Here is a 56,607-nt window from a genome sequence, read left to right as displayed (position 1 = left end):
CTTGAACCCAACGCCGACGATCCCCGGGTCTTCGAATCCTTCGACTACCTCCGCGGACTCGTCAAGGACGGGCTGGGTGTCCGGCCCGAGGAAGGCGGCGGCAGCGCACTGATCGGCCTCTTCGCTTCGGACAGAATAGGTACGACGCCGGCGGGCGGCTATTGGGTCCAAGGCCTCCACGAGGCGGGGATGACAGAGAACGACTTCGACGTCCAGTTCTTCCCGAAGTGGCGGACCCAGCGCCACCAGTTCGGCACTGCAGGCTACGCGATCATGAAGACCGCCAAGGATAAGGACGCCGCCTGGGAATGGGTGAAGTTCAGCTCCAGCCGTGAAGCCATGCAAATAGTGTTCCCCTCACCGAACACCACACCGGCCCGTCGCTCCATGGTCAACGAGCAGCTCTACGCCGGAAAGGGCCCGCGGAACTGGAAGGTCTTCTACGACACCCTGGACAGGTTCCCCACCACAGGTCCCATTCCAGCGCCACCCCAGCAGGCCGCCGTCGAAACCGCCCTCATGAAAAACGTCAGCCTGGCTGTCAGTGGAGACGAGCGTCAACTCAAGGACGCCCTTACTTCCATGCAGCGCGATCTTGAATTGGCCCTGAGGAGGCAGCCATGAGCACCGCAACCAGTACGCCAACGGGGACAGGGAGCGAGCCGGGCCGTCGCCAGGCCGCCCACAAGAACGGACAAGTCAGCAAGCGCGGCCGCGTGCAGCAGCGCTGGCTACCCTGGGCTTTCCTGGCCCCCACCATCGTGGGCATGGGCATCTTCACCCTGCTGCCGATCGTCGCTTCGATTGCCCTCGCGTTCTTCCGCTGGGACATCATCTCGGCACCAAAATTCGTAGGCTTCGACAACTTCGCTGAGGTAGTCCAGGACCCCACGGTCCGGGTGTCATTCCTGAACACCATCGTGTTCGTGGTGGTGGCTGTGGCCCTCCAGCTCGGACTCGCGCTCGGCCTGGCCATCATGGTGCAGGAGAAGCTCCCGGCCTGGCTCAGAGTGTTCTTCCGCTCGGCATTCTTCTTCCCGCTGATCCTCTCCGCAGCATCGGTATCGATCTTCATGCGGTACCTCTTCAACGAGCAATTCGGCGTGGTGAACTGGCTGCTTTCCATCGTTGGCATCCCAGCGGTCCCATGGCTGACAACGCCAACCGGGTCCGCCGCCGTCGTGATTCTTGTTTATGTGTGGCAGAACTTCGGGTTCTCGTTCCTGCTGTTCATCGGTGGCCTTGCCTCCATTCCCGTGGAGACCTACGAGGCCGCGTCGATTGATGGTGCCACGGGTTGGCGCAAGCACTGGTTCGTCACCCTGCCGCTGCTGAGCCCCACAACGTTGGTGGCCTCGGTTATGGCAATTATCAACGCGCTGCAAGTGTTCGACCAGCCCTACGTGCTAACCCGCGGTGGGCCGGGAGACTCGACGCGAACAGCCGTGATGGTGATCTTTGAGTCCGCGTTCCAGCGCCTCGAGTTCGGCCAGGCCTCGGCGATCGGAGTCATCCTGACGCTGATCATCATGGCCATCACCGCCGCGCAGTTCCGGCTCAGCAAACGATTCGTCTTCTACCAGTAAGGCCCGCCATGACTACCATTCAAGAACGTGTCACCACCACGGCGCCTGTGGTGAAGCGGAAGAAGCGCGACTGGTCAGTGGCCATCCGCGTGGTTGTCTTGCTGATCGCGTCCGTGTTTATCCTGGGCCCGGTGTTGTGGACACTGTCCACCTCGCTGCGACCGCCGTCGGAATCCTTCCAGCTGCCGCCCGCCTTCCTGCCGCTGAACCCTGACCTGACCTCCTACGAGCAAGTGTTCAAGCAGCTCAACATCGTGGCGCTGGTGGTGAACAGTGCGTTGGTGACCGGTTTGATCGCGGTGGGTCAAATGATCACCGCCGCACTGGCCGGCTACGCGTTTGCGCACCTTCGCTTCAGGGGTAAGGGAGCGCTGTTCTCGATCGTGCTGGCCACCATGATGGTGCCGGCGCAGGTCACCATAGTTCCCGTGTTCATGCTGATCCGCGGCGTTGGGCTCTCCGACACACTGCTGGCGCTGATCATTCCGGCCATCCCGACGGCGTTCGGCACCTTCCTGATGCGCCAGTACTTCATGGGGTTGCCGGGTGAGCTCGCTGAAGCGGCTGCGATCGACGGGGCCTCGCCGTGGCGGACGTTCCGTTCCGTGTACGCACCGCTGGCAATGCCCGGCCTGGCAATTGTGGGCATCCTGGCGTTCAACTTCCACTGGAACGAATTCTTCAGGCCACTGATCATGACCATCTCCGAGCAGAACTTCACCCTGCCTCTGGGCTTGGTCTCGCTCCAGGGCAACCTCGGCACCGGAAGCATCTCCGTGGTCTTGGCCGGCGTTGTCCTCTCCATGATTCCCGCGCTGGTGGTGTTCATGTTCGGCCAGCGTGCACTGCAGGACGGACTCACCGCAGGCACAGGCAAATAGTTTCTGCTTCATCATTTTGAAAGGGGCTCCGTTGACGGACCTTGCACTCTCTTCCTCTCTTGTCTCCGCCTCTTTGCACGCGGACCCGGCGTTTCCGCGCTTCCACCCGCGGCCCGCGCAGGGCTGGATCAACGATCCCAACGGCATCAGCTACATCAACGGCCGGTACCACGTGTTCTTCCAGTACAACCCCTCGTCCGCACGGCACTCGCACATCAACTGGGGCCATGTCAGCTCCCCGGACTTAGTGCGTTGGGAAGAACACCCGGTAGCGCTTGCTCCGCAGGCAGGCGGGCCGGACTCCGCCGGATGCTGGACCGGCGTGGTGACGTTGGATGATGGCGTGCCAACCGCTTGTTATTCGGGTATCCAGGACCACGGCGGGCACTCGCAGGTAGTGATCGCGCGCGGCTCCGCCGATCTTGTTTCCTGGGAGCAGGACGGGCACGTTGCTGCGTCCATGCCCGAAGATCCGCTGGTTACGGCTGTGCGGGACCCTTTTATTTTCTGGTTTGGCGGTGCACGTTACGCCATGCAGGGAGCAGGTCTTGCCGACGGCCGCGCCGCCTTGCTGCTGTACTCCGTTTCGGATCTGAATTCCTGGGAGTACAAGGGGATCTGGCTCACCAGCGACCACCCCGTGGCCGCAGCCCACACTCCGGCCGAAATCTGGGAATGCCCGCAGCTGGTGGAAGTGCCCGTAGCTTCGGGAGGCTCCGCCTGGGTGATGATGTTCTCCCTGTGGCTATCAGGTGATGACCACGAGCACGCCAACGGGGTAGGGCACCTCATCGGTTCCCTGTCGGCGGACCCTGAGACCGGGCTGCCGGTGTTTGCGCCTTCCTCCGGTGGGAAGTCCGATCTTGGCCGCGACTTCTACGCACCTCAGATGATGCAGCTCGCGTATGGTTCGGCTGAGTCTTCTCCTGCTGCTGAGCCTGCTGCGATGCTGTGGGGTTGGGCCAACGAAGGGCCGGGACGTGATGGCCGCCGGGGGCGCACGCAAGAAGAAATCGACGACGCCGGGTGGTCGGGTGTGCTGACTCATCCCCGCGTTGTGTCGGTGGTTGACGGGGCGCTGGTGGTGGCTCCTGCGCCCGAGGTCGAGGCGTACCGGGGTGCTTCTGTGGCTGCGGGTGCTGCCGGGTCCGTTGAGCTTCCGGGGTTCGCCGAAGTGCTGGTCCGTGGTGCTGCTGGTGCTGGTTCCGGTGCCGGCTCTGTGGAGCTCGTGCTTGGTTCGGGGGCCGACGCTCAGGTGGTTTACTCGGGCTCCCTGGCCCCCGGCGAAGAGTTGCGAATTTTCATCGATGCATCCCTTGTGGAGGTATACCGTTCAGGTTCAGTCGCCACTACCCTCCGGGCCTACCCGGCTCCGGGGGAGGAATGGCAGCTCACGTTGCCCGACGGCGCGACTGCCGACGCGTGGGAGTTGACGCTCCCAGCGTAGGCGGCAGGCCGGCGTCGTACTTTCGTTGTGGGGCCTGTTTTGCGTGTTTGCGGGTTGGTTTGGGGCGCAGAGTGGGCCTCACAACGTGGGTGGGGTGCGTTGTGGGGCCTGTTTTGCGTGTTTGTGGGTTGGTTTGGGGCGCAGAGTGGGCCTCGCAGGAAGGCGGGTGTCAGCGGGTGGGCACGGGGCCGGTCGACTCACGCACCACGAGACGGCAGGGGACCATCGTTTCGATCGGAGTCTCGTTTCTTGGCTCGCCCGTGCCCTCGATCGCGTCCAGCAGCGTGGTCATTGCGGCGCGGCCGATCTCCCGTAGGGGCAACGCCATGGTGGTGAGGGAGGGAACCATGGTGTCGGCGATCCGGGTTTCGTCGTCGTAGCCCATGATGGACAGGTCCTCGGGAACTCTGAGTCCCAGGCGCGCTGCGGCGAGGGTTACGCCAACCGCCAGGCGATCGTTCGCGCACATGATGGCTGTGGGCCGATCGGCGGGGGACACGCCGTCGAGCACTTTCATAGCGCCGCGGAAGCCGGCGTCGATGTCCCAGCCGGCCATGAAGATCCGGTCCTCATGGACCGGTAGCCCGGCCGCGGCGTGTGCGTCACGGTAACCCTGAACGCGGAGAGGCGCCGCGGGCGAATCCTCTGACCCGGCAAGCAGCGCGATGTCCCGGTGGCCAAGCTCCAACAGGTGCTCAGTGGCCTCCCTGCCACCGGTGACCTCGTCTGGAATCACGTGGTGCAACTGCGGCTGGGGGTGCTCGTCGTAGCAATTGGCCAGAACTGAGGGGACGCGGAGCATCCCGTGCGGAACCTCGATTGGTTTCAGGCCCACGGTCACGTACATGAGCCCATCAACCTGCCGGTCCAGAAGAGTTTCAATGGCGCTCGCATCCCTGGCGGTATCACGTTCGGTGTCCATGACCACGGTGACGAATCCGCGGGCGCGGGCAACGTCGTCGGCGCCACCGATGATGTTGCCGTCAAAGGGGCTGAGCACCACCTCGTCGGAGAGGATGCCGATCACGCGCGACCGCTGATTTCGGAGGCTCAGGGCGATGGCATTGGGGGAGTAATTGAGCTCCTCAGCCGCCTGCCGGATCCGGTCCTGGCTCTCTTTCGCCACGTTCCCGTCTCCACGACCGTTCAGAACCAGCGAGACCGCACTCCTGGAGACACCCGCCTTCTTGGCGACGTCCAGCGCGGTGGCCTTGCGGTTCATTGAAAGTCCTTCCGTCCTTTATTGTCAGCAGTCTACCTAACGCGTGTGAGGTTGCGCCGGAGGCTAGGTCGAGGGCTAGGTTGCGGGGGCTGCTGTCATGCGTTGACCGAGTACCCAAACTGCGAGTACATCGACTGCATGAAGTTGGACATCCAAATGCCGGTAACCACCAGGCTGATAACAATCACGGCGATGCTGGCCCACACCGGCCACAGCCCCCGCTTGGGCGCCACTTTGTTGACGATCACAGAGCGTCCGATCACGTACACCAGTGAGCTGAGGAACGCCCAAGCCCAGTGGAAGGGACGGACGACGCCGGACTTGAGCAGGCGTTGACGGTCCAGGAAAGCGAAAAGCACTGAAAGCCCGTAGGACAGGAAGCTTGCGCCCATCAGCAGGAAATAGCCGGGGGTGTACATGGAGAAGGGGTCCATGGTGGTGACGCCCTGCCGCGTGGTCATCATCCTGAACTCCGGCTGCCAGGTGAGCAGGAGCAGGACAGAGAGCAGCGGCAGCAAGGTTATTGCCCAGATGAACGGGTTGTACACCGGCGCGTCCTGGCTGAGCTCAGGACGTGGCTGCTGAACGGGCGGCTGGAACTGGCCCGGTGCTTGGAACTGGGCGGGCGCTTGGTTGGCTGTCCAGGCGCGTCCGTCCCACCACCGGACGAAACGTGAGTCCGAAGGGTCCGGGTACCAGCCGGGAGGTGTTGTGGAACCGGGCATCGATTGAGTCATTATTCCCCCGCATTGAGTCGTGGTTCTGAGAATATCGCGATTGCGGCCACTCGCTTGCAAAGAGCCCCTCCCCAGACGCCACGTGGCGGTGTATGGATGGAGCATGAGCTTTTTCGATGACCTCCCTCAACAGCCATCGCGTCCGCGTGAACCGCAGCCTCCCCAGCCCGGGTGGTTCGGCCCGCCGTCGGACGAGATGCCTGGCATCGCGCGCGTTGGTGGGTTTGTTTTCAAGAGCCAGCGGATGGTCCTGGTGCTGAAACTGGTGGAGGTTTACTCCACTGGTTGCCTGCTGGACCTGGTCTGGTCCGTGCGGCGGGGCAGCGAATCGGACCAGGAATGGCGGGAGATGGTGGAGGAGAGCTATATCCATCCGCGGTCCAGCATAGACACCAGGACAGGCTTGGAAATAGGTGTTGCTTTGGCAGACGGACGCAAAGCTGTGGCGGCCATTCACGGACCGTCGGCCTTCGAGGACGCCGACGACGTCACTGGCCCCGTGCTAACAACTTTGGGAGGCGGTGGAGGAAGCAACAACTCCGAGTTTGCCCAGTTCACCGGTCGGTACTGGTTGTGGCCGTTGCCGGTTGAGGGGGATACGGCGTTGGTGGCCAAATGGGATGCCCTGGGAATGCCGGAAAGCTTGCTCGTCCTGTCCGCGCAGCAGCTGGCTGACGCAGTGGGCCGGGTGCAAAAGTACTGGAGCGAGTAGCTTTTCCACATAGCCGAAACGGCCTGCATGTTGGGTGGGAGGCCGCCGGTACAGTGGCAATATGCCTGCACTTCCCTCCCTCGAAGACCTCCTCGATTCCGCACACGTAGTCTCGCTGCCCATGCGCGTGAAATTCCGCGGCATCATGGAGCGTGAGACCCTCCTTTTGCGTGGACCGCTCGGCTGGGGTGAGTTCTGTCCTTTCCCCGAATACGACGACGACGAATCCTCCCGTTGGTTGGCCGCAGCACTGGAAGCGGGCTGGCTGGGTTTCCCCTCACCATTGCGGGACAAGATCCCCGTCAACGCCACAGTTCCCGCCGTCGCTGCGGAGCGCGTGCCTGAGGTGCTGGCGCGCTTCGGGCGGGTGGACGCCGTCAAGATCAAAGTTGCAGAGCGGGGACAGGAACTGGCGGACGACGTCGCCAGGGTGAATGCAGTACGCGAGGCCCTTCCTGACGCTGCCATCCGGGTGGATGCCAACGGGGGATGGGACTTAGAGCAAGCCGTGGAAGCGCTGAGCAAACTCTCCGCGGTTGGGCTTGAGTATGCCGAACAGCCCGTTCCCACCATCGAAGGCCTCGCTGAGGTCCGGCGTCGGCTGTCTGCTGCAGGCACGCCGGTCCTGATCGCCGCGGACGAGAGTGTCCGCAAGGAAGAGGACCCCCTTCGTGTTGCCCGGGCCGGCGCGGCTGACCTGATCGTAGTTAAGGTCGCCCCACTCGGGGGAGTAGCGCGTGCACTGGACATTGTGGAGCAATCCGGGCTGCCCGCCGTCGTAAGTTCCGCCTTGGACACTTCCGTGGGCATCCGTGCCGGCCTGGCGCTCGCAGCCACGCTGCCGTCACTCCCTTATGCCTGCGGCCTTGGCACCGTTTCGCTGTTTGCTTCGGACATCACGCTGGACCCGCTGGTGGCCAACGACGGCGCCATCCAGTTGCGCGATACCGTTGCCGATCCTGGCCTGCTGGAGCAGTATGCGGCACCGGGGGACCGTCGGGACTGGTGGCTGGACCGGCTCCGCCGCGTGCACTCAGTGCTGGCGCGAAACCAGCATGGTTTGTTCACCGGGGATTAACCAGAGAGACCTCTCAGCTTTGGATTCCGCTGACAGGCTCAGCGGGAACCTCGTACATCCTCTGGAAGGTCTACCCCCATGTCTGAAACCACCGGACGCACGTTTGCGCTGCTCCCCATGCTTGGCCACACCAAAGGCAAGCGCAGTCCCGTGACGTGCGCACTGAAATGCGACAACGCCTGCTCGGGCGACGTCTGCAATACCACCGCCAACGGTTACTTCCGCGACATCGCTTCAACGGCCATGTCCCGTCGCGCCGCCCTTGGGCTTGGCGCCGCAGGAGCGCTCGCGATCGTGCTTGGTGGTGCTGTTACTGGTGGTGACGCTGCCGTGGCCGACTCGGGCAACGGGCTCTCCGATGCCGCTAAGAAGGGTTTCGACAAGTCCAAGCTCAAGTTCACCGCCATCAAGCCCGTTGACGCAGCGGTGGATGCCTTCACCGTGCCTGAAGGGTTCGACTGGAAGCCGGTCATCCGCTGGGGCGACCCCCTCTTCGCCGACTCACCGGCCTTTGACATTAATGCGCAGACCGCTGCGGCGCAGGCACGCCAGTTCGGCTACAACAACGACTACACGGACATTCTGCCGATTCCCGGTTCCAAAGATCGCCGTGCCGTCCTGTTCAGCAACCACGAGTACACCAACGAGAACATCATGCTCCCGGAGGGCTTCGACCCCGCCGAGGCGCGCGCGATCGGTCGCGCAGGGCATGGGTTGGCCGTGGTGGAACTGGAACGTAAGAACAAGAACAAGCCGTGGAACTACGTTCAGGGCGCACCGTTGAACCGACGCTTCCTCACGGACACCACATATGAGCTGACCGGACCGGCGGCCGGCACGAACCTGGTCAAGACCATCGACGACCCCGCTGGCCGCTGGATCAAGGGCACTCTTGGTAACTGCGCAGGCGGCACCACCCCATGGGGAACCATCCTCTCCGGCGAAGAGAACTTCAACGGCTACTTCGCTGCCCCAGGCACCAGTGAGGGCGATAAGCGCTACGGAATTTCCGCCAAAGCCACCACGCGCCAGTGGGAGCTCGACGAGCCGCGCTTTGATACCCGCAACGCCGGCTATGCCAACGAGACCAACCGCTTCGGCTGGATCGTGGAAGTGGACCCGTTTGATCCCACCTCCACTCCCAAGAAGCACTCCGCCATGGGCCGCTTCAAGCACGAGGGCGCCAACGTCATCGTCGCTCCTTCCGGCCGCGTAGTGGCTTACATGGGCGACGACGAGCGCTTTGACTACCTGTACAAGTTCGTCTCCAAGGGCAAGTACCAGGCTGGTGACTCAAAAGAGGCCCGCAAGAACAACATGAACCTGCTTTCCGAAGGCGACCTCTACGTAGCTCGCTTCACGGGCGACTCTCCCGCAGACATCGACGGCACCGGCAAGCTCCCCGCCGACGGCTCATTTGATGGCACCGGTGAATGGCTTCCTCTGGTGGTCAACGGAACCTCGGCTGTGCCGGGCATGACCGTGCCGGAAGTTCTGGTCTACACCCGCCTCGCCGCTGACAAGGTTGGCCCCACCAAGATGGACCGTTGCGAGGACGTGGAGCCCAACCCGCGTACGGGCAAGGTTTACGTCGCCTGCACCAACAACACGGACCGCGGCAAGCCGGGCAAGGAAGGCGCCACCGAGGTTAACCCGCGCAACCTGAACCGTGACGGCCACGTCGTGGAGATCACCGAAGGACGCGAGCAAACGGGCACCAAGTTCAACTGGAACCTCCTTTTGGTTGCCGGAGACCCTGCCAAGAACACGTCCACCTACTTCTCCGGATTCCCGGCCGATAAGGTGTCGCCTATCTCCTGCCCGGACAATGTTGCCTTCGACTCCGTGGGCAACCTCTGGATCTCCACCGACGGTGCTCCCGGCACCATCGGCTACGCGGACGGGCTGTTCAAGGTCACCCTTGAGGGCCCTGAGCGCGGCAAGGTGGAGCAGTTCCTCGCTGTCCCGCGCGACGCCGAAACCTGTGGTCCCATCATTCACGACGAAGAACGGACCGTTTTCGTCGCCGTCCAGCACCCTGGTGAGGATGGCACGTTTGCAGCCCAGAACTCCTTCTTCCCGGACTACGTTCCGGCCGGAGCAACACCCGCCGCCGGTGCAGTACGGGCGCCGCGGCCCTCCGTAGTGCAGGTCTTCCGCAAGTAACGCCTGCTCCCAGAAGCTGACGAATGCTCCCCCTACCGGCGTCCCGGGAGGGGGAGCATTCTTCGTTTCCACGCTCTCTCACATCCCGCGTGCTTGGGCCGGTCCCTCTCTCACATCCCGCGTGCTTGGAACCGAACGCTCTATCACCCACGGCTCTCTGGCGGCTTGTGGCGCCGCGGCGTAGGGTCGTTTGGACCATGACAGAACAGCAGCCGTACCATCTGGTCCAGCAATATCCACACTTCGAGCTGCGTCGTTATCCCGCGCATGCACTCGCAGAGGTGCACGTCCACGCCGCGTTTGATCGCGCCGGAAACGAGGCATTCCGTTCTCTCTTCAACTACATCAGCGGCAGCAACACCACCAAGCAGAAGCTGTCCATGACCGCGCCGGTCATTCAAGAGAGCGGAACGTCAGGGGAGCTGGTCATGACGGCACCTGTCCTGCAGAGCGGGCCCATCCCGGGAGATGCCGATGAAGCCTACGTTGTTGCCTTCGTCTTGCCAGTCGGAGTGACAGCAGAGACTGCCCCTGTGCCCGACGACCGTAAGGTCAAGATCCGTGACGTACCAGGGGCGCTATCCGCAGTAGCACGGTTCACGGGCAACGGATCGGCCGCGGCCTTTCAGCGCCATACAGTAGCGCTGACGGAGGCACTTCAGCTGGCTGCTTTAACCCCGATCGGTTCGCCTAGGTTCGCGCGCTTCGACCCTCCCTTCAAGCCGTGGTTCCTCCGCCATAACGAGGTAGTCCTGGACGTCAAGGAAGCCTAACGGCATCTGGGTGAGAGACGGTTGGCCGGAAGGGCTAGTGATGTGGGAGACGGTTGGCCGGAAGGGCTAGTGATGTGAGCGAGCGTTTGGTTCCGGCGGCGCCAATAGACTGGAACGGTGACTTCCCAGGACTCTCTGACATCCATCGGTGCCGCACGGATCGCCGTTACGGCACTGCTCGACGGCGGTGTGCGGCACGTGGTGGTAGCGCCCGGTTCACGTTCTGCACCCATGGCCTACGCGCTCGCGGAAGCTGAAGCCGCAGGTCGCGTCCGGATCCACGTCCGCATCGACGAGCGGGATGCTGGATTTACCGCGCTGGGACTCGCACTCTCCACGCAGGCTCCCGTGGCGGTGGTGACCACCTCCGGGACAGCGGTGGGCAACCTGCTTCCCGCTGTTATGGAGGCCAATCATTCAGCCGTTCCCGTTGTGGTGATTTCCGCTGACCGTCCCGAAGAACTCCACGGCACCGGGGCAAACCAGACCACCATCCAACTGGACCTTTTCGGCGACCACGTGAGATTCGCCGTCGACGTCCCCGCAGGCGACCATCCCCAGAAGGCCCTTGCTACTGCGCTCTACGCGGCCACCGGCGCCCTCGAAAATACCCCTCCCGGCCCTGTCCAAGTGAACCTCGCCTTCCGCGATCCCTTGGTACCGGCCGACGGCGACTCCCTTCCCGCAGAAGCGGGCCGGGGCGTGTTCCATTACGACGCCGGACCCCAGGCGCTGGAACTTCCGGCGGCATCAAGCGAACTCGCCGAGCGACGCACCGTGGTCCTGGCCGGCCACGACGCCGGGCCCGTCGCCGAAGCCTTCGCCCGCGCCCACGGACTGCCCCTGCTGGCAGAACCTTCATCCAACGCCCGTTTCGGGCCAAACGCTGTTGGGCCATACCGGGTCCTGCTTGCACATTTTGGCCCTGATTCGCCTGCGCCAATCGAGCGGGTTGTCCTGTTCGGTCGGGCGACCCTGTCCCGCCCCGTGGCTGCCCTGCTGGCGCGTGCATCTGTTGAATCCGCCATTTACCAGCCCGTCCCCGTTGCTTGGTATGAAGAAGGTCGGCGCCGCGAAACACCTCTCGAAACCCTGCCGGAGCTAGCCGATTTCGCTGGCCGTGGCTCTGCCGAGTGGCTCGATTCCTGGCTCCTCGCGGGTGCGGCCGCCCAGCACGGCCTTGATGGGGTGCTGGTGGGGGAGAGCCTCGCGAACGGTCCGTCAGTGGGCGCCACGGTCTGGGAGCACTCCCGCGGACAGCTGGTGCTCGGTTCCTCCAACGGCATCCGCGACGTCGACCTCGCTGGCCAACCTCACACCCAACCCATCGCCACGGTTTACGCCAACCGCGGCCTCGCAGGCATCGACGGAACCATCGCCACAGCCACCGGAATCGCCCTGGGTAGCGGCCGCGAAACCACGGTCCTGCTTGGCGACGTCACCTTCCTTCACGACGCCGGCGGACTCCTTCTCGGCCACGGAGAACCCTTGCCGGACCTCCGGATCGTGGTGCTCAACGACTCCGGCGGTGCCATTTTCAGCCTTCTCGAACACGGGGTGGTGGAGGACTCTGGGGCCTACGGCACCGCCGTCGAACGTCTCTTCGCTACTCCGCACTCAGTGGACATCGCGGCACTCGCGGCGGCTTACGGCGTCGGACACCAAGCAGTAACCACGACGGCGGAACTCGTCGCGGCTCTCAAGTCACCACTGAAGGGGCGCACCATCGTGGAAGTGCGTGTGGACCGGGCGGGTTTAAGGGCACTCCATGCGCGGATCAAGGAAGCTATCTCGGCTGCGGTGGGCCAAGTCCTGACGGCGGGCTAACCCCGGTCCGGCCCACCTCGCTACCGTTGCCGCCGATCGCACCCGTAACCGCTGGTGCGAACGGCGCGAAAAGGTGCGCCACAGGGGAAGGAGTGGTGCGCCGTGCGCGAAGGGGTGCGCCGCCGCCGTCGTACTTCACCAGGACAGCCAAATCTAGGGGCACCCACATTCCTAGGTGACGCAGAAACGGGAGGGTGACACCCGAAGATGGGTGTCACCCTCCCGTTTGGGTGGCGCTAAAGACTATGCGCGGCGTCAGTCCAGAAGGGGTTAGTCCTCCACCACGTCAATGTGCGTGGGGTCGAGGACGCGGCGCAGGAACTCCTTGGTGCGCGGCTGCGTGGGGGCGCTGATCACGTTTTCGGCGGGCCCTTCTTCCACCACAACACCGGCGTCCATGAAGACCACGCGGTCCGCAACTTCGCGGGCGAAGCCCATCTCGTGAGTAACCACCAACATGGTCATGCCTTCTTGGGCCAGCTTGCGCATGACAGCCAGGACGTCGCCCACGGTTTCGGGGTCGAGAGCGGACGTGGGCTCATCGAAAAGCATGAGCTGCGGGTCCATGGACAGTGCGCGCGCGATAGCCACACGCTGCTGCTGGCCACCGGAGAGTTGGTCCGGGAAACGGTCGGCGAGGTGTCCCAGGCCAACGCGTTCCAGGTTGTGGCGTGCCACCCCTGCGGCCTCGGACTTGGAGCGCTTGAGGACCTTCATCTGCGAGATGGTGCAGTTGTCCAGGACGCTCAGGTGCGGGAACAGGTTGAAGTGCTGGAACACCATTCCAACGTTCCGGCGCATCCGGTTGAGGTCAACGTCCGGGTCGGTGGCCTCGAATTCGCCCACGTTGATGGTGCCGGCGTTGGGCTGTTCAAGCAGGTTCACGCAGCGGAGGAGGGTGGACTTGCCCGAACCCGAAGGCCCGATCAGGCAAACAACCTGACCCGGTTCAACGGTCAGCGAGATGCCTTTGAGGACCTCGTTGCTGCCGTAGGACTTGCGCAGATCCTTGATATTTACACCGGCGGCTTGAACGGTGGACGTGCTCCCAGTGGAGTTATTCATGACTGTCCTGCCTATCGCTTAGTCCGCGCGGAGCGGCTTTCGAACTTCCGTGCCAGGAGGCTCAACGGGATGGTGATGACCAGGTAGAAGGCGCCGGCTACGAGCAGTGGCGTCAGGCCTGCACCAAGGCTGGAGATGCCGTCGCGGCCAAACTTGGTGAGCTCGTACTGGGAAGCGGTGAGGCCAAGGACGTAGATCAGCGAGGAGTCCTTGGTGAGCAGGATGATCTCGTTGGTCAGGGGCGGCAGGACAATCTTGAATGCCTGCGGGATGACGATTGAGATCATGGCCCGCCAGTGCGGCATGCCCAGCGAACGGGCTGCTTCCATCTGGCCCTTGGGCACAGCCTGCAGGCCGGCTCGCAAGGTTTCGGCGATGTAGGCCGAGGCCACCATGCCCAGCGAAACCATGACCACGATGTTGACGTCCCACTGGACACCGAACGCCAGCGGTACGCCGTAGCCGAAAGCGATGAAGACCAGCAGCGCGGGAACGCCCCGGAAGAACTCGATGTATCCGGTGGCGAGCCAGCGGTACAGCGGGAACGAGGAGAGCTTCATCAGGGCCAGCAGAAGGCCGCCTGACAAACCCACTACGAAGGCCAGGGCCGTGTAGATGAGGGTGTTCTTGAGTCCCACCAGGAAGATGTCCGGGAACATCGGCCCGATCTTGGAGAAGTTGAAGACGCTGGTGCCAATCGTCTTCCAGTCCACAGCAAGGATCACCGCGGCCACGGCCACGACGAATATTCCGGCCTGGACGTACAAACTGACTTTGGCTCGTTGACGTGCAGTCATTGCCATGGGGTTCTCACATTCATGTTGCGCAGGTGGGGCCCCGAAAGGACCTGAACAGATCGTTTCGGGGCCCGCCTACGTGATCTTGGGAGCCGGGGCTCGGACTACTTGGTGGCTTCGCCGAACCAGGTGGTCTCGAACTTCTTCAGGGTGCCGTCATCGGTGATGCGCTTCAGGGTGGCGTTCACGGCATCAGCCATGGCGGTGTTGCCCTTCTTGATGGAGATGCCCAGCTTCTCGCCCGTTGCGTAGTCTTCAACGCGCTTGAGGTTGGAATCGTCCTTGATGGCGTAGCCAAGGACGGACTGGTTGCCGACGGCGGCGTCGATGGTGCCGGCCTTGAGGGCCTGGACCAGGAGGCCGGAGTCTTCGAACTGCTGTGCGTCGATTCCCTTGTCCTTGGCGTACTGGGCGCCGGTGGTGGCCTGCTGGACGCCCACCTTCTTGCCCTTGGCGCCGTCGATGTTGGAGATGCCGGAGGACGAGGTGGCCACGAGGGTCAGGTCGTCGTCCAGGTACGGGGTGGAGAAGTCCATGACGCTCTTGCGGACGTCCGTGATGGAGATCGAGGAGATGGAGACGTCGCAACCGGTCAGTGCGGTGCCGGTCTCGATTGCTTCGAAGGAGCTGTCCACCACGTTGAGTTCTGCCTTGACGTCCTTGGCGATCTCGGCGGCGATGTCCATATCGAAGCCGACAATCTTTCCGTCCTTCTGGAATTCAAAAGGCTCGTAGGGAACGTCCGAGCACACCGTGAGTTTGCCGGCATTGATGAGCTTGAGACCTGACTCCGAGGACGCGGCGGGGGTGGAGGAACCACCACAGGCGGTCAGGGCCAGGGCGCCGGCTGCGAGCACGGCGGCAATCTTGGTGCCGGACAGAACCGAACGGGAGATCTGCATGTTGTTTACCTTTTGTTGCGGTGGATGCTGAACTGAGTCGGTTTTAGTGTAGCGCCGAACGTGAGATGTGCATCACAGGAAACGAAGTTTCACTATTGGATAACAAGTTTACGCACTAATCAACCACCGCAGCAGAGCCGGTGTCTGGAATCCCAGATTTAGCGCTGGATGCCCAGCGCTTCCAGCATCGGCCGGAACTTAGCCCACGTTTCCGCCAATTCGGCCTCCGGCACAGACCCTTCCACGATCCCGCAGCCCGCGTACAAGCGCACCGTGTTGGCATCCTCAATGACAGCGCCACGGAGTGCGATGCCCCACTCGCCATTACCGGCAGCGTCCAACCAACCCACCGGCCCGGCGTACGGGCCACGGTCCAAATGCTCCAGTTTGCGGATCAGGGCCCCGGCTACCATCGTGGGCGTTCCGCAGACTGCCGCTGTGGGATGCAGGGCGTTGATCAGAGCCAGGCAGGTAGGAACGTGTCCCTCAATGTCAGCCAGCTCCGCCTTCACGTCCGAGGCCAGATGCCACACATTGGGCAGCTCCAGAATGAAGGGCTCACTGTGGGAATTCATCGCCTCGGAGAAAGGGGCGAGCTGCCGGGTCAGTGAATCAATGGCGATCTCGTGCTCGTGACGCTGTTTCTCGGAACCGGCCAGGACCCGTTCGGCATACTCCATGGGGGAGCCGTCCATGCCGTCCGCATCGCGGCGATCCAAGGTTCCAGCCAGCACGCGCGCCTGCGCAGTGCGGCCCTCCACCTGAATCAGCATCTCAGGCGTAGCACCCACGAGTCCGTCGACGCCGTACGTCCAGCATTCGCGGTACCTCGCGGCGAGTTGACGAAGAACCTCAGCGGCGTTGACGCCCTCAGGAAGGTTAGCGACGACGTCGCGCGCCAACACCAGCTTCTCCAGCTTTCCGGCGCGGATTTCCTCCACGCCGTTGGAAACGGCCTGCATCCAGGCGGCCTCACTCAGGGAACCGCGGCTGAGATGACCAGCCGAACCGTTCGCCGCAACAGCGTCCGGTGAGAGTCCGACGTCGGGCCCTCCGGTGGCTGAACCGTTGCCGTTGGGCTCGGGCTCAGTGAGCCAGCGGTCAACTGAGGCGAGGACGCCCGCCTCGGTGAGGGGGCCGTCGTCGAACGTCAGCTGCGTGGCCCAGGCGCGGCCGTCACGGATGCCGATCACGAGTTCGGGGAGGATCAAACGGGACACGTGCGGGGAGGTTTTGGAGAAGGCAAAGGAGCCGAAAGCCACCGGACCGGTGCCCGGAACCTCCACAAGATCCGTGATTTCCGCCTCAATAATGAGGTGCCGCCACCAGATGTCGGCCTCCAGGAATCGCTCGGGACCGGTGGCGTTAAAGCGGGTCAGCTCGCCATAGCCCACCAGGCCGGCCTCGCGGCGGGACCAGCACAGGACGTCGTCCCGCACCAGAAACGACGGCAGCCCCCCGGAGGATGTTTCAACATCGAGGGGGACTGTCAAGGTGCGGAGCGTGCTCGTCATGATGGAACAACAGTACTCCCGAGTTCAGCCAGAATCTGAGCCGACTTCTACAGCGCAGCAAAGTCGCGTGAATGTCTGAGACAATTACAGGGTGAACCGAGCATCCTTGGAAAAGCGTCCGGACGAAGTTGCGACGATGTTTGATGATGTCGCCCCAAAATACGACGTCGTCAATGATGTCCTGTCCATGGGGCAGACGCGGCGTTGGCGCCGGATCGTGGTTGACGCCATGGACGTCAAGGTGGGTCAGAAGGTCCTGGATCTCGCCGCCGGAACGGGAACATCCAGCGAACCCTACGCCGATGCCGGTGTGGACGTGGTGGCATGCGACTTCTCCCTGGGCATGCTCAAAGTAGGCAAACGCCGCCGCCCGGACATCGACTTCATTGCCGGCGACGCCACCAACCTGCCGTTCGCTGACAACAGCTTCGACGCTTCCACCATCTCCTTCGGCCTCCGCAATGTGGTGGAACCCCGCAAGGCGCTCGAGGAAATGCTGCGCGTCACCAAGCCTGGTGGCCGCCTGGTTATCGCCGAGTTCTCCCACCCCGTGGTTCCCCTGTGGCGCAACCTCTATACCGAGTACCTGATGCGCGCGCTCCCGGCCATCGCCACCAAGGTCTCTTCCAACCCGGATGCCTACGTGTACCTCGCCGAGTCCATCCGCGCCTGGCCGGACCAGGACCACCTGGCCCAGTGGCTCAAGGATGCCGGCTGGACGGACGTCACCTACCGCAACCTCAGCGGCGGCATTGTTGCAGTGCACCGTGCGCAAAAGCCCGCCGAGCATCGCGAAAGTGTTCCCGTGGCCAAGCTCCGCCGCCAGATTAAGCCGCGCCACCAAGCCGGCTAACAAGCACAGCCTGTTGATTAGGACGTCGTGAAAGTACTGATTGTTGGCGCGGGCCCGGCCGGGTCCACCGCTGCGTATTACCTCGCCCAGCAGGGCATCGATGTCACGGTGCTGGAAAAGACTTCCTTTCCCCGTGAAAAAGTATGCGGCGACGGCCTGACTCCCAGGGCCGTCCGCGAAATTCAGAAGCTCGGACTGCCGCATGCTGTCTCGGAGGGTTGGAGGCGCAACAAGGGCCTTCGCCTCATTGCCGGCGGCCGCACCATCGAACTGCCATGGCCCGAGGTGGCCGACTTTCCCACCTACGGCCTCATCCGTACCCGCCTCGGTTTCGACGAGGACCTGGCCCGTCACGCCGAGTCCGCGGGCGCCGTCGTGCTTGAACGCCACAGCGTCACCTCCGCATTGACTGCTGAGGATGGACGGGTCATCGGCGCCCAGGCTGCCATCCTGGACGAGTCCGGACGCAAGACGGGCGAAACGCGCGACTTCCACGCCGACGTCGTACTCGCCGCGGACGGTAACTCAACGCGAACTGCGGTGTCGCTGGGCATGCACAAACGCGACGACCGTCCGCTGGGCGTTGCTGTGCGCACCTACTTCACCTCGCCGAGGCACGACGACGACTGGATGGAAGGCTGGCTGGAACTCCCCGGCAAGTCCGGTAAGCCGCTGCCCGGCTACGGCTGGGTGTTCGGCGTTGGCGACGGCACCTCCAACGTGGGCCTGGGAATCCTGAACTCTTCCAAGGAATTCGGCAAGCTCGACTACAAGCAGGTCCTGCGTGAATGGACCGCCGGCATGCCGTCCGATTGGGGCTTCACGCCCGAAAACCAGGTGGGGGAGATCCGCGGCGCAGCACTGCCCATGGGCTTCAACCGCACACCGCACTACTCGCCCGGGCTGCTCCTGCTGGGCGATGCCGGTGGCATGGTGTCCCCGTTCAACGGCGAAGGCATTTCCTACGCGATGGAATCGGCGCGGTTTGCCGCTGAGTTCCTGATTGATGCTTCGTCGCGCTCGGCTTCTGCCGGATGGTCCACGTACGACGCCGATGCTCACCTTTCGCGTTACGCGGACTATGTGCGGGACCAGTGGGGTTCGCACTTCACCTTGGGCCGTATGTTCGCCTCTCTGATCGGCAAGCCTGCCGTGATGAAGCTGGCATTGCGCACGGGCATGCCCATCCCCGTGCTCATGCGCTTTGTGGTTCGCATGCTCGCCAACCTCACGGATCCGTCCGCGAAAGGCTTCGAAGACCGTGTTATCCGCGTCCTCGAGATGCTGGTTCCGGCCACCTCCAACACTTCCTCTGCCCGCGCCCTTACGCCGGCAGGCACCAACACCGCGGTCTCCGCAACAACTAGTTAGGGTTAACCCGTGACGAACTCTGCCGAACACAGCTGGACGCATGCCGGGCACGGCTTGCCGCAGGCTGTTGAGCCTGCTCCCAACACCACCGCGATCGCAACGGGACTCCAGCTGCCCGCCGGATTCGCTGCCATTGCCGGCGATGCCGAGCTGGGCCCGGCCATCACCACCAACCTTGCCAGGGTGGAGAAGAAGCTCCGCGAAGCCATCTCCAACTCGGACCCTCTGGCCGACGCCACGTCGCGCCACCTGGTGGAAGCCGGTGGCAAGCGCATTCGTCCGCTGCTGACTCTGCTGTGCGCCCACCTTGGTGATGCTTCACGCCCCGAAGTTGTTCAGGCCGCTGTTGTAGTGGAACTGACACACCTTGCCACGCTGTACCACGACGATGTGATGGACTCCGCTCCCTTCCGCCGCGGCGCTCCCACTGCCCACGAAGTATGGGGCAACTCGGTGGCCATCCTTACCGGCGACCTCATCTTTGCCCGCGCCTCCATCCTGGTGTCCGAGCTCGGTTCCCGTGCTCTGGGGATTCAGGCGCGTACCTTCGAGCGGCTGTGCCTTGGCCAACTCCACGAAACTGTTGGACCGCGGGAAGACGAAGATCCCGTAGAGCACTATCTGTCCGTCATCGCCGACAAGACCGGCTCGCTGGTAGCAGCATCCGGTCAGCTGGGTGCGATCTTCGCCGGTGCCGACGAGTCCTACGAGGACCTGCTGGTGGAATACGGTGAAAAGGTTGGCGTGGCCTTCCAGCTCGCCGACGACGTCATTGATGTCACCGGTGTAAAGGTCAAGTCCGGCAAGTCCCCGGGCACCGACCTCCGCGAAGGGGTACCCACCCTGCCCGTCCTTCTACTTCGCCGCGATGCTGCTGCGGGGGATGCTTCCGCTGCTGCCCTCCTGGAATTGATCGATGGTGATTTGTCCTCGGATGCTGCCCTTGCCGAGGCAGTGGCCGGGCTGCGCGAGCACCCCGTCACCAACGAGTCCTGGAAGATCGCCCGCCAGTGGTCCGCCGAAGCCGTTGCGGCTCTGGACCCGCTGCCGGAAGGCGTTGTGAAGGCATCGCTGACCAACTTCGCACATGCTGTGGTGGACCGCAGCAGCTAGGTTCCCTCGGTTTCCGGGTTGTGGCTTCCTGACCCTGTTTGAGCGCCTGACGGCCGCTATGCACCCTAAATGGGTTGCATAGCGGCCGTTGCCGTTTCAAACAAGGTCAGGATGCCACTTGGATCACGACGCCGGCACCCACTTTGGCGTCCAGCGCGGCGGTCCGAAATGGCCGGCTTCCCTGTTGCTCAGTACGGCGAGCACCTCAGCCACCATCTTCCTTGGGTGATGGACGACGTCGGAGTAGTAATAGCGAAGGACCAACAGCCCGCCGCGCATGCTGGCATTGTTCCGGTACTGGTCCTTCTTCACTTGCCTGCCTTCCAAGTGAGTCCCGCCGTCGAGCTCGATCACCAGACAACCGTTGATCAGGCAGTCGACTTCGCCAACACCTTGCAGCTGAACGTGCATGCTCACCCTCAGCCCGGCCCTGGTGAAATGCGTATGAGCCAAAACTTCCAGTAACGAATCAGACCTCGGAATGACCAATCCCAGAACTGCCCTAGCTCACTGCGCTTTGAACCATGACCAGCGATTCCAATTCCGGGAGGCATCTGAGGGCATGGATCAGAACGTCGGCTACACCGGCAACAGGCAGGTAGGAATGCGGGGGATGGGTCATCGAGGCGTGGTCAACAATGTCAGGTTTGGCCAGTCCGTTTCCGCAACTCAGATGCAGGGTTGTTGGTTTACGAAGCACCCAAAGGCTGTAGAACTTCGCCGCCGAGATGCACGTCAGGCGGCCATTCGAGCGAAAGGCGGCTACGACGTCGGGGTTTGCTCCTTTGCCTACGTAGACGCCGCGCTGCGGCTTAGACACTGATCCTGAGGCCACCGCGGTTGCCAGTGTTCTTTCTGAGAAGCCGGCGCGTTTCAAGTCCGCGGTCTTGGCGGCACCGTGTCTGATTCGTAGGAATTCGGTGAGGTCCATCATCCATGCTTGCTGCGCTGGAGACTGCCCGGAGCCGGTATTTCGGTCTATGTGGATAACTCCACGAGACCGTAAAGAGCGCGAGATGACCTCGAAATTTCATTGACCTCAAGAGTTGCGCATATGACAGGATTGTCATAAGCTATTCACGGATCCACTAAATGCCTCCGGTGGGTCTGATGCGAACGGAGATTGTGGTCCCGGTTCGGTGCAGCGTATGACTCGTAACGTTGCAGCGAGCCGGGGCCATTCCGTTTAAGCCCGGAAACCTGTGGCTTAGCTCGGAAACCCTGTGGCTTCGTGACCCTCTTTGAACACAAAACAGCCCCTATGCAACCAATGAAGGTTGCATAGGGGCTGATTGTAGATCAAACAGGGTCACGAACCCCCGCGGAAAAGTGAAACTTAGTCTTCGTCGTCGTTGAATGCCCACTCGAACATGTCGAACACGAACTCGGAGAACGTACCTTCTTCGCTCTTCCACTGGCCGCGGGCGTTATTGCGGCGCCAGACGATGGGGTCCGGGATGCTGAGATCGGCGGTGCGGAAGCCCCATGTGAACTGCTCGTCCTCGTCTTCGAGGAACATGAGGAAGCCTTCGTCATCAACTTCGAGTTCCTCAGGGTCCCAGAAGTAGTGGTAAGCCTCCATGAGGTCCTCGCAGCCACCGATTGCAAGGTAGAACTCGCGCAGAACCAGCGGGATGGTGAAGGAGTGATCAGCCAGGGCGTCGTCCAGCTCGGCCGGCGTGAGGCCGTCTTCTTCCTGCCATTCATCCTCGAGATACTTTGGGACCAGCGCGCGGAACTTCTCGAGGAACATGTCAGTCATGCTCTTATCCTAGCTAATCCCGGGGACCTGAAATTGCGCCCCCACCGGTGGCTGCTCGATGCCATCCGCGCACAGCCAACGGCACATACCAACTGCGCCGCCACGCGGTCACCCGGAAAGCGAAAACAACGCCCGCAATGACACAAGCGGTAACCCCGTTGAACAGGCCAAGATTCCACAACAACGTGGTCAAGCCGGCACCCGCGAAGGCCGGCAGCGCATAGATGTCGCGGTTGTTGAACAAGGTAGGTATTTCGTTCGCGGTGATGTCACGGAGCAGGCCTCCGCCCACGGCAGTGGTGACCCCCAGCAGGATCGCGGCCACCGGATTCATGCCCGCGCCGATTGCCTTCAGCGTGCCCGTGATGCAGAACAAGGCCAGCCCGCCGGCGTCGAACAGGGTCAGCAGAGAGGTGAAGCGCTGCACTGAGGAGAACAAGTAGTAAACCAGCAGCGCAGCCAGCAACGGCGGGGCCAGGTACGCGGGGTTGGTAAAAGCGATAGGGGGACCGGCGTTGATCACGATGTCACGGATGACTCCACCGCCCAGTGCCGCGATGGACGCGAGAAGTATGGAGCCCACGAAGTCGAACTGCTTCCTGGCCGCCAACAACGAGCCTGACACAGCAAAAAAGAACACGCCGATGAGGTCAAGCCAAAGAAGAACAATGTCAAAGGAAATCAAGTGGACGGGTTCTTTCTTAACGCGCTTAACAACAGGTGCTGGCTCAACGTTACGCTAGCTCCCATGAACAGCCCCGTTTTGATCGCTTGCGCCCACGGAACCCGCAACGCCGAAGGCCAAGCTGCCATCCGCCGCGTCATGGCCGAAATCGAAGCACTCCGCCCCGGGTTGCGCGTGGTTGAGGCCTACGTGGACGTCCAGGAACCCGAGTTGGGCGGTGTGGTGGAGGGCCTGCCTGAGGGGACTCCCGCCGTCGTCGTACCGCTTTTGCTCTCTACCGGCTTCCACATCAAAGTGGACGTTCCAAAAGCCATCAAGCCCCGGCCCGAAGTAGTGGCCGCCAGGCCGTTGGGGCCGGACCCGCGGTTGGCTGAACTGCTAGCCGCCCACCTGCGTGCGGCTGGGTTGCAGGAGAACGACGGCGTGCTGCTGGCTGCCGCGGGATCGTCCCTGCCGGACGGTTCGGTGGATTCAGAAGAGCAGGCGCGACTCCTCGCCGAGCTGCTGCCGAACAAGGTGCGCGTCGCCTATGGCGCCAGTGCCCAGCCAACAGTGCCCGACGGCGTCGCCTCCTTGCGTGCCGAACTCGCCGAAGACGGTGGGACAGGCCGGGTCTTCATTGCCTCCTACCTCTTGGCTACTGGCTATTTCCATGACCAACTGGCGAAGGCTGGTGCGGACATTGTGGCTGCACCGCTTTTGCCCTCTCCTGTGTTGGCGGAGATCGCGCTGGAACGGTACGACGCAGTGTTGGCTAGCCGCTGACCACAGCGGTTAGGCATCCTCCGGGGTCCAAGTGGCATTCTTGACTTCTTCGCGGAACCAGTCGGGGATGTGTTCCTCGTCGCGGGGGAAGAGGTACAGCTCCTGGGCAAAAGTGTCGTTGACGGGATCACCAAGCTCCCAGACTGGCTTCTCCGTGTAGTTGAAACTGGCTTCCCAGCCATCGCCGGCTGGCGTGATGCTCAGAGTCATAGAAAACCAGGTGCCTTTGCCTGGCTTGTACATCAACTCCCGTAGCGTCCGCGCCGCTACGACAACGCTCTTGTCGATGTGCTTGCGCTTCATCTCGGTGCCATCCAAGTAGGCCTTAGCAATGGCACTTGCTGTTCCGCCTACTTCTGAGCGGACGTATGCGAAGGTGTCCCACTCGATGTCGTTTGGCCGCGCAGCCCAAAGCGCTTCCGCAATGGTTCTCTCGAGTTCTCGAGTTGTTTCGAAAGTGTCATGTGAGGTGGTTCCTTGCGTCATTTCTGGAAGCCCTAGTCGGACCCCGGGGTCCAGATGGAGCCCCGCATTTCTTCTTTGAACCAGTCGGGGATGTGTTCCTCGTCGCGGGGGAATAGGTGCAGCTCTTGGGCGTACGTGTCAGCGGACGGTTCACCGAGTTCCCAATGCGGTCTATCGTCGTAATTGTAGGAAGCCTCCCAGTCGTCACCGGTGGGCGTAACAATGAGGCGCATGGAAAACCACGTTCCCCTACTCGGCTTGTACATAGCTTCTCGAAGTTTCTTGGCCGCTAGGAGAACGCTATCTTCGGTGCGCCTGCGTTTTACCTCTTTGTCACCTAGGTAAGCCTTTGCGGTGGCGCTTGCCCTGCCCCCTATCTCAGAGCGGACATACGCAAAAGTGTCCCACTCAATGTCCAAAGGCCGTGTCGTCCAAAGTCCTTCCGCAATGGTTCTCTCGAGTACTCGAGTTGTTTCGAAAGTGTCATGTGAGGTGGTTCCTTGCGTCATTTCTGGAAGCCCTAGCCGGAATCCGGGGTCCATGTGGCGCCCTTCATTTCTTCTTTGAACCAGTCGGGGATGTGTTCCTCGTCGCGGGGGAAGAGGTACAGCTCTTGGGCGTAGGTGTCGTTGTCTGGCTCGCCGAGTTCCCAAACGGGCTTTTCGTCGTAGTTGTAGCTGGCTTCCCAGCCGTCTCCTTTGGGAGTGACTTTCAGAGTCATGGAAAGCCAGGTTCCTTTGCCGGGCCTGTACAGCACTTCCCTAAGCGTCCGGGCTGCTATAAGAACGTTATTGTCCACGTGGATGCGTTTCACCTCGGCACCGGCTAAGTAGGCCCTTGCGATGGAGCTTGCCCTGCTTCCGATTTCGGAGCGAACATATGCAAACTCATCCCATTGGATGTCTTGGGGCCGAATGGCCCAAAGCGCTTCCGCAATGGTTCTCTCGAGTTCTCGAGTTGTTTCGTAAGTTTCATGTGAGGTGGTTCCTTGCGTCATTTCTGGAAGCCCTAGTCGGAATCCGGGGTCCATGTGGCGCCCTTCATTTCTTCTTTGAACCAGTCGGGGATGTGTTCCTCGTCCCGGGGGAAGAGGTACAGCTCCTGGGCGTAGGTGTCGTTGACTGGCTCGCCGAGTTCCCAAACGGGCTTTTCTGTGAAGTTGTAGTCGGCTTCCCAGCCGTTACCGGCTGGCGTGACGGTCAGGGTCATGGAAAGCCAAGAGCCCTTGCCAGGCTTGTACATTGCTTCTCGAAGATCGTCGACTGTGAATGCGACTTCTTTGACGATGCTCCTACGATCGATCACGGCTCCCTGATGGAAGATCTTGGTGATGGAGCTGCCCAGCCCACCTATTTGATTGTGGACATATACCAGTGAATCCCAGGACACATCTGTCGGACGAATAGACCACATCGTCTCGGCAACGGTTCTCTCTAGTTCTTGAGTCGATTCGAAAGTGTCCTGGGAAGTGGCTCCTTGCGTCATTCTGGAAGCCCTAGTCGGAATTCGGGGTCCATGTGGCGCCCTTCATTTCTTCCTTGAACCAGTCGGGGATGTGGTCTTCGTCCCGGGGGAAGAGGTATAGCTCTTGGGCGTATGCAGTGGGTCCTGGGTCTCCGAGTTCCCAGACCGGTTTGTCGGTGTAGTTGTAGCTGGTCTCCCAGCCGTCGCCAGTGGGGGTGATTGTCAGCGTCATCGACAGCCACGCGCCCTTGCCAGGCTGGTAGGTAACTTCCCGCAGTTTCATAGCTGATACGAGTACATCCTTTCGTGGACGGGCGCGTTCCAACTCCAGGCCGTCCCGGTAGAGCTTTGCGATGGCGCCGCCCGTACCGCCGGTCTCCATATATACATAAGCAAAGCTGTCCCAAGGCTTGTCTTGCGGTCGGATAGCCCACAGCCCCTCAGCAATTGCGCGTTCTAGCTCACGGGCTCCTTCAAAAGAGCCTCCCGCCGACATCTGTTCCGTCATACTCATCTCTTTCCTACTATGTTCCTGAAAACTCGGTCGAAGAAGACCTTCCCATTAGCGGAAGCTTCGACGGTGATGAACTCGGGAGTTCTTAGTCCCTGCGACCGAGATATATCAATCTCCAGGGCAATCGTAGGCGGAGGAACTTCTAAAGCCTTGTCGTAAATAGCGCGTTCGAAATTGTAGAAGCTGTCCACGTTGCCCAAACCGTTGTTGAGCTCGCGCAGCATCCCCACCACGTTGATGCGCTCCTCTATGCCGTCAAAGAGTCGGGCAATCAGGTGGCCGCCCTCGTACTTCCATCCTTCAGAGAGAGGAATCTGGCTGTAAATTTCGGCATTTGAAGCTTGGCCGACGCTGCCTTGTATGTGAGGCGACCGACGTCCATCGCCCAACTGCAGACCTTCCACCTTCACGTGCTCGGTGAGGCCGTTGTGATCGGTTTTGAAAGTCACGTCTCCCTCCACGCCGTTAACTTTGTATGTCATTTCCGGTAGGGGGTTGTTGAGTTCAGGACTAATTTTTCCTCTGACTTTGTCTACCAATATCTCCTTGATGGTCCCGTTCGCATCCGTAATGAAGGTACCGCGGCCGGGCACCCGGTATTCGGTGTTGGGTGCGAAGCCTTCGGTGACTTTGGTCCAGGGAGTCCTGGGTCCGGGAACCATGGAATCGGGGACACGAACCACTTTTTGCACGGCAGGGTTCGACGCGTCGTGGAGCGGTGAAGGTTTGAGTTGGGCGATGACTTCGTGATGCTCCGCGGCTCTGCCGAGGGTGCCCATCGCCGGGGGACGGTAGGCGGCCTGGTCCAGGCGGTCGATGCCGTGAAGAACCTCCTCTGCCAGACCGCCCAAAGGACCACGGCCCACCCCGGAGATGCCGTCCGCTACACGGACTGCGCCAGCACCGTCGTCGAGGTGGTTGAGGAGGTTCGCGGATCCCTGCAACGGTGGTTTGATCAGGCTCTCCCAGGTGACAACCTTGACCGTAGTCATCACGTCAGTGATTTTTGCTACCGTCACTGAACGGAGTTCTCCTACTTTGGCAAGGCCTGGCAGTGTGCCGGGCAGACTTGCTAGGTTACCCGCACTGGCGAGACGCAGACCCAGTCGTTCAGCGAGGGATCCGGCTTTCAGGACGCCAGCCGTACCGAAGGAGACAACGAAGGCGCCAACATCCGCTGAGTTGCGGGTCAGGGCATATTCCCATTCGCCCTTTGACCATGCGTCCGCCTGGAATAAGTCCGGAAGGACCTTTCCCAACTGCTCAGCCGCAGCGTCCTGCTCCTCCTGCTTCCCTGTGATTGCCCGGTCCAGCCAGATGCCAGGGGCTACAAACATGCCCACGTTCCAGAGCATGCTGCCCACACCACTCCAGGCGTCACCGAAATTTTGGGTGGTGAGGCCCAATTCCTTAATCTCGGGTTTCCACGCCAGCGACAACGGAGTCAATGAGTAGGCGCCGCCCACCAACTCCCACCCCGAGTCCAACAGGCCCTGCCCAGCACCCATCAAGCCCCGAAGTCTGGCCCGATCCACGGGTGCGCCCCAGGGGAGATCACCTTGTGCGCCCAATGCATCCAAAGTCCCGGCATCAACAGCATGAACATTGGATCCATCCGGCTTCGCCTGCGAATCGTTGATGTTCACATAATGTGTTCCGCCGTACTGGGCCGTAATTTTATTAGCACAGTCCTGCTCGGCTTCCATGAACCGAGCCTTGATGTTGTTAAGTTCAGCGAGCAGCCGGTTCTGCTCACTAACGAGCTCAGGAGCGGTGGCCCACTCGTCGCCCTTGAGCTCAATGCGTGAACTGAGGTTTCCGGAATCGCTCCTCAGGGCGTCGCTTCTCGTTTTGATGTCGCGGCAAGCGGAAGCGAAAACCGACAGGGCAGAAGCGACCATTGAAACGCCGCTATTGAGATCATCCGCCATGGTGGTAACTGGGGAAAAGGCCGCCAGAAGCTGTGGCTTCTCGGGTGTATCGAATGTCCCGGCCAAGGCGTTCCAGCCCGAGGCAGTGACCTGAACTGATGCCTCATACTTCGCCCCGGCAGTTGAAAGGGCAGCAGCTTGTGCGTCCAAAGCTTCCGGGTTGGGTATCACGGGCAACGCTGTGAGGTCGAGGCCCGGGACCCTACCCCCTGGTGCTACACAAATCTCGTTGAAGGTAGTCATGGTGTCCCTTTAGCCAAGCTCCGCCGGGCGGTGACCTGCCCGCAGTGGCATGGCGCCGCCGTCGGACGCGCTGTTACCGGACGCGCTGTTACCGGCCGCGATGGCCGAGGCCTGGGCCTGCTGCGCCATGACGCTGTCTGCCTGAACGTACGCCATGAGGGCGTCGTTGGTTCCTTGGACGATTGCTGCGGACCTGCCGGCAATGAACTTGACCTTGAGTGCCAGTGACTGCTCGACGAATTCATTGAGCGCCTGAGCTACAAGACCGGTGCCGAGTGTGGCCCCGACATCGGAAATGGCGGTTCCCACTGCCTTAGCCGCTTCGTTCTGCGCGTCGATATTAGAAGCCGCCGTGGTCAGCACGGCGTGGGTGCCTGCGGTGTCAATATTCCAGTTGAGCGTCATCGTTCCCCCAAATAGCGTCCTCGGACTTGGCCGATACCTCAACGACGCTACAACGAGTGGACGAATCCGTCTTGTCACACGTTCAATCCCACAGAGGAGCGTCACGAAAGGGGCCACAAAGCCACAATATGAACCTGCATAAGAAGCCCGCTGCAACAAGGCCGATGAAGCCTTCGTGACGAAATGTTTCCCTAGGTGACTTCGCGTTTCCGGACCTTTGCTGGCGAAAACTGGCCAGACCTACAGTCGATGTATGACAGATACAGCTGTAGCCGGTGCGTCGGCTGAGACCACCAAGCGTCCGGCACGCACCCGCCCTGCCGCCAAGCCCCACGGCCAGTGGAAGGTTGACGGCACCGCGCCCCTCAATGCCAACGAAACCTGGAAGCAGGAAGACAACGGGCTGAACGTTCGTGAGCGCATTGAGTCTGTCTACTCCAAAGAAGGCTTTGATTCGATCGACGGCACGGACCTTCACGGCCGCTTCCGTTGGTGGGGCCTCTACACCCAGCGCAAGCCCGGGATCGACGGCGGCAAGACCGCAACGCTTGAACCGCACGAGCTCGAAGACAAGTACTTCATGCTGCGCGTGCGCATCGACGGCGGTGCACTCACCACTGAGCAACTCCGGGTCATCGGGCAGATCTCCGTGGACTTCGCCCGCGGCTCGGCTGACCTGACGGACCGTCAGAACATTCAACTGCACTGGATCCGTGTTGAGGACGTGCCGGAGATCTGGCGCCGCCTTGAAGGTATTGGACTGTCCACCACAGAGGCTTGCGGCGATGTTCCACGCGTTATCCTCGGCTCTCCGGTTGCGGGCATCGCCAAGGACGAGATCATTGATCCCACTCCGCTGATCCATGAGCTCGCCGAGCGTTTCATTGGCGATCCCGAGCTGGCCAACCTGCCGCGCAAGTACAAGACGGCCATCACGGGTCACCCGTCCCAGGACGTGGTGCACGAGATCAACGACTTCGCCTTGGTGGGCGTGGTCCACCCTGAGCTCGGTGCCGGTTACGACCTCTGGGTTGGCGGCGGCTTGTCCACCAACCCGCGCCTGGCCGAACGCCTCGGCGTGTTCGTCTCCGCGGACGTTGCCGCCGAAGTATGGCTCGGCGTTACCAGCATCTTCCGCGACTACGGCTACCGCCGCATGCGCACCAAGGCCCGTCTGAAGTTCCTCATGAACGACTGGGGTCCGGCCAAGTTCCGCCAGATCCTCGAGGACGAATACCTCGGCTTCAAGCTCCCGGACGGCCCCGCTGCTCCCAAGCCCACGTCTCCCGGCGACCACATTGGTGTTCACGAGCAGAAGGACGGCAAGTTCTTCATCGGCGTCACCCCCACTGTGGGACGCACGTCCGGCGAGGCACTCGTGACGCTGGCGGACACCCTGGAGAAGCACGGCAGCTACCGCCTCCGTACTACTCCTCACCAGAAGCTGGTCATCCTGGACGTGGCCAAAGAGCAGGTGGAGCCGCTCATCGCCGAACTGGACACCCTGGGCCTTTCCGCCCGTCCGTCCGTGTTCCGCCGCGGCACCATCGCTTGCACGGGCATCGAGTTCTGCAAGTTGGCCATCGTGGAAACCAAGGTCACGGCAGCTACGGCCATCGCTGAGCTGGAGCGCCGCTTGGCCGACCTCGTGGAATCCAAGCAGCTGCCGTCGGCACTGTCCCTCCACATCAACGGTTGCCCGAACTCCTGCGCACGTATCCAGACGGCCGATATCGGCCTGAAGGGCATGATGCTGCCAACGCCCGACGGCGACCCCACCCCGGGTTTCCAGGTTCACCTCGGTGGCGGGCTGGCGAACAACGAGCGCGAGGAAGCCGGTTTGGGACGTACCGTCCGCGGCCTCAAAGTCACTGTGGAAGACCTGCCCGATTATGTGGAGCGCGTGGTCCGTAAGTTCGTCGCCGTAGGCGCCGAAGGCCAGACCTTCGCAGAGTGGGCACACTCGGCAGATGAAGGAGATCTCCAATGACAGATCCCGTCACTATCACCAACCTCGCCAGCGCGGCAGCGCGTCCGGCGCTGCGTTCTCCTGAAGAGCTCAAAGCCCTGGCTGAACAAGGCGCCGCTGAGCTCGGCTGGAACGCCCCTGCCCGGGACATCATCGCCTGGGTTGCCCGTAACTTCGAGCTGCCCACCGTAACCGTGGCCTGCTCCATGGCCGACGCCGTACTGCCCGCCTTGGTGGCGGACCAGCTTCCCGGCGTCGACGTCTTGTTCCTGGAAACCGGCTACCACTTCAAGGAAACGTACGAGACGCGCGACGAAGTCGCAGCGAACCTCCGCGTCAACGTGGTGGACGTCCTTCCCGAAACCACTGTGGAACAACAGGATCGCTTGCTGGGCAAGGACTTGTTCGCCCGCGACCCCGCCCAGTGCTGTGCGCTGCGCAAGGTGCAGCCGCTGCGCCGTTCGCTGACCGGATACGAAGTCTGGTTCACCGGGGTGCGACGCGACGAGGGCCCCACCCGCACCAACACGCCGGTGGTCACCTGGGATGAAGGCTTTGGCCTGGTCAAGGTGAACCCGATGGTGGACTGGACCTTCGATCAGCTGATCGAGTACTCCGAGGACAACATCCTTCCCGTCAACCCCCTCCTGAGCCAGGGCTACCCGTCCATCGGCTGCCAGCCCTGCACGCGCAAAGTGGCCCCGGGTGAAGACCCCCGCGCCGGCCGCTGGGCAGGATCCGACAAGACAGAATGCGGACTACACACATGAGCACGTACACAACAGAGGAGTCCCCGGTGGAAGTTGCAGCGGCAGTCGACGCCCCCTCGGCCGAGCGTCTCTCCAGCTTGGACACCCTCGAGTCCGAAGCCATCCACATCATCCGCGAGGTTGTTGCTGAGTTCGAGAAGCCTGCGCTGCTGTTCTCCGGCGGCAAGGATTCCGTGGTCATGCTGCACCTGGCCACCAAGGCGTTCTGGCCGGGCAAGGTTCCGTTTCCGGTTCTCCACGTGGACACCGGCCACAACTTCCCGGAGGTCATCGACTTCCGCGATCGCACCGTTGAGCGCCTGGGGCTGAAGCTGGTTGTTGGCTCAGTCCAGGAATTCATCGACCGCGGCGAACTGGCCGAGCGTGCTGATGGCACACGCAACCCGTTGCAGACCGTTCCGCTGCTGGACGCGATCCAGAAGAACAAGTTCGACGCCGTGTTCGGCGGCGGCCGTCGCGACGAGGACAAGGCCCGCGCCAAGGAGCGCATCCTGAGCCTTCGCGACGAGTTCGGCCAGTGGGACCCGCGCAACCAGCGCCCTGAGCTGTGGAACCTGTACAACGGCCGCCACACCGTGGGCCAGCACGTCCGTGCATTCCCCATCAGCAACTGGACCGAGCTGGACATCTGGCGCTACATCGAGCGCGAGAACATCGAGCTTCCCAGCCTGTACTACGCCCACGAGCGCGAAGTCTTCGCCCGTGACGGCATGTGGCGCGCAGTGGGCGAGGTATCCCAGCCGCTGCCCAACGAGGACGTCATCACCAAACTGGTCCGCTACCGCACGGTGGGGGACATGTCCTGCACAGGTGCCGTCGAGTCCGACGCACGCACCGTGGCCGACGTCGTTGTTGAAGTCGCTGCCTCCACCCTGACCGAACGTGGCGCCACCCGAGCAGATGACCGCATCTCCGAGGCAGCCATGGAAGACCGCAAGAAGGACGGCTACTTCTAAATGAGCACCGAAACTTTGGCTGCCGGGCTGGAAACAGCCCTGCCCACTACACTCTTCCGCTTCGCGACCGCCGGCTCGGTGGACGACGGCAAGTCCACTTTGGTGGGCCGCCTCCTTCACGACTCCAAGGCGATTCTTGCTGACACGCTCGACGCCGTTGCCCGCACCTCCGCGGACCGCGGCTTCGGTGGAGAAAAGGGCGGCATCGACCTCGCCCTCCTGACCGACGGCCTGCGTGCCGAGCGTGAACAGGGCATCACCATCGACGTCGCTTACCGCTACTTCGCCACGGACCGCCGCAGTTTCATCCTGGCGGACTGCCCCGGCCACGTTCAGTACACCAAGAACACGGTGACCGGCGCGTCCACTGCGGATGCCGTCGTCGTACTCATTGACGCCCGCAAGGGTGTGCTGGAGCAGACCCGCCGGCACCTGTCCGTGCTGCAACTGCTTCGCGTTGCTCACGTCATTGTGGCGGTCAACAAGATCGACCTGGTGGACTTCAGCGAGCAGGTGTTCCGCGAGATCGAAGCGGACGTGCAGAAGGTTGCCCGAGAACTTGGCCTTGGATCCGACGGAGTCGCTGACCTGCTGGTGGTGCCGGTGTCGGCCCTTGATGGCGACAACGTGGTGGACCGCTCTGAGCGCACCCCTTGGTACACGGGCCCGGCACTGCTGGAGGTCCTCGAAACCCTCCCTGCTGCTGACGAGCTTGAGGCCGAACTGGAGAGCTTCCGCTTCCCGGTGCAGCTGGTGATCCGCCCGCAGGGCGCCCTGGCTCCCGATGCTGTTGCTGCCGGGCTCGATGTGGAGGCGTACCGCGATTACCGCGCATATGCAGGCCAGATCACTGAGGGCTCGGTGAAGGTTGGCGACGAAGTTTCCGTGATCAGCCCGGGCCATGAGCCGCGTACCACCACGGTGATCGGCATCGACTTCGCCGGCCAATCGCTGGACGAGGCAGCTGCTCCGCAGTCGGTGGCTGTTCGACTGGCTGATGAGATCGACATCGCCCGCGGAGACACTATCGCCGCCGCCGGAACGGTCCGTGAAAGCACTGCTGACCTGTATGCGTCGCTCGCATGGCTCTCGCCGAAGCCGCTCCGCGAAGGCCAGAAGGTCCTGGTGAAACACGGCACGCGCACGGTCCAGGCACTGGTCCGCAACGTCACCGGCAAGCTGGACCTGGCCACGTTCAACGTGGAGCCTGCGTCCAACCTGGAACTCAACGACATCGGACACGCACAATTGCGCCTGTCCGCTCCGTTGCCGCTGGAAAACTATCTGCACCACCGCCGCACCGGTGCTTTCCTGGTGATCGACCCCATCGACGGCAATACTCTCGCCGCCGGTCTTGTGAAGGACCACCCGGGCGACCACGAAGACGAACGTTACGTCATCTAGGGTCACACGTAGTCACAAAACCGCAGCTTGTTCGCGACTCCTCACGTTGTACGGCGGGAATTTCGAACAGGCTGCGGTTTTCTTTCTGGGGAAGGACCCATGCCACAGAACACCTCGCTCAGCACTCTCCTCAACGCCGGCAAGGATCTGGTCCTGGACGGTGCGTTGGCCACGGAACTGGAAGCCCACGGCTGCGACCTGGAGGACGCGTTGTGGTCAGCCAAGGTCCTACTGGAGCAGCCGCACCTGATCAAACAGGTCCACCGCGACTACTTCGACGCCGGGGCATCCGTGGCCATCACGGCAAGCTATCAGGCGACGCCGCAGGGTTTTGCGCAGCGCGGATTGTCCGTTGATGAGTCGTTGGAGCTGGTGGCTTTGAGCGTCCGGTTGGCGGACGAAGCACGGCAGGAAGCCTTGGCGGAGGGCACCGCTCATGGCCCACTGCTGGTGGCCGGATCAGTGGGTCCCTACGGGGCCTACCTCGCCGATGGCTCCGAATACCGGGGTGATTACACGCTTTCAGCCGCGGAATTCCGGGATTTCCACCGGCCACGCATAGCCGCGCTGGTGGAGGCCGGTGCGGATTTCCTGGCGTGCGAGACCCTTCCGTCTTACGCCGAAGCGGAGGCGCTGTTGTCGCTCGTGGCGGAGTTCGACGTCGAATCCTGGTTTACGTTCACGCTGCGGGACAGCGGCCACATCAGTGACGGAACGCCGATCGCGGACGCGGCTGCGCTGCTCAGCGCGGAACCGCGGGTGGCCGCCGTCGGGGTTAATTGTGTGCCGCTTGAACTGGTCACCGAAGCACTAGGCACCCTGCAGAGGTCCTCGAACAAGCCGCTGGTGGCGTACCCGAATTCGGGGGAGACCTACGATGCTGTGACCAAGACCTGGGGCCCCTCGGAAGGCGTTCAAGGTAACGAAACGTTGGCGGGCAATGCTGCTGTTTGGCTTGACCGGGGCGCCCATCTCATAGGTGGCTGCTGCCGCACAACTCCGCGCGACATAGAAGGCCTGGCGTCGAATATGACGCCACGTGAACCTGCGTGAACCTTGGTTTCTACGGGATTGAAGCCGAAATATGACAGTCCCTACTGTGAACACATGACCTCTCCGGAATGGTCCTTCCTTGCCCACCACGGGCGATGTTACGGGGCCTGATCTTCGCCCCACCTCGCATCCCACATTTTTCATAAGGACCCCCCATGGCAAACACACCCGAGTCACAGAAACCCGATTCCGGCACCACCCGCATCGTCGCCGGTGAAACCGCACCCAAGCCCAAGCGCCGCCGCACCCTGGAAATCGGCCTCGCCGTCGGCCTCGTGCTGCTGATCGGTGCAGGCGCTGCAGTTGCTTCCGCTGTTTCGCAGAACAACCAAGCCGCACCCGCTCCCACCACCACGCCTGCAGCTGAGCTCAAGCTCGGCTACTTCAGCAACGTGACCCACGGCCCGGCGCTGGTAGGCACCAGCAAGGGCCTGATCGCCAAGGAACTCGGCGAGACCAAGCTCAGCACCCAGATCTTCAACGCAGGGCCCGCCGCGATCGAAGCCCTGAACGCCGGCGCCATCGACGCCACCTACATCGGCCCGAACCCGGCCATCAACTCCTTCGTCAAGAGCAAGGGCGAGTCCATCAGCATCATCGCCGGTGCCGCTTCAGGCGGTGCCCAGCTGGTGGTCAAGCCGGAGATCACCTCCGCAGCCGACCTCAAAGGCAAGATCCTCAGCTCCCCGCAGCTCGGCGGAACCCAGGATGTGGCCCTCCGGGCCTGGTTGGGCGAGCAAGGCTTCAAGACCAACACCGATGGCAGCGGCGACGTCAACATCAACCCGACAGAAAACGCCCAGTCGCTGAAGCTCTTCCAAGACGGAAAGCTCGACGGCGCGTGGTTGCCTGAGCCGTGGGCCTCCCGCCTGGTGCTCGAAGCCGGGGCGAAGGTCCTGGTTGATGAGAAGGATCTGTGGGAGAACGGCGATTTCACCACCACCATCCTGATCGTGAACAAGAAGTTCGCTGCCGAACACCCCGAGACCGTGAAGGCACTCCTGAAGGGCCACGTTGAATCCGTGAACTGGCTCAACTCGGCTTCTGCTGAGGAGAAGGCGACCACCATCAACGCCGTCCTCAAGGACACCGCTGGTAAGCCGCTTCCCGCGAACGTGATTGAACGCGCTCTGCAGAACATCAAGTTCACCACCGATCCGCTGGCAGGAACGTACAACAAGCTCCTGGAAGACGGCGTCAAAGCCGGAACCACTCAGAAGGCCGATATCAACGGCATCTTCGACCTCCGAACCTTGAACGAGGTAGAGGGCAAGAAGACTTCCGCAGCAGGACTTGGCCAAGACTAAGCAGTAACAGGCTGGTCCGCTTCCCCTCATGTTGATCGGGGAGCGGACCGGCCTTTAGCCATATCAGCTCTACCAATCAACACGAAGGACGGGACCATGCCAGTCGTACTCGAGAACCTGGGCAAGCGCTTCGGCGACGGCGCCCCGGTGCTGGACGACGTCAACGCCACCATCGCGCAGGGCGAGTTCGTTGCCCTCCTCGGTGCGTCCGGCTGCGGCAAGTCCACCCTGCTGAACATCATGGCGGGACTGGAAAAGCCGACGTCGGGCGCTCTTGAAGTACCCAGCGACGGTGCCGCCTTCATGTTCCAGGACGCATCTTTGTTCCCTTGGCTGACCGCGCGCGGCAACATCGAACTCGCACTTCAACTGGCGGACAAGACCAGCACCAAGGCGAGCCGGCGTGAACGCGCCAGCGAGCTGTTGGAACTGGTGCACTTGGGCGGCGCGGGGGATAAGCGTCCCCACGAACTGTCCGGCGGCATGAGGCAGCGTGTTGCGTTGGCCCGCTCCTTGGCTCAAGACAGGCAGCTGTTGCTGATGGATGAGCCGTTTGCTGCCCTTGACGCGATCACCCGAGACCTCTTGCACGACGAACTCGAACGAATTTGGAAGGAAACGGGACGGACCATCGTGTTCGTCACGCACAACGTGCGCGAAGCTGTTCGACTCGGCCAGCGCGTGCTCCTTTTGTCCTCGCGCCCCGGCCGTGTGGTGGCCGAATGGGAAGTCACCGAGGAACACCGCACCGATGCTGGTCGCGCCGGGGAGCTGACCGGTGTCATCACCCGCCGGCTTCGCGAGGAGATCCGCCGCCATGCCAAGTAACCCCATCACCACCGAAGAGCGGACCCTTCCCGTGACAGAATCCAAAGAGCACATCACCTCCCCGTCGCTGAAGGGCAACGCCTCGGAACTCCGGGACCTTGAAGCCGGCCTGGACAACCTCCAGTCAGACAGCGGACGCAAAGCCGGCATCGAATGGAAGCGCGTCCTGCTGCCTGTTGCCGCCTTGGTGGTCCTGATCCTCGCGTGGCAGTTCTACGTTTCGCTGGAGTTCAAGCGGCGTGACCTCGTTCCCGGTCCGCTGGACGTTCTCACCCAGTTCGTCACCATGTGGGGAGAAGGCAAAGTCCAGGAAGCCGTGTGGACATCGCTGCAGCGTGGTGTGATCGGCTTCCTGATTTCCGTGGTTATCGCTACGCCCGTCGGGTTGATCCTGGCTCAGGTAGCACCCTTGCGCCGTGCGTTCGGGCCGCTCATCTCCGGGCTGCAGGTGCTCCCTTCCGTGGCGTGGGTTCCTGCCGCAATCATCTGGTTCGGCCTGACCGACGCCACCGTCTACTTCGTGGTGTTCATGGGCGCCATCCCGTCCATCATCAACGGACTCATTTCCGGCGTGGACCAGATCCCGCCGCAGTACCGCAGCGTTGGCACAGTCCTCGGTGCCAACCGTCTCCAGATGGCGCTCCAAATCGTCCTGCCTGCCGCGCTTCCCGGCTATATCGGCGGTCTGAAGCAGGGGTGGGCCTTTTCCTGGCGCTCACTCATGGCCGCGGAAATCATCGCAGTGGGCGGAACGATTGGTTTCGGCTTGGGCTCGTTGCTGGATCAGGGCCGGCTCCTGTCCGATATGACTATCGTAATGTCCGCGATCCTGCTGATCCTGTTCGTGGGAATCCTGATCGAGCTCCTGGTATTCGGGCCGATCGAGAAGCGCTTGCTGCAGCGCAGGGGTTTGCTGGCTGGCAGCAGCCGCTGACCCTTTGGAGTTTGTGTACACATAATGCCCTTAAGAGCGCTTCTTAGGGGCATTATGTGTACACAAACTCAGGCCGGCCTTTCCTCGCGGGTTCGCGCCCGTTCGCGCTGTGCGCACCCGTTCGGTGTCGGCGTCGCACCCTTTTGCGCCATTCGCTGCAGTGGTTACGGGTGCATTGGGCGGAAAGTGGTGCGGCAGCTTCTGGCGCCCCTTTCTCCGCTCTCCGCGCGCACCTAGAATCGGCGAATGGGCCTTCTCACGTTTAGTATCAACGTCACTCTTGATGGTTGCGTCGACCACCGGGAGGGCATCGCGGACGACGAGACTCATGCCCTCTTCACCCGCCTTCTGGAGCAGGGCGGGGCAATGCTCTGGGGCCGCACTACCTACGAAATGATGGAGAGCTATTGGCCCTTGGTGGCCAACGGCGAAGTGGAAGCCCCTCCAGCGTTGCGGGAGTGGGCGCTGACGCTGGAGACAATGCCCAAATACGTCGTATCGTCCACGCGTTCAAACTTCCCCTGGACCAATAGCCACCACCTTGTTGGCGATCTGCGCACGGCGGTGCAGGAGCTCAAGGACAGGACCCCAGACGGGGTGCTGATAGGCAGCGGCAAATTAGCCACAGAACTGGACCGACTGGATCTGATCGACGAGTACAAATTTCTCGTCCATCCCAGGATCGCTGGCCACGGTCCCACCCTGTACCAGGGCGGGCTGCCCGCCACACGGCGCCTCGAGCTGGTCTCGGCGGAGCCGCTCAGCAACGGCGTGGTATCCATGCACTATCGACGCGTTGACTGAGGGCTGAGCCCGCATTTCTGCCTCATGCACCCGTTGCCGCCGGAGGCACCCTTTCGGCGCCTGGTTCGCTCCCTTTCGCGCCTTTCGCACCAGTGGTTACGGGCGCGATTGGCGGACATGGGTGCGGTGCGCTGGGGAAAGCTGAGCGAACGCACGACGGCGACCTGCCGCCGTCGTGCGTTCGCTGTTCTGAACCCGAGTGCTAGAGGGTGGCCAGGAGATCCCGCATTTCCTGGATCTCCGCTTCCTGGGAAGTGACGATGTCCTTGCTGAGTTGGACGGCTTCGGGGTTACTGCCCTGGGTGATCTCAGTCTTTGCCATGGTGACCGCGCCTTCGTGATGCGCGATCATCTGGGTCAGGAAGAGCTTGGCAGCTTCGGTGCCCTGGGCTGCGCTGAGTTTCTTGAGATCGGCGTCAGTCAGCATGCCGTCCATGCTGTGACCGCTGTGCCCGGAGGACCCCATTACTGGCATGTTCCAGCTCTTGAGCCAGCCCGTCATCTTCTCGATTTCGGGTGCTTGAGCTGCTTTTATCTTTACGGCCAACTGGGTCACCGCGGTGGGGATGTCAGCCTTGGCGAGCACGGCGTCGGACATCTCCACGGCTTGGGCGTGATGGGGAATCATCATCTGGGCGAACATGACGTCAGCAGCGTTGTGCCCTGCAGACGTGATGTTGGCGGGCGCGCTGGTGCCGGAGTTTCCGTGGTCCATTCCCGGCATGGAGCCAGGGTTTGCCGGAGAGGCACAGCCGGCCACGGCAAGGAGCCCCGCAAAAGCGGCGGCGCTAAGGGTGAGCTGAGTTTTGTTCATCAGGGTTGTGGTCTTTCGATAGTGGGGCGGCCCGGGGCGCGAGCCATCCTGGTGGTAGGCATGATGGTGGCCTCGAGAGCCCGTGTGGAGGGATGCGAGGCACTGTATAGGCGGCAAAACTTGGGGCCGCCACGGCAAAATGCTTACGTTCTACTGATCGAAAGTTGACTTAGGGAAGGACTGGGCGGGGCATAGGTCCACGTTCGCGGTGCTTCAACTGTGGCCCACAGACCATCAGCCAGGCCCCCAACTCCGCTGCCCGGAAGCGGGGCAATCAGGGAACCTGTCTTCAATGACGGGATGCAGTGTTCAGCGGTTGATTGTGAACACGAGCAGCTACCCGTGGAGCAGGACTCTGCGTCGAGGCTGGAGGCCAACGGGTGGTGGAGTGTGCTGGCGGCCTGGGATCCGGCTGTCGAATGCGCGTGGTGATCACTGTGCAGCGTTGACGCCTGAGTAGCGGGAGCCGAATGGGCGGTATGGGAACCCATCACTACGTGCATGCCGAGAATTCCAGCAATGACGCCCAACACCAGCAGGAACAGGGAAGCCCTACGAAGGGGCAGTGGAAATGCTGATCTGCTCACTTTGGGCGTCCTTCCGCGGACTATATGCTGGGGTACATTTACTTACACCATACCCCTGGAGGGTATGGAGTCCAATGAGGAATCCGCGTATGTGGAATTCCTGTACCTCTCGCGGGGTTGTTCTCAGCATGCACAACAAACGGATCGGCTTCCTGTCCTTCGGCCACTGGGCCCGCGTACCAGGATCGCTGGTTCCCACGGCCGGAGAGGCCCTGAAACAGGGAATTGAACTCGCCGTTGCGGCGGAGGAACTGGACATAGACGGCGCCTTCTTCAGAGTCCATCACTTCGCCCGGCAGCAGGCCTCTCCTTTCCCGCTCCTCAGCGCGATCGCGGCCAGCACCAGCCGGATCGAGATGGGTACAGGCGTGATCGACATGCGCTACGAGAACCCGCTTTACATGGCCGAGGAAGCCGCTGCCACGGACCTCATCAGTGACGGGCGGCTGCAGCTCGGTGTGAGCCGGGGTTCACCCGAACCTGCACGGAACGGCGCCGCAACCTTCGGCTACGTCCCCGCAGACGGCGAGGACGGCGGCGACATGGCACGCCGTCACACCGCACTGTTCCGGAAGGCCATCGCCGGGCACGGTGTGGCTGAGGCAGATCCGCACTACGCGGGTGGGGCCACGGGGCTGTTGCCCATCCAGCCCCAGTCACCGGGCCTCCCGCAAAGAATCTGGTGGGGAGCCGGAACCCGGAAAACCGCCGTGTGGGCTGCGGAACAAGGCATGAACCTTATGAGCTCCACCCTCCTCACCGAGGACACCGGCATGCCGTTCGATCAGCTGCAGGCCGAACAGATCCACATGTTCCGCGAAGCATGGGCCGCGGCCGGGCACGACTTTGAGCCGAGGATTTCCGTCAGCCGCAGCGTGATCCCCATCGTGGACGACGTGGACAACCACTACTTCGGCCTCCGCGCCCAAGCGGACAGCCAGGACCAGGTGGGAATTCTCGACGGCGCGTTGTCCCGTTTCGGTAAGAGCTACATCGGCGAGCCGGACGCACTGGCTGAGGAACTGGCCAAGGACGCTGCGGTCCAAGCGGCTGACACCGTCCTGCTCACTGTGCCCAACCAACTAGGAGCGGACTACAACGCCAAGCTGCTGGGCAACGTAGCAAAGCACGTGGCTCCAGCCTTCGGGTGGAGGGCAAACCAAGGGGTGTAGGCCCGGTAGTGTTGCTGGCTGTGCATTACTGCGCCAACAACACAGGAGCACGTGTCAGTCCCTTCAACGACGAGGGGACTACACAGAAAGCAAAGGTTGCCCCATGGACATTCAGAACCTCCTCGACGACATCGTGGGAGCAGTTCAACCGCACGTCGGCCAAGGAAAGGTCGCCGATTACATCCCCCAACTCGGGGCCGTGGACCCGCATCAGTTCGGGATGTCGGTGGTGACCCGGGAGGGTGAGGTGTTCTCAGCCGGGGACGCGCATGTGGAGTTCTCCATTCAAAGCATCTCCAAGGTCTTCGCCCTTGCTTTGGTTCTCGCTGCGGACGGCGACCACATCTGGAAGCGCGTCTTCCGCGAACCCTCAGGCAACCCCTTCAACTCCTTGGTTCAGTTGGAGAGCGAGGAGGGCATTCCCCGGAACCCGTTCATCAATGCCGGTGCAATCGTGGTGACGGATCGGCTACTCAGCCTCACAGGCGACGCAGCCAAGGCCGTGCGGGAACTGATGCGCCAGGAGACCAGCAAGGAGAGCATCGACACCGATCACGTTGTGGCCTCATCCGAACTGGGCAAGGGACACCGCAACGCCTCGCTGGCGCATTTCCTGGCAAGCTGCGGCAACCTGGAGAACCCGGTGGACGAGGTCCTGGACTCTTACGCGAAGCAATGCGCGCTGGCCATGACGTGCGAAGATCTGGCGCTCGCAACCCGTTTCCTGGCCTCCAACGGCTTGGGAACAAACGGGACGTTGTTGTTGTCCCCGGCCCAAACCAAGAGGATCAACGCCGTCATGCTCACCTGCGGTACGTACGATGCCGCGGGCGAATTCGCTTATCGCGTGGGTCTTCCGGGTAAGAGCGGCGTGGGCGGGGGGATCGTGGCCGTGGTGCCGAACAAGTGCTCTATCAGTGTGTGGAGCCCTGGCCTGGGACGGTCCGGGAATTCCGTGGCAGGTGTGGCCGCGCTGGACGAATTCACCACGCGTACTGGCTGGTCGGTCTTTTAGGCGCATGATGGAGACATGACCCCCAAAGACGGAAAGGCCCCCAAGAACCGCAAGCCTGCGGCGCCGGCGCCGGGAACCCAACCCACCGCCGTCGCGTTTTTGGAGCGCCTGGAAATCCGGCAGTCCTCGGTGGAGCAGGCAAAGTACCAGCGGTATTTCAAGACCGGCAAGGGTGATTACGCCGAGGGGGACTTCTTCCTTGGCGTCCGGATGGGCGAGGTTTTCACGCTGGCCAAGGAATTCGCGGCCATGACTTTGGAAGATTTAGAGACGCTGCTGGAGAAGGACATCCACGAGGCCCGGGCGGGTGCCGTGAAGATCATGTCCTTGCAGGCTCAGAAGAAGAAGACCACGGACGAGCGGCGCCGGGAGCTTTACGAGCTTTACGTGAGAAGGCACGACCGCATCAACAACTGGGACCTGGTGGACTTGGGAGCCGGGCGTGTGGTGGGCGGTTGGCTCATGGATAAGCCGCGCGACCCCCTGTACGAACTGGCCCGCTCGGAGAGCATGTGGGAGCGCCGGACCGCCATTGTTGCCACGTCGGCATTCATCCGTGAAGGCCAATTGGATGACACTTTCGCCATCGCCGAGATCCTCCTTCATGACAAAGAGGACCTCATCCAGAAAGCCGTAGGTGGTTGGGTCCGTGACGCTGGCCGTAGCAGCCGCGAACGGCTTCTGGCCTTCCTGGACGAACACGCCGCCACCATGCCGCGGACGGCGCTTCGTTACGCGATTGAGCACCTGGGCAAGGAACAGCGGGCCTACTACCTGACGCTCAAAGACAGGGTTTCCCCTAACTGATCCGCGCAAAATCAGGCCCAACGCCGGCAAAGAGCAGCCACCGTATATGACGTTGGATTACCCAGCGTTACCGGGTGTTTCCGAGCCTTTGAAGCATGTTACGGGGCCGCCCTACAGTTTTTTCATGGCAATACAGGACATTTACCCCACCGCGCTGCGGCTGCTCGGCCGCCCGGTGCTGGTTGTGGGCGGCGGCCCCGTCGCGGAGCGCCGCGCCAAGGGACTGCTCGACGCCGGTGCAAAAGTCACCGTTGTAGCGCCCGTTGCCACCGAAACACTTCGCGGCATCGCAGACTCCGGCCTCCTCACCTGGGAGCAGCGGGAGTACCGAACGTCAGACCTCGACGGCGTCTGGTTCGTTCAAACGGCCACTGGCGCTGCCGCCGTGGATACCCAGGTAGCCTCCGACGCCGAAGCGCAGCGCATCTGGTGCGTCAACGCCTCGGACCACGAAGCGTCAGCAGCCTGGACGCCCGCCGTGGCCGTGGTGGACGACGTGAAGATCGCCATCAACGCCGGGGGAGACCCGCGCCGTGCCATGGCCCTCCGCAATGCTGTGGCCACTGCGCTTGAAACCGGCGACCTTCCGCTTCGTCGCCACCGCAAGCCTGAAGCTGACGGCACAACGCCTGTTGGCTCAGTAGCTCTGGTAGGCGGCGGTCCTGGCGACTCGGGACTCATCACCGTCCGTGGCCGGCGCCTGCTGGGCCAGGCCGACGTCGTGGTTGCCGACCGCCTCGGCCCCCGTGAGTTGCTCAACGAACTTGCCCCGGACGTCCGCGTGATCGAGGTGGGCAAGACGCCCGGCCACCACCCGGTTCCTCAGCTGGAGATCAACCGCATCCTGGTGGACGAAGCCTTGAAGGGCAACCGCGTGGTCCGCCTCAAAGGCGGCGACCCCTACGTCCTGGGGCGCGGAGGCGAGGAAGCAGAATTCTGCCGGCAGAACGGCGTCGAGGTTGAAGTGGTGTCCGGCGTGACGTCGGCAATCTCGGTTCCGGCCGCTGCCGGTATTCCCGTGACACACCGCGGCCTGGCCAAGGGCTTCAGCGTAGTAACCGGCCATGAAGAGCTGTCCGAGGTCCCCGCACGCCCCGATCACACTGTGGTGTTGCTCATGGGAGTAGCGCAATTGCGGGATTCCGCGGCTGCTCTGGCAGGCTCGGGTCTGCCTTTGGACACGCCAGTAGGTATCGTAGAGAACGGGTATTTGCCGGATCAGCGCGTCACCATCGGCACTCTGGGTACCATCGCGGACCAGGCGGAAGCCGTCGGCGTGGCCAACCCGGCGGTCATCGTGATCGGCGATGTGGTCCGCGTCAGCCCCTTTGCACCGCAGCATTTCAAGACCGCTGATTACAGCACTATTACCCCAAATCGTCCCCGCGTCCGCAGTAACTGAGAAGAAGAAGGAACACAGCCGTGTCAATTAGCACCCCCGTAGGTTCTGCGGACCGTCCGCTTCGCGTCGCCGTCATCGGCTCCGGCCCGGCCGGCGTGTACGCAGCGGACATCCTGACCAAGAGCGAAGCCGTCAAGAGCGGCGAACTCACCGTCAGCATCGACCTCTTTGACCGCTACCCGGCACCGTATGGCCTCATCCGTTACGGCGTAGCCCCGGACCACCCCCGCATCAAGGGCATCGTCAACGCCCTGCACAAGGTGCTGGACCGCGGCGATATCCGCTTCTTCGGCAATGTGGACTACGGCACGGACATCTCCATCGAGGACCTCCGCAAGCACTACGACGCCATCATCTTCGCCACCGGTGCCATCAAGGACGCGGACCTGAACATCCCGGGCATCGAGCTTGAGGGTTCGTTCGGCGGCGCCGACTTCGTTTCCTGGTTCGACGGTCACCCGGACGTTCCCCGCGAATGGCCGCTGGAAGCCACCGAAATCGCTGTTCTCGGTAACGGCAACGTGGCCTTGGACGTGGCCCGTGTCCTGTCCAAGCATGCCGATGACCTGCTGGTCACCGAAATCCCGGACAACGTGTACGCCGGTCTGAAGGCCTCGCCCGTCACGGACGTGCATGTCTTCGGTCGCCGTGGCCCGGCGCAGGTGAAGTTCACCCCGCTGGAACTCCGCGAACTCTCGCACTCCAAGGATGTTGACATCATCCTCTACGCCGAGGACTTCGAATTCGACGAAGAGTCCGATCGCCAGGTCCAGACGAACAACCAGATCAAGACCATGGTTGGCACGCTCACCAACTGGATCGCCGAACAGCCCGAGGACCTTTCCGAGCTCAAGGCTTCCCGTCGCCTTCACCTGCACTTCCTGCACAGCCCGGTGGAAATTGTTGATTCCGCAGAGACGCCCGGCAAGGTTGCCGGCATCAAGTTCGAGCGCACCGAACTGGACGGCACGGGCAACGCCCGCGGCACCGGCGAGTTCATCGACTACCCGGTCCAGGCCGTGTACCGCGCAATCGGCTACTTCGGTTCGGCCCTGCCGGACGTCGAGTTCGACCACAAGAAGGGCGTGGTGACCAACGACGGCGGACGCGTGCTGGACGCCGACGGCCAGCACGTGCCGGGCCTCTACGCAACGGGCTGGATCAAGCGTGGTCCGGTTGGCCTCATCGGCCACACCAAGGGTGACGCCCTGGAAACCGTTACGTACCTCCTGGAAGACCGCGCAAACCTGCCGCTCGCTGAGGTTCCCGCAGCCGACGCCGTAGTGGAACTCCTGGACGCCCGCGGCGTGAAGTTCACCAGCTGGGAAGGCTGGCTGGCGCTGGACGCCCACGAGCTCGCACTGGGTGCAGCCGCGACCGAGGCCGGCACCTCCCACGGTGTTGAGGTCAAGCGTGAGCGCATCAAGGTTGTTCCCCGCGAGGACATGGTCAACATCTCCCGTGACGGTGTAGCCGCACAGGTCTAGTTTCTTCCGTTTCACAGCAGCGGGGTCACTCCTTTCGAGTGGCCCCGCTGCTGCTTAAGGGACAACCGCCGGCGGTACCCTGAGTCATGGACGTCGTTGTCATTGAAACGCCCCAGTTGGGGGACCGGAGCTACTTGGTCCACGACGGCAATGTGGCGCTGGTGATTGATCCTCAACGCGACATTGACCGGGTTGAATCTGCCGCCTGCGAAGCCGGCGTGCGGATCACCCATGTGGCCGAGACACACCTCCACAACGACTACGCCACCGGCGGGTTGGTCTTGGCTGAGAAGCACGGTGCTGAGTATCTGGTGAACGCCGACGACCACGTCGCGTTTACCCGTGTGCCCGTCACGGACGGCCAGGTTTTTCGAGTTGGCCGGCTCGTGGTGCGAGTGGTTGCCACGCCAGGCCACACTCACACGCACCTTTCGTATGTGGTCCGGGATGACACGCACGACGACGGCGCTGAGGCCGTGTTTTCCGGCGGCAGCCTGCTCTACGGTTCGGTGGGCCGGACGGACCTTGTCTCTCCCGATGACACCGCCACGTTGGCTCATGACCAGTACTCCTCAGTCCGGCGACTGGTGGGCTCGTCGCATCCGGAGGCCTCGCTCTACCCAACCCACGGCTTCGGATCGTTTTGTTCCAGCGGTCCCGCGAGCCACCAGGAAGCATCCACCATTGGTGAGCAATCCAAGAGCAACCATGCCCTGACGGATCCCGACGAGGACCACTTCGTGTCAGAGTTATTGGCGAACATCACCGCTTATCCCGCGTACTACGCCCACATGAGCCCGCTCAACGCGGCAGGAGTGGGACCTGCAGCCCTTGCTGTCCCGGACTCCGTCAATGCTGAAGAGTTAACCCGACGCCTGGACGCAGGGGAGTGGTTGGTGGATCTCCGGCACAGGGTGGCTTTCGCGGACAGCCACCTCAAGGGCAGCGTGAGCTTCGAGTACGGGAAGGGCGATAACTTCACCAGCTACCTCGGCTGGGTGATCCCCTGGAATCAACCACTCACGCTGCTGGGGCCCAGGGGAGAGGTGGAAAAGGCGATCCGCGACCTGGCGAGAATCGGCATCGACAGTCCGGATGCCGCCGTCGGGCATCAACCTGGTGAGTGGTCGCCGGAGTCTCCGCCGGCGAGCTACCCGCACGGGGAGTGGACCGCGCTCCTCAAAGGCCGTGCGCCGGGGGACGTGGTGCTGGACGTTCGTCGCCCGGAGGAGTTCGGGGCATCGCACATCAAGGGAGCCCTCAACATTCCCGTCTACGAGCTTCCCGGCAAGATCACGGAACTGCCGGATGCGAAGATTTGGGTTCACTGTGCCACGGGATACCGGGCGAGTGTTGCAGCCAGCCTACTGGACCGGGCCGGGCGCGACGTGGTGCTGATCAACGCCAGATTCAAGGACGCAGCCGGGGCCGGGATCGAAACGGTGCCGTAAGACGTTGCCAGCCCGCTGAACCGTGGTGGGGCAACAACGGTTCAGCGGGTTTGCAACGTCATAGCCCAGCAGACGTTACCGCGGCGCCTGATCCGAACAGTAGTCAAGGTTCCGGTAGACGCTGCGGACGGCGGCATCGGGATCGTGGGCTTCCAAGGCATCAACCAGTTCGTCGTGGCCTTCGCGGGGGATGCCGTTGAAGCCGCCCTTGCGCTGCTGCCGGAGGAGGTCGTTATGGAACACTCCGCCGAACGACACGTACAGCTGGTGCAGCAAGGGATTGCCGGACGCCAAGGCAACGCGCTCGTGAAATTCCCAATCGGCACTGGCCCAGGTGGGGTAGTCCTCGGCCTGCCAGGCATCATGCCGGAGTGCGAGGAGGCGGCGCATTTCGGCCAAATCCTCAACAGTGGCGTGCTTGGTGGCCAAGCGGGCAGCCTGAGTATCCAAGCCGAGGCGCACCTCCACAATGTGTTCCTGCGTGTGCTCCAAGTACATGCGCTGGGCTGCACCGGACATCTCGCTGTTCGCCCGCACATACGTGCCATCTCCCCGGCGGACCTCCAACATGCCCGAGTGTGCCAGCGCCTTGATGGCCTCGCGCAGGGTTCCCCGCGAAACACCAAGGGTGGACATGAGCTCGGGCTCGGCAGGAATCCGCTCCTGTAGCGGCCATTCACCGGACTTGATCATGTCCCGCAGCTTGGCGGTGATCTCATCGGCAAGGGCCGGGCGATGCGAAGGGGTCAGGGTCATGCTGTCCTCGGTCCGGTCTTGGTGGCAGTGCGCTTGCTCGTCAGCAGGTGGCAGGTAACCATGAGCGCCACCGCCACGATGGACAGCAGGCTCAGCGGCAGCACCCAACCGCCGGTGGCGCTGTGGAGCAGGCCCATGCCAAACGGGCCAATTGCCGCAATCAAGTATCCCAGCGATTGGGCGATGGTGGAGAGCGCGGTGGTTTCCGCCGTCGAGCGTCCACTACGGCTGATAATCACCAGTACCAGCGGGAAGATGCCCAAGCCAAAGCCGAACAGCACGGCGGGAACAACGGCCAATGACGTCGGCAGCCAGACCATGGCGGCGATGGCCAGCAAGGTTGAGCTGCTGGCCAGATACAGGGCCGGGCGGAGCATGCCGGGCCTGGAGCCGAAGGCCAGAAGGGTCATGCCGGCAGCGACGGATACCAGTTGCATCACACCGAACTGCAGGCCGCTCTCGGAGGGGCTGAGCCCTTGAGACGTCAGGATGTAGGCGAACCAGCTCATCACGGCGTAGGCGAGGAAAGCCTGGAAGGTGAAGATCGCGGTGATCAAAAGGCCCAAACGGGTGCGCAGCAGGGGCCACATGGAGACCCGCGGACGATCGGTTTTGGTGGCCTTCCGGTGCGTATGCAGGACCACCGGCAGGAAACCCAAGAGAGCCGCGACGCCCAACAGGCCCCAAGCAGCCAGGCCGATGGACGGCGAGCCGAGCTCCTGGGCCAGCGGAACGCTGACCACTGCAGCGAAGGTGGCTCCGCCTGACATGGTGAAAGTGTAGAGGCCGGTCATCATGGAGGTGCGCTCGGAATAGTGCTCACGGATGAAGGACGGCATGGCCACGTTGCACACCGCAAGGCCGGACATCGCCAGGACTGTGCCTCCAAGGAGGGCGCCCGTCACCGGAATGCCGCGCACCAGCAAGCCGCCAGCCAGCAGTGCCAAAGCGATGGCGATCGCCTTCTCCACGCCCACTCGGCGGGTTAGCCAAGACGTTCCCATGCCTGCAACCGCAAAGCACAGCAGTGGGATGGACGGCAGGATGGACGCCACCAGAGCGCCATAACCCAGCACCTGCTGAAGGTCATGGAACAGGGCCGCGGCGCTGGTGATGCCCGCGCGCAGATTCAGGCCGATGAGCACCACGGCAATAATGCCGACGACGGCGACCACCCGCGTCTTGGGGACGGCAGGGTTCTCCCGGACCGCAGGAGTCTGGGAGGTGCTCACAGTAGGGATGTTTCCGGTGCTGGGGGTAAGAGGAGTCGTCGCGGCCATATCTAAAGGTTAGACGTTTGACGTCTAATGTCTAGAGTTTTGTGGTGAACCTCTCCGCGCTGGTTGTTTACGGGCGGCTATCGCGGGTTGCGGGAACCCAGTCGCTGGACGGCCAATGCCAACCACAGCTGCACACGGTCCTGCGTCTGGGAGGGGTCGTAGCCAGTCAGCTCCGTGATTTGGGCCAGACGGTAGCGCACCGTGTTGCGGTGCAGCGTCAGGGCCTCGGCCACGGCAGCCACTGACCCGTTATGGTTCAGGTAGCTTTCCAGCGTGGCCACCAGTTCGGCACCGTGGGCGGCGTCGAATTTCCGCAGCGGGGTGAGGGATTCGCTGGCCATATCAGCCAGAGGAACATCCTCGCTGGCAAGCAACAACGAGGTCAGGCTCAGCCGCTCGGGCTCGTTGACGGGCAAGCCGTGCGCCACGGCGTCGCGCGCTTCAAAGTAGCTCCACCGCAGACCGTTCGGCTTCGTATAGGCGCCCCCAATACCAATCACGGCATGGATGCCGGCCTCCTGTAAATGATCACTCAGGCTCTTGGCCAGAGCCGTGGCCGAGCTGCCGTCGTCGCTGATGACCGTGACCAGGTCCTTCCCGACGACGGCGCTGACGCCGGCTTCCAGCGCCTGGGGCAGCGAAATGCTGATCAGTTGTTTGTGATGGGCCGCGGATTCCGCAACGAGCACCACGTTTTTCCGGGTGCTGTTGATGCCAACGCCGGCCAAACGCCTGGCTGCCTCGATGCTCTCCAGCGTGCCGTGAATGACGTCGTCCAGCACCTGACCTGCCATGGCCCGCTGGGACTGCCGCTGCTTGACCATGTTGTTGAGCTCCACGCTGATGAGGTTCTGCGCGTAGCTGACAATCCCGGAGTCAACAAAAGGCTGCCGCAACCACAGCGTGCAGGCGTCCCTGCGCCCGGTGGGAATCGGGTACGAGGCCCAGCCATCCGCCGTCGGGGCCGGCTTTCCAGCCACGCTGTTGTAAAGCTGCGCGCTGAACTGGGTGAGCACCACATCGGTCCGGAGCATGCTGCCCAGTTGTTTGAGGAGCTCGTTCAGGCCGCCACCGGTGAGGAGTGAGCGGGCCAGGATCTGGTGTCCGGCGAGGAGGCGCTCCAAATTTGAGTAGTGGTCAGCGGAATGCGATTCAGCCACCAGCTTGCCAATGGCAATGAAGGGGATCGCATAAGGCACTTCCACCAGGGGCAAACCCCAGCGGTTGGCTTCGGCGATGAGTGCTTCAGGAACGGACTCGTGGGTCAGGCCGATGCCGAAGCCGATCCCCACAGCGCCGGCGCGCTGGGCCTGGCGGACGAAGCGCCGCTGGTCGGCGGCGCTCTTGAGGCGCAGTCCGGTGGTCAGGACCAATTCTCCGCCGCTGAGGAAGCGTTGTGGATCTTCCAGTTCCGTCACGGCAACCCAGCTGATGTCCTGGTTCCACGTTGTTTCGGCGAGGCCGGCTTGGCGGAGTTTCAGGGAGGGGACAGCGACGAGCGAAGCGAGGGACATGGCCATGCTTTAAGCGTAACCCGGCACTGGTCAAGCGCACTAAGCGGGTGGTACTTGTGTGTGCAGCTGGCTATTCCTTGGACCCCCTCCCTGGCATAGGCTCTGATCAGCTAAATCCATGCCCAGACTCCGAAAGAGGGTTGCACACCGTGGTTCAAACCTTGCAGAACTTCATCAACGGCGAATTCGTTACGCCGGCAGGTACGGGTCTTTTGGACATCGTGAACCCCGCCACCGGGGAAATCGTTGCCAAGTCGCCCATTTCGGTGCAGGCCGACGTGGACGCTGCCATGACCGCGGCCAACCAGGCCTTCAAGTCCTGGAAGAAAGCCACCCCGGGCCAGCGCCAGCTCATGCTCCTCAAGCTCGCCGACGCCGTTGAGGCCAACAGCGACGAACTCGTCGAAGCCCAGCACCGCAACACCGGACAGGTCCGCTCCCTGATTGCTTCCGAGGAAGTTGCCGCAGGCGCCGACCAGCTCCGCTTCTTCGCCGGCGCAGCACGCATCATGGAAGGCAAATCCGCGGGCGAGTACTTCGAAGGCCACACTTCCTACGTGCGCCGCGAACCCATTGGCGTTGTAGCCCAGGTTGCTCCGTGGAACTACCCGTTCCTCATGGCCATCTGGAAGATCGGCCCGGCCCTCGCCGCAGGCAACACGATTGTCCTGAAGCCCTCGGACACCACCCCCGAGTCCACGCTGGTCCTGGCACGCCTCGCCGGCGAGATCTTCCCGGCCGGCGTCCTCAACGTTGTATTGGGCACCGGTGAAACCGGCGCCATGATGGTTGACCACAAGGTCCCCGGACTCGTTTCCATCACCGGTTCCGTCCGCGCCGGCATCGCCGTTGCAAGCGGCGCAGCCAAGGGTCTCAAGCGTGCCCACCTTGAGCTTGGCGGCAAGGCACCGGCAATCGTCTTCAAGGATGCCGACATCAAGAAGAGCGCCGCGGCAATCGCCGAGTTCGCCTTCTTCAACGCCGGCCAGGACTGCACGGCAATCACCCGCGTGCTGGTGGAAGACTCCGTTCACGACGACGTCGTGGCGGCAATGGTGGAGCACACCAAGACCCTGCACACCGGTTCGCAGAACGACGAAGACAACTACTTCGGCCCGCTCAACAACGTGAACCACTTCAACGCCGTGACCTCCGTGGTGGAAAACCTGCCGGCCAACTGCAAGATCGAAACCGGTGGCCACCGCGCAGGAGAGAAGGGCTTCTTCTTCGAGCCCACCATCATCTCCGGCGCCAAGCAGACTGATGACATCGTGCAGAAGGAAACCTTCGGCCCGGTTATCACCGTCCAGAAGTTCAGCACGGAAGACGAAGCGCTCGAACTCGCCAACGACGTCGAATACGCCCTGGCATCCAGCGTCTGGACCACCGACCACGGCACGGCCATGCGCATGAGCCGCGACCTCGACTTCGGTGCGGTCTGGATCAACACCCACATCCTCCTGACGGCAGAGATGCCCCACGGCGGCTTCAAGCAGTCCGGCTACGGCAAGGACCTCTCCATGTACGGCGTCGAGGACTACACGCGCATCAAGCACGTGATGAGTGCATTGGATGCATAACTCAGATGCATAACGCACTCGCGTAACCCGTACGAATTTCCCAGAAAGGCAACCACCCCATGACTACTACCGCGAACGAACTCTCGTACCGCATCGAACAGAAGCGCAACATCAACGGCGCCTTCCCCGGCCCCAAGTCGCAGGCACTGGCCGAGCGCCGCTCCGCCGTCGTCGCCGCCGGCGTTGCCTCGGGCGTCCCCGTTTATGTTGAAGACGCCGACGGCGGCATCGTCCGCGACGTCGACGGCAACTCCTTCATCGACCTCGGCTCCGGCATCGCCGTGACCAGCGTTGGCGCGTCCGACCCCGCCGTCGTCGCCGCTGTCCAGGAAGCTGCTGCACACTTCACGCACACCTGCTTCATGGTCACCCCCTACGAGGGCTACGTAGCAGTTGCCGAGCAGCTCAACCGCCTCACCCCGGGCGATCACGCCAAGCGCACCGTGCTGTTCAACTCCGGCGCTGAAGCCGTGGAGAACGCCGTCAAGGTTGCACGCCTGGCTACCGGCCGCGACGCCGTGGTTGCTTTCGACCACGCCTACCACGGCCGCACGAACCTGACCATGGCACTCACCGCCAAGGCCATGCCGTACAAGACCAACTTCGGCCCGTTCGCGCCCGAGGTCTACCGCATGCCCATGAGCTACCCGTTCCGTGAAGAGAACCCGGAAATCACGGGTGCCGAGGCTGCCAAGCGCGCCATCACCATGATCGAGAAGCAGATCGGTGGCGACCAGGTTGCTGCGATCATCATCGAACCCATCCAGGGTGAGGGCGGCTTCATCGTTCCGGCCGAAGGCTTCCTCCCGGCACTGTCCGCATGGGCCAAGGAAAAGGGCATCGTCTTCATCGCTGACGAGGTCCAGTCCGGCTTCTGCCGCACCGGCGAATGGTTCGCCGTTGACCACGAAGGTGTTGTCCCGGACATCATCACCATGGCCAAGGGCATCGCCGGCGGCCTCCCGCTGTCCGCCATCACCGGCCGCGCCGACCTCCTCGACGCCGTCCACCCGGGCGGCCTCGGCGGCACCTACGGTGGCAACCCGGTTGCTTGTGCAGCAGCACTCGCAGCCATCGACACCATGGAACAGCACGACCTCAACGGCCGCGCCCGTCACATCGAAGAGCTCGCCCTGGGCAAGCTCCGCGAACTGGCTGACGAAGTTTCCGTAGTTGGCGACATCCGTGGCCGCGGCGCCATGCTGGCCATCGAGCTGGTCCAGTCCGGTTCCAAGGAACCCAACGCCGAGCTCACCAAGGCCGTTGCAGCTGCTTGCCTCAAGGAAGGCGTCATCATCCTGACCTGTGGCACCTACGGCAACGTCATCCGCTTGCTCCCGCCGCTGGTCATCAGCGACGAACTGCTGATCGACGGCCTTGAGGTCCTCGCCGCAGCCATCAAGGCTCACGCGTAAGTCTCTTCGCTTCACCAAGGAGGGCCGGGTTCACTTGTGGACCCGGCCCTCCTTTGTTTAACTACCCGCCGAGGTCGCTGGAACCCGCCGAGTTCGCTGGACTTTTCCGGGGGTTTTGGCAGCTTTCCCGCGACTTCGACGGCGGCTCCGGGCTAAGCGGCGGCCGTTGACGTCCGACGGCGGCGCCGGGCTACGCGGCGGCCGGGGCGTCCGACGGCGGCTCCGGGCTAGGCGGCGGCCGTTGACTCGCGCCGGGCCTGCTTTTTGAGCACCGAGTTTTTCCTGGTGGTGCGAAGCATATCGATGGTGAGCAGCACCAGCGCCAACCACACCACGCAGAAGCCGATCCAGCGGGCAGTGGTCATGGTCTCGTTGAACACGGCCAGCGCCACGATGAACTGAAGCACCGGCGCGAAGTACTGCAGCAAGCCGATGGTGGTCATGGGCAGGCGGCGGGCTGAGGCGCCGAAGAACAGCAGCGGAACAGCCGTGATGACGCCGGAGGCCACGAGCAGCCAGAAGTGGCCCGCACCCAGGGTGGTGAGAGTTTCGACGCCGGTCACGGCCAGGACCACCATGGTGATGGCGGCAAAGGGAGCGAGCACCACCGTTTCGACGCTGAGGCTGGTGAGGGCGTCAACCTTGGGGCCCACCCGCTTTTTCACGAAGCCGTAGAGGCCAAAGCTGAACGCGAGGATCAGTGCGATCCAGGGGAGTTGCCCGTAGGAGAACGTCAGGACGCCCACGGCCACGAATCCAATGCCTACAGCAGCCCACTGCAGGGGACGCAGTTTTTCCTTGAGGACAAAAACTCCGAGCAAAACGGAGACCAGCGGGTTAATGAAGTACCCCAAGGACGTTTCAACGGCATGGCCGGTGGTGACGCCGAACGTGTAGGTGAGCCAGTTGATGGCAATCAGCACAGCGGCCAGGGCCAAGGGGCCGAACACCGTGCGGTCCTTGACCGCAGCACCGAAGACCCGCCAGGCCCGCGTGATGGTGATGAGAAGTGCGCAGAAGAGCAGGGACCAGACGATCCGGTTGGCCACGATTTCGATGGCACTGGCGGGCATCAGGACGAAGAAGTACAGCGGAAGCAGGCCCCACAGGCCGTAGGCGCCGATGCCGAACAGGATTCCCGCCGTCGACTCGCTCCTGACGGGCTTGCCGCCCCGTTTGCCGGAGCCGCCCGAAACGCCGGAGCCGCTCGAAACGCCAGTACCGCCTCCGCCCGCCGTCGTCGTGGGCTTGTTTGAAGAGGGTGGGTTGGCAGCTATCTGATCCGGAGTCGACACATTGTCGCCAACACCACCTGGCCCCGCAATATTCCGCAATCTTTATCAATTTCTGTGACTCCTGCCATATAAGCGGCCCGGTGTTGGGCGCACCCCTAGAATTGGATTCTGCGCGCCCCAACAACGGCGTGGCTCACTGCTTCGGAAGGGCTAACGGTGTCCAACTCAGCCGCAACAACCCCCAATCGTCCGCTTCGTGTCGCGATCGTTGGCGCGGGACCCGCAGGCGTGTACGCCGCGGACATCCTGACCAAATCCAACGAGGTCAAGGACGGGCACGTGGAGGTCAGCATTGATCTCTTCGAGGCATATCCGGCGCCGTACGGCCTGATCCGCTACGGTGTGGCCCCGGATCACCCGCGCATCAAGGGAATCGTCAATGCCCTGCACAAGGTTTTGGACCGCGGCGATATCCGGTTCCTCGGCAACGTGACCTACGGCCGCGATCTCACGCTCCATGATTTCCGCGCGTTCTACGACGCCGTGATCTTCTCCACCGGTGCCATCAAGGACGCAGACCTGAACATTCCGGGCGTCGAGTTGGAGGGCTCCTTTGGGGGCGCTGACTTCGTGTCCTGGTACGACGGACACCCGGACGTTCCCCGCGACTGGCCGCTTGACGCCAAGGAAATCGCCGTGATCGGCAACGGCAACGTAGCCCTGGATGTGGCCCGGATGCTGGTCAAGCACCCTGAGGAACTCCTGGTCACGGAGATCCCGGACAACGTGTATGCCGGGCTCAAGAAGTCGCCGGTCACAGACGTCCATGTTTTCGGCCGCCGTGGCCCGGCACAGGTGAAGTTCACTCCGTTGGAGTTGCGCGAGCTGTCCCACTGTAAAGACGTGGACATTGTCCTGTACCCGGAGGACTTCGAGTTCGACGAAGCGTCGGATGAGGCCATCAAGACCAACAACCAGATCAAGACCATGGTCAACACCATGACCAATTGGCTGGTGGAGGAGCACGCAGAATCGGAACAGCCGTCATCGCGCCGCCTGCACTTGCACTTTCTGCACAGCCCGGTCGAGATTCTTGACTCGGCTGAGACGCCCGGAAAGGTCTCCGGCATCAAGTTCGAACGAATGCAGCTGGACGGAACGGGCAACGTCAAGGGCACTGGAGAGTTCATCGAGTACCCGGTCCAATCGGTTTACCGGGCAATCGGCTATCACGGTTCGCCGTTGGAGGAGCTGGAGTACGACGCCCGCCGAGGCGTCATACCGAACGACGGCGGTCGCGTCTTGGGTGCCGACGGAGAGCCGGTGCCGGGAATCTACGCCACGGGTTGGATCAAGCGCGGGCCGGTGGGGCTGATCGGGCACACCAAGGGCGATGCTCTGGAGACCATTGGCTTCCTGCTTGAGGACAGGCTCAATCTTCCTCCGGCGGAGAACCCGGACCCACAGGCCATCATTGACCTGCTGGAGGAACGCGGCATTGAATACACCACGTGGGAGGGCTGGAACAGGCTCGATGCCCACGAGGCTGCCCTCGGTGCTGCGTGGACTTCCGGCGAAACGTTTGGTGACGGGTCCGCCGTCGAAGGTGGCGGTGTGGTCCGCGAGCGCATCAAGGTTGTTCCACGCGAGGAAATGATCCGGATCTCCCGCGGCTGACGGGTGAGTTTTTGTCCAGGTAATGCCCTTAAACCGGGGCCATGAGGGCATTAGCTGTACAAAAACTCCAGCCCTGGAACTAGACTGCTGGGTACTGTCCCGCCCATCACAC

The 56,607-nt window shown here is 62.6% G+C and carries 54 protein-coding genes and 1 pseudogene (1 of these 55 running past the window's edge); 31 read left to right on the top strand and 24 right to left on the bottom strand.

Annotation, left to right across the window (positions count from 1 at the left end; genetic code table 11):
- The 4 genes in view from ACIQH5_RS04915 to ACIQH5_RS04900 are tightly spaced (at most 31 nt apart) and all read left to right on the top strand, a layout consistent with a single transcriptional unit that may run on beyond the window.
- Positions 1 to 624 carry the end of an ABC transporter substrate-binding protein gene (locus ACIQH5_RS04915; RefSeq protein WP_400400798.1) on the top strand. Its footprint begins 795 nt before the window's first position, so the window shows 624 of its 1,419 coding nt (coding positions 796–1,419); its start codon lies beyond the left edge, outside the window; it ends in the stop codon at positions 622 to 624.
- Positions 621 to 1,586, top strand: a complete 966-nt coding sequence (locus ACIQH5_RS04910) for a carbohydrate ABC transporter permease (protein ID WP_400400797.1) — start codon at positions 621 to 623, stop codon at positions 1,584 to 1,586. The genes ACIQH5_RS04915 and ACIQH5_RS04910 overlap by 4 nt, the downstream gene beginning before the upstream one ends.
- A gap of 8 nt (positions 1,587 to 1,594) precedes the next feature.
- Positions 1,595 to 2,467 carry a carbohydrate ABC transporter permease gene (locus ACIQH5_RS04905; RefSeq protein WP_400400796.1) on the top strand — a complete coding sequence of 291 codons (873 nt, stop codon included), beginning with the start codon at positions 1,595 to 1,597 and terminating at the stop codon, positions 2,465 to 2,467.
- 31 nt (positions 2,468 to 2,498) lie between these two features.
- A complete protein-coding gene (locus ACIQH5_RS04900; protein WP_400400794.1) occupies positions 2,499 to 3,914 on the top strand; it encodes a glycoside hydrolase family 32 protein in 1,416 nt (471 codons plus the stop codon).
- 169 nt (positions 3,915 to 4,083) lie between these two features.
- On the opposite strand, the gene ACIQH5_RS04895 is transcribed toward ACIQH5_RS04900, so the two are convergent.
- Positions 4,084 to 5,136, bottom strand: a complete 1,053-nt coding sequence (locus ACIQH5_RS04895; RefSeq protein ID WP_400400793.1) for a LacI family DNA-binding transcriptional regulator — start codon at positions 5,134 to 5,136, stop codon at positions 4,084 to 4,086.
- 95 nt (positions 5,137 to 5,231) lie between these two features.
- Positions 5,232 to 5,873, bottom strand: coding sequence for a DUF2510 domain-containing protein (locus tag ACIQH5_RS04890; protein ID WP_400400792.1), 642 nt, complete (start codon positions 5,871 to 5,873; stop codon positions 5,232 to 5,234).
- Positions 5,874 to 5,976: 103 nt separating this feature from the next.
- On the opposite strand from ACIQH5_RS04890, the gene ACIQH5_RS04885 reads away from it, so the two are divergent.
- The 5 genes from ACIQH5_RS04885 to menD all read left to right on the top strand — a co-directional run bounded on the left by ACIQH5_RS04885 (position 5,977) and on the right by menD (position 12,429).
- Complete coding sequence (locus tag ACIQH5_RS04885) at positions 5,977 to 6,585, top strand: hypothetical protein (protein WP_400400791.1); 609 nt, start codon at positions 5,977 to 5,979, stop codon at positions 6,583 to 6,585.
- Between the two features lie 61 nt (positions 6,586 to 6,646).
- Positions 6,647 to 7,663: an o-succinylbenzoate synthase gene (locus tag ACIQH5_RS04880; RefSeq protein WP_400400789.1), complete on the top strand. Its 1,017-nt coding sequence runs from the start codon at positions 6,647 to 6,649 to the stop codon at positions 7,661 to 7,663.
- 78 nt (positions 7,664 to 7,741) lie between these two features.
- Positions 7,742 to 9,829, top strand: a complete 2,088-nt coding sequence (locus ACIQH5_RS04875) for a PhoX family protein (RefSeq protein WP_400400788.1) — start codon at positions 7,742 to 7,744, stop codon at positions 9,827 to 9,829.
- A gap of 197 nt (positions 9,830 to 10,026) precedes the next feature.
- The gene (locus ACIQH5_RS04870) at positions 10,027 to 10,602 is read left to right on the top strand and encodes an SOUL family heme-binding protein (protein WP_400400787.1); all 576 of its coding nucleotides are present in this window, start codon (positions 10,027 to 10,029) and stop codon (positions 10,600 to 10,602) included.
- 117 nt (positions 10,603 to 10,719) lie between these two features.
- Positions 10,720 to 12,429, top strand: coding sequence for a 2-succinyl-5-enolpyruvyl-6-hydroxy-3-cyclohexene-1-carboxylic-acid synthase (gene menD, locus ACIQH5_RS04865; RefSeq protein ID WP_400400786.1), 1,710 nt, complete (start codon positions 10,720 to 10,722; stop codon positions 12,427 to 12,429).
- A 270-nt stretch (positions 12,430 to 12,699) separates the two neighbouring features.
- Here menD and ACIQH5_RS04860 read toward each other — a convergent pair whose 3' ends face one another.
- The 4 genes from ACIQH5_RS04860 to ACIQH5_RS04845 form a co-directional block, all read right to left on the bottom strand.
- Positions 12,700 to 13,494, bottom strand: coding sequence for an amino acid ABC transporter ATP-binding protein (locus ACIQH5_RS04860; RefSeq protein WP_400400784.1), 795 nt, complete (start codon positions 13,492 to 13,494; stop codon positions 12,700 to 12,702).
- Between the two features lie 11 nt (positions 13,495 to 13,505).
- Positions 13,506 to 14,297, bottom strand: coding sequence for an amino acid ABC transporter permease (locus ACIQH5_RS04855; protein ID WP_024817743.1), 792 nt, complete (start codon positions 14,295 to 14,297; stop codon positions 13,506 to 13,508).
- 98 nt (positions 14,298 to 14,395) lie between these two features.
- Positions 14,396 to 15,193, bottom strand: a complete 798-nt coding sequence (locus ACIQH5_RS04850) for an ABC transporter substrate-binding protein (protein WP_400400783.1) — start codon at positions 15,191 to 15,193, stop codon at positions 14,396 to 14,398.
- Positions 15,194 to 15,351: 158 nt separating this feature from the next.
- A complete protein-coding gene (locus tag ACIQH5_RS04845) occupies positions 15,352 to 16,707 on the bottom strand; it encodes an isochorismate synthase MenF (protein WP_400400782.1) in 1,356 nt (451 codons plus the stop codon).
- Between the two features lie 91 nt (positions 16,708 to 16,798).
- Between ACIQH5_RS04845 and ACIQH5_RS04840 the strand changes: the two genes are divergently transcribed.
- Genes ACIQH5_RS04840 through ACIQH5_RS04830 form a run of 3 tightly spaced genes read left to right on the top strand, consistent with a single transcriptional unit; the run spans position 16,799 to position 20,044 of the window.
- Positions 16,799 to 17,560, top strand: a complete 762-nt coding sequence (locus ACIQH5_RS04840; protein WP_043456799.1) for a demethylmenaquinone methyltransferase — start codon at positions 16,799 to 16,801, stop codon at positions 17,558 to 17,560.
- Positions 17,561 to 17,587: 27 nt separating this feature from the next.
- Positions 17,588 to 18,931, top strand: a complete 1,344-nt coding sequence (locus tag ACIQH5_RS04835) for a geranylgeranyl reductase family protein (RefSeq protein WP_400400780.1) — start codon at positions 17,588 to 17,590, stop codon at positions 18,929 to 18,931.
- A 9-nt stretch (positions 18,932 to 18,940) separates the two neighbouring features.
- A complete protein-coding gene (locus ACIQH5_RS04830) occupies positions 18,941 to 20,044 on the top strand; it encodes a polyprenyl synthetase family protein (RefSeq protein WP_159733426.1) in 1,104 nt (367 codons plus the stop codon).
- A 123-nt stretch (positions 20,045 to 20,167) separates the two neighbouring features.
- Here the strand turns inward: ACIQH5_RS04830 and ACIQH5_RS04825 are convergent, their stop codons facing one another.
- The 5 genes and pseudogenes from ACIQH5_RS04825 to ACIQH5_RS04805 all read right to left on the bottom strand — a co-directional run bounded on the left by ACIQH5_RS04825 (position 20,168) and on the right by ACIQH5_RS04805 (position 22,491).
- Positions 20,168 to 20,455 (bottom strand): endonuclease domain-containing protein, encoded by a 288-nt coding sequence (locus ACIQH5_RS04825; RefSeq protein WP_400400777.1) that lies wholly within the window; start codon positions 20,453 to 20,455, stop codon positions 20,168 to 20,170.
- A 91-nt stretch (positions 20,456 to 20,546) separates the two neighbouring features.
- Entirely contained in the window at positions 20,547 to 20,864 is a 318-nt protein-coding gene (locus ACIQH5_RS04820; RefSeq protein ID WP_400401089.1) for a hypothetical protein, read from the bottom strand.
- Between the two features lie 30 nt (positions 20,865 to 20,894).
- Positions 20,895 to 20,975: pseudogene (locus ACIQH5_RS04815) on the bottom strand (hypothetical protein); the annotation flags it as partial.
- A 405-nt stretch (positions 20,976 to 21,380) separates the two neighbouring features.
- Positions 21,381 to 21,806: a hypothetical protein gene (locus ACIQH5_RS04810; RefSeq protein ID WP_062073394.1), complete on the bottom strand. Its 426-nt coding sequence runs from the start codon at positions 21,804 to 21,806 to the stop codon at positions 21,381 to 21,383.
- Between the two features lie 13 nt (positions 21,807 to 21,819).
- A complete protein-coding gene (locus ACIQH5_RS04805; RefSeq protein WP_024817735.1) occupies positions 21,820 to 22,491 on the bottom strand; it encodes a trimeric intracellular cation channel family protein in 672 nt (223 codons plus the stop codon).
- Between ACIQH5_RS04805 and ACIQH5_RS04800 the strand changes: the two genes are divergently transcribed.
- Complete coding sequence (locus tag ACIQH5_RS04800; protein ID WP_400400775.1) at positions 22,492 to 23,256, top strand: sirohydrochlorin chelatase; 765 nt, start codon at positions 22,492 to 22,494, stop codon at positions 23,254 to 23,256.
- 9 nt (positions 23,257 to 23,265) lie between these two features.
- Here the strand turns inward: ACIQH5_RS04800 and ACIQH5_RS04795 are convergent, their stop codons facing one another.
- From ACIQH5_RS04795 to ACIQH5_RS04765, 7 genes are all read right to left on the bottom strand, one after another.
- Positions 23,266 to 23,742: a hypothetical protein gene (locus ACIQH5_RS04795; protein WP_400400773.1), complete on the bottom strand. Its 477-nt coding sequence runs from the start codon at positions 23,740 to 23,742 to the stop codon at positions 23,266 to 23,268.
- A gap of 11 nt (positions 23,743 to 23,753) precedes the next feature.
- Positions 23,754 to 23,954, bottom strand: coding sequence for a hypothetical protein (locus ACIQH5_RS04790; protein ID WP_400400771.1), 201 nt, complete (start codon positions 23,952 to 23,954; stop codon positions 23,754 to 23,756).
- 287 nt (positions 23,955 to 24,241) lie between these two features.
- Positions 24,242 to 24,442 (bottom strand): hypothetical protein, encoded by a 201-nt coding sequence (locus tag ACIQH5_RS04785; RefSeq protein ID WP_400400769.1) that lies wholly within the window; start codon positions 24,440 to 24,442, stop codon positions 24,242 to 24,244.
- A gap of 287 nt (positions 24,443 to 24,729) precedes the next feature.
- Positions 24,730 to 25,026: a hypothetical protein gene (locus ACIQH5_RS04780; protein ID WP_400400767.1), complete on the bottom strand. Its 297-nt coding sequence runs from the start codon at positions 25,024 to 25,026 to the stop codon at positions 24,730 to 24,732.
- 190 nt (positions 25,027 to 25,216) lie between these two features.
- A complete protein-coding gene (locus ACIQH5_RS04775; RefSeq protein ID WP_400400765.1) occupies positions 25,217 to 25,693 on the bottom strand; it encodes a hypothetical protein in 477 nt (158 codons plus the stop codon).
- A 2-nt stretch (positions 25,694 to 25,695) separates the two neighbouring features.
- Positions 25,696 to 27,873, bottom strand: coding sequence for a DNA/RNA non-specific endonuclease (locus ACIQH5_RS04770; RefSeq protein ID WP_400400763.1), 2,178 nt, complete (start codon positions 27,871 to 27,873; stop codon positions 25,696 to 25,698).
- A gap of 9 nt (positions 27,874 to 27,882) precedes the next feature.
- Positions 27,883 to 28,278, bottom strand: a complete 396-nt coding sequence (locus ACIQH5_RS04765; RefSeq protein ID WP_400400761.1) for a DUF6507 family protein — start codon at positions 28,276 to 28,278, stop codon at positions 27,883 to 27,885.
- Between the two features lie 253 nt (positions 28,279 to 28,531).
- Here ACIQH5_RS04765 and ACIQH5_RS04760 point away from each other — a divergent pair, with 253 nt between their 5' ends.
- The 9 genes from ACIQH5_RS04760 (at position 28,532) to ACIQH5_RS04720 (ending at position 38,303) form a co-directional block, all read left to right on the top strand.
- Positions 28,532 to 30,268: a nitrite/sulfite reductase gene (locus ACIQH5_RS04760; RefSeq protein ID WP_400400759.1), complete on the top strand. Its 1,737-nt coding sequence runs from the start codon at positions 28,532 to 28,534 to the stop codon at positions 30,266 to 30,268.
- Entirely contained in the window at positions 30,265 to 31,017 is a 753-nt protein-coding gene (locus ACIQH5_RS04755; protein ID WP_141281858.1) for a phosphoadenylyl-sulfate reductase, read from the top strand. The genes ACIQH5_RS04760 and ACIQH5_RS04755 overlap by 4 nt, the downstream gene beginning before the upstream one ends.
- On the top strand, positions 31,014 to 31,973 hold the full coding sequence (cysD, locus tag ACIQH5_RS04750; protein WP_400400757.1) for a sulfate adenylyltransferase subunit CysD: 960 nt from the start codon (positions 31,014 to 31,016) through the stop codon (positions 31,971 to 31,973). The genes ACIQH5_RS04755 and cysD overlap by 4 nt, the downstream gene beginning before the upstream one ends.
- Entirely contained in the window at positions 31,974 to 33,377 is a 1,404-nt protein-coding gene (locus tag ACIQH5_RS04745) for a sulfate adenylyltransferase subunit 1 (protein WP_400400755.1), read from the top strand.
- Between the two features lie 99 nt (positions 33,378 to 33,476).
- Entirely contained in the window at positions 33,477 to 34,430 is a 954-nt protein-coding gene (mmuM, locus tag ACIQH5_RS04740; RefSeq protein ID WP_400400754.1) for a homocysteine S-methyltransferase, read from the top strand.
- Between the two features lie 155 nt (positions 34,431 to 34,585).
- A complete protein-coding gene (locus ACIQH5_RS04735) occupies positions 34,586 to 35,737 on the top strand; it encodes an ABC transporter substrate-binding protein (RefSeq protein WP_105690186.1) in 1,152 nt (383 codons plus the stop codon).
- 96 nt (positions 35,738 to 35,833) lie between these two features.
- A complete protein-coding gene (locus ACIQH5_RS04730; protein WP_400400751.1) occupies positions 35,834 to 36,565 on the top strand; it encodes an ABC transporter ATP-binding protein in 732 nt (243 codons plus the stop codon).
- On the top strand, positions 36,555 to 37,499 hold the full coding sequence (locus ACIQH5_RS04725) for an ABC transporter permease (RefSeq protein ID WP_024817720.1): 945 nt from the start codon (positions 36,555 to 36,557) through the stop codon (positions 37,497 to 37,499). Before ACIQH5_RS04730 ends, ACIQH5_RS04725 begins: the two co-directional genes overlap by 11 nt.
- A 246-nt stretch (positions 37,500 to 37,745) precedes the next feature.
- Positions 37,746 to 38,303: a dihydrofolate reductase family protein gene (locus ACIQH5_RS04720; RefSeq protein WP_400400749.1), complete on the top strand. Its 558-nt coding sequence runs from the start codon at positions 37,746 to 37,748 to the stop codon at positions 38,301 to 38,303.
- A 202-nt stretch (positions 38,304 to 38,505) separates the two neighbouring features.
- Here the strand turns inward: ACIQH5_RS04720 and ACIQH5_RS04715 are convergent, their stop codons facing one another.
- Complete coding sequence (locus ACIQH5_RS04715; protein ID WP_400400747.1) at positions 38,506 to 39,117, bottom strand: DUF305 domain-containing protein; 612 nt, start codon at positions 39,115 to 39,117, stop codon at positions 38,506 to 38,508.
- A gap of 143 nt (positions 39,118 to 39,260) precedes the next feature.
- Entirely contained in the window at positions 39,261 to 39,650 is a 390-nt protein-coding gene (locus ACIQH5_RS04710) for a DUF6153 family protein (protein ID WP_400401085.1), read from the bottom strand.
- Positions 39,651 to 39,832: 182 nt separating this feature from the next.
- Here ACIQH5_RS04710 and ACIQH5_RS04705 point away from each other — a divergent pair, with 182 nt between their 5' ends.
- The 6 genes from ACIQH5_RS04705 to ACIQH5_RS04680 all read left to right on the top strand — a co-directional run bounded on the left by ACIQH5_RS04705 (position 39,833) and on the right by ACIQH5_RS04680 (position 47,038).
- Positions 39,833 to 40,876 carry an LLM class flavin-dependent oxidoreductase gene (locus ACIQH5_RS04705; RefSeq protein ID WP_400400745.1) on the top strand — a complete coding sequence of 348 codons (1,044 nt, stop codon included), beginning with the start codon at positions 39,833 to 39,835 and terminating at the stop codon, positions 40,874 to 40,876.
- A 103-nt stretch (positions 40,877 to 40,979) separates the two neighbouring features.
- On the top strand, positions 40,980 to 41,891 hold the full coding sequence (locus ACIQH5_RS04700; protein ID WP_400400743.1) for a glutaminase: 912 nt from the start codon (positions 40,980 to 40,982) through the stop codon (positions 41,889 to 41,891).
- Positions 41,892 to 41,906: 15 nt separating this feature from the next.
- The gene (locus ACIQH5_RS04695; protein ID WP_400400742.1) at positions 41,907 to 42,698 is read left to right on the top strand and encodes a DNA alkylation repair protein; all 792 of its coding nucleotides are present in this window, start codon (positions 41,907 to 41,909) and stop codon (positions 42,696 to 42,698) included.
- 124 nt (positions 42,699 to 42,822) lie between these two features.
- Positions 42,823 to 44,100, top strand: coding sequence for a uroporphyrinogen-III C-methyltransferase (cobA, locus tag ACIQH5_RS04690; protein WP_400400740.1), 1,278 nt, complete (start codon positions 42,823 to 42,825; stop codon positions 44,098 to 44,100).
- Positions 44,101 to 44,120: 20 nt separating this feature from the next.
- Complete coding sequence (locus ACIQH5_RS04685) at positions 44,121 to 45,587, top strand: FAD-dependent oxidoreductase (RefSeq protein ID WP_400400738.1); 1,467 nt, start codon at positions 44,121 to 44,123, stop codon at positions 45,585 to 45,587.
- An 86-nt stretch (positions 45,588 to 45,673) separates the two neighbouring features.
- Positions 45,674 to 47,038: a rhodanese-like domain-containing protein gene (locus ACIQH5_RS04680; RefSeq protein WP_400400736.1), complete on the top strand. Its 1,365-nt coding sequence runs from the start codon at positions 45,674 to 45,676 to the stop codon at positions 47,036 to 47,038.
- A 75-nt stretch (positions 47,039 to 47,113) separates the two neighbouring features.
- Here ACIQH5_RS04680 and ACIQH5_RS04675 read toward each other — a convergent pair whose 3' ends face one another.
- From ACIQH5_RS04675 to ACIQH5_RS04665, 3 genes are all read right to left on the bottom strand, one after another.
- Positions 47,114 to 47,794 (bottom strand): FadR/GntR family transcriptional regulator, encoded by a 681-nt coding sequence (locus tag ACIQH5_RS04675; protein ID WP_400400735.1) that lies wholly within the window; start codon positions 47,792 to 47,794, stop codon positions 47,114 to 47,116.
- Entirely contained in the window at positions 47,791 to 49,074 is a 1,284-nt protein-coding gene (locus tag ACIQH5_RS04670; RefSeq protein ID WP_400400733.1) for an MFS transporter, read from the bottom strand. The genes ACIQH5_RS04675 and ACIQH5_RS04670 overlap by 4 nt, the downstream gene beginning before the upstream one ends.
- Positions 49,075 to 49,151: 77 nt before the next feature.
- Entirely contained in the window at positions 49,152 to 50,594 is a 1,443-nt protein-coding gene (locus ACIQH5_RS04665; RefSeq protein WP_400400731.1) for a PucR family transcriptional regulator, read from the bottom strand.
- Between the two features lie 143 nt (positions 50,595 to 50,737).
- On the opposite strand from ACIQH5_RS04665, the gene ACIQH5_RS04660 reads away from it, so the two are divergent.
- Both ACIQH5_RS04660 and gabT read left to right on the top strand, forming a co-directional pair.
- Positions 50,738 to 52,168, top strand: a complete 1,431-nt coding sequence (locus ACIQH5_RS04660; RefSeq protein ID WP_400400729.1) for a gamma-aminobutyraldehyde dehydrogenase — start codon at positions 50,738 to 50,740, stop codon at positions 52,166 to 52,168.
- A 59-nt stretch (positions 52,169 to 52,227) separates the two neighbouring features.
- Positions 52,228 to 53,583, top strand: coding sequence for a 4-aminobutyrate--2-oxoglutarate transaminase (gene gabT / locus ACIQH5_RS04655; protein WP_400400727.1), 1,356 nt, complete (start codon positions 52,228 to 52,230; stop codon positions 53,581 to 53,583).
- A 227-nt stretch (positions 53,584 to 53,810) separates the two neighbouring features.
- On the opposite strand, the gene rarD is transcribed toward gabT, so the two are convergent.
- Positions 53,811 to 54,917 (bottom strand): EamA family transporter RarD, encoded by a 1,107-nt coding sequence (rarD, locus tag ACIQH5_RS04650; RefSeq protein ID WP_400400725.1) that lies wholly within the window; start codon positions 54,915 to 54,917, stop codon positions 53,811 to 53,813.
- Positions 54,918 to 55,034: 117 nt separating this feature from the next.
- Between rarD and ACIQH5_RS04645 the strand changes: the two genes are divergently transcribed.
- Entirely contained in the window at positions 55,035 to 56,495 is a 1,461-nt protein-coding gene (locus ACIQH5_RS04645; RefSeq protein WP_400400723.1) for an FAD-dependent oxidoreductase, read from the top strand.
- Positions 56,496 to 56,607 lie beyond the last annotated feature (112 nt).

This window comes from Paenarthrobacter sp. NPDC091711, assembly GCF_044756605.1.
In the GTDB taxonomy this organism is placed as follows: Bacteria; Actinomycetota; Actinomycetes; order Actinomycetales; family Micrococcaceae; genus Arthrobacter.
This window is presented reverse-complemented; position numbering and strand designations above follow the sequence as displayed.

Bases quoted from the DNA above. Each gene is read 5' to 3' on its own strand.
- ACIQH5_RS04695 (WP_400400742.1), top strand. From the start codon at position 41,907: ATGACCCCCAAAGACGGAAAGGCCCCCAAGAACCGCAAGCCTGCGGCG.
- ACIQH5_RS04790 (WP_400400771.1), bottom strand. From the start codon at position 23,954: ATGCGCCTCATTGTTACGCCCACCGGTGACGACTGGGAGGCTTCCTAC.
- gabT (WP_400400727.1), top strand. From the start codon at position 52,228: ATGACTACTACCGCGAACGAACTCTCGTACCGCATCGAACAGAAGCGC.
- ACIQH5_RS04760 (WP_400400759.1), top strand. From the start codon at position 28,532: ATGACAGATACAGCTGTAGCCGGTGCGTCGGCTGAGACCACCAAGCGT.
- ACIQH5_RS04785 (WP_400400769.1), bottom strand. From the start codon at position 24,442: ATGACTCTGAAAGTCACTCCCAAAGGAGACGGCTGGGAAGCCAGCTAC.
- ACIQH5_RS04770 (WP_400400763.1), bottom strand. From the start codon at position 27,873: ATGACTACCTTCAACGAGATTTGTGTAGCACCAGGGGGTAGGGTCCCG.
- ACIQH5_RS04855 (WP_024817743.1), bottom strand. From the start codon at position 14,297: ATGGCAATGACTGCACGTCAACGAGCCAAAGTCAGTTTGTACGTCCAG.
- ACIQH5_RS04725 (WP_024817720.1), top strand. From the start codon at position 36,555: ATGCCAAGTAACCCCATCACCACCGAAGAGCGGACCCTTCCCGTGACA.
- ACIQH5_RS04905 (WP_400400796.1), top strand. From the start codon at position 1,595: ATGACTACCATTCAAGAACGTGTCACCACCACGGCGCCTGTGGTGAAG.
- ACIQH5_RS04765 (WP_400400761.1), bottom strand. From the start codon at position 28,278: ATGACGCTCAACTGGAATATTGACACCGCAGGCACCCACGCCGTGCTG.
- ACIQH5_RS04880 (WP_400400789.1), top strand. From the start codon at position 6,647: ATGCCTGCACTTCCCTCCCTCGAAGACCTCCTCGATTCCGCACACGTA.
- ACIQH5_RS04825 (WP_400400777.1), bottom strand. From the start codon at position 20,455: ATGCACGTTCAGCTGCAAGGTGTTGGCGAAGTCGACTGCCTGATCAAC.
- ACIQH5_RS04875 (WP_400400788.1), top strand. From the start codon at position 7,742: ATGTCTGAAACCACCGGACGCACGTTTGCGCTGCTCCCCATGCTTGGC.
- mmuM (WP_400400754.1), top strand. From the start codon at position 33,477: ATGCCACAGAACACCTCGCTCAGCACTCTCCTCAACGCCGGCAAGGAT.
- ACIQH5_RS04705 (WP_400400745.1), top strand. From the start codon at position 39,833: ATGCACAACAAACGGATCGGCTTCCTGTCCTTCGGCCACTGGGCCCGC.
- ACIQH5_RS04745 (WP_400400755.1), top strand. From the start codon at position 31,974: ATGAGCACCGAAACTTTGGCTGCCGGGCTGGAAACAGCCCTGCCCACT.
- cysD (WP_400400757.1), top strand. From the start codon at position 31,014: ATGAGCACGTACACAACAGAGGAGTCCCCGGTGGAAGTTGCAGCGGCA.
- cobA (WP_400400740.1), top strand. From the start codon at position 42,823: ATGGCAATACAGGACATTTACCCCACCGCGCTGCGGCTGCTCGGCCGC.
- ACIQH5_RS04845 (WP_400400782.1), bottom strand. From the start codon at position 16,707: ATGACGAGCACGCTCCGCACCTTGACAGTCCCCCTCGATGTTGAAACA.
- ACIQH5_RS04730 (WP_400400751.1), top strand. From the start codon at position 35,834: ATGCCAGTCGTACTCGAGAACCTGGGCAAGCGCTTCGGCGACGGCGCC.
- ACIQH5_RS04755 (WP_141281858.1), top strand. From the start codon at position 30,265: ATGACAGATCCCGTCACTATCACCAACCTCGCCAGCGCGGCAGCGCGT.
- ACIQH5_RS04715 (WP_400400747.1), bottom strand. From the start codon at position 39,117: ATGAACAAAACTCAGCTCACCCTTAGCGCCGCCGCTTTTGCGGGGCTC.
- ACIQH5_RS04870 (WP_400400787.1), top strand. From the start codon at position 10,027: ATGACAGAACAGCAGCCGTACCATCTGGTCCAGCAATATCCACACTTC.
- ACIQH5_RS04810 (WP_062073394.1), bottom strand. From the start codon at position 21,806: ATGACTGACATGTTCCTCGAGAAGTTCCGCGCGCTGGTCCCAAAGTAT.
- ACIQH5_RS04680 (WP_400400736.1), top strand. From the start codon at position 45,674: ATGGACGTCGTTGTCATTGAAACGCCCCAGTTGGGGGACCGGAGCTAC.
- ACIQH5_RS04890 (WP_400400792.1), bottom strand. From the start codon at position 5,873: ATGACTCAATCGATGCCCGGTTCCACAACACCTCCCGGCTGGTACCCG.
- ACIQH5_RS04735 (WP_105690186.1), top strand. From the start codon at position 34,586: ATGGCAAACACACCCGAGTCACAGAAACCCGATTCCGGCACCACCCGC.
- ACIQH5_RS04795 (WP_400400773.1), bottom strand. From the start codon at position 23,742: ATGACGCAAGGAACCACCTCACATGACACTTTCGAAACAACTCGAGAA.
- ACIQH5_RS04775 (WP_400400765.1), bottom strand. From the start codon at position 25,693: ATGACGGAACAGATGTCGGCGGGAGGCTCTTTTGAAGGAGCCCGTGAG.
- ACIQH5_RS04675 (WP_400400735.1), bottom strand. From the start codon at position 47,794: ATGACCCTGACCCCTTCGCATCGCCCGGCCCTTGCCGATGAGATCACC.
- ACIQH5_RS04720 (WP_400400749.1), top strand. From the start codon at position 37,746: ATGGGCCTTCTCACGTTTAGTATCAACGTCACTCTTGATGGTTGCGTC.
- ACIQH5_RS04885 (WP_400400791.1), top strand. From the start codon at position 5,977: ATGAGCTTTTTCGATGACCTCCCTCAACAGCCATCGCGTCCGCGTGAA.
- ACIQH5_RS04910 (WP_400400797.1), top strand. From the start codon at position 621: ATGAGCACCGCAACCAGTACGCCAACGGGGACAGGGAGCGAGCCGGGC.
- ACIQH5_RS04895 (WP_400400793.1), bottom strand. From the start codon at position 5,136: ATGAACCGCAAGGCCACCGCGCTGGACGTCGCCAAGAAGGCGGGTGTC.
- ACIQH5_RS04700 (WP_400400743.1), top strand. From the start codon at position 40,980: ATGGACATTCAGAACCTCCTCGACGACATCGTGGGAGCAGTTCAACCG.
- ACIQH5_RS04670 (WP_400400733.1), bottom strand. From the start codon at position 49,074: ATGGCCGCGACGACTCCTCTTACCCCCAGCACCGGAAACATCCCTACT.
- ACIQH5_RS04860 (WP_400400784.1), bottom strand. From the start codon at position 13,494: ATGAATAACTCCACTGGGAGCACGTCCACCGTTCAAGCCGCCGGTGTA.
- ACIQH5_RS04850 (WP_400400783.1), bottom strand. From the start codon at position 15,193: ATGCAGATCTCCCGTTCGGTTCTGTCCGGCACCAAGATTGCCGCCGTG.
- ACIQH5_RS04665 (WP_400400731.1), bottom strand. From the start codon at position 50,594: ATGGCCATGTCCCTCGCTTCGCTCGTCGCTGTCCCCTCCCTGAAACTC.